50 protein-coding genes (1 of these 50 only partly in view) are annotated in these 56,874 nt (G+C 70.3%); 25 read left to right on the forward strand and 25 right to left on the reverse strand.

Annotated features, from left to right (window positions below):
• On the forward strand, nt 1-210 hold a 210-nt coding region (locus EV292_RS20060; RefSeq protein WP_132911048.1), incomplete at its 5' end, for an FCD domain-containing protein.
• Between the two features lie 115 nt (nt 211-325).
• Here EV292_RS20060 and EV292_RS20065 read toward each other — a convergent pair.
• Nucleotides 326-715, reverse strand: a complete 390-nt coding sequence (locus EV292_RS20065; protein ID WP_132911049.1) for a hypothetical protein — start codon at nt 713-715, stop codon at nt 326-328.
• A 79-nt stretch (nt 716-794) separates the two neighbouring features.
• Nucleotides 795-1,796: an Ada metal-binding domain-containing protein gene (locus EV292_RS23465; RefSeq protein WP_132911050.1), complete on the reverse strand. Its 1,002-nt coding sequence runs from the start codon at nt 1,794-1,796 to the stop codon at nt 795-797.
• Nucleotides 1,797-2,082: 286 nt separating this feature from the next.
• Between EV292_RS23465 and EV292_RS20075 the strand changes: the two genes are divergently transcribed.
• The 7 genes from EV292_RS20075 to EV292_RS20105 all read left to right on the forward strand — a co-directional run bounded on the left by EV292_RS20075 (nt 2,083) and on the right by EV292_RS20105 (nt 8,125).
• On the forward strand, nt 2,083-2,652 hold the full coding sequence (locus EV292_RS20075) for a F0F1 ATP synthase subunit delta (RefSeq protein WP_132911051.1): 570 nt from the start codon (nt 2,083-2,085) through the stop codon (nt 2,650-2,652).
• Between the two features lie 4 nt (nt 2,653-2,656).
• Nucleotides 2,657-4,186, forward strand: a complete 1,530-nt coding sequence (gene atpA / locus EV292_RS20080; RefSeq protein WP_132911052.1) for a F0F1 ATP synthase subunit alpha — start codon at nt 2,657-2,659, stop codon at nt 4,184-4,186.
• A gap of 96 nt (nt 4,187-4,282) precedes the next feature.
• The gene (locus tag EV292_RS20085; RefSeq protein ID WP_132911053.1) at nt 4,283-5,161 is read left to right on the forward strand and encodes a F0F1 ATP synthase subunit gamma; all 879 of its coding nucleotides are present in this window, start codon (nt 4,283-4,285) and stop codon (nt 5,159-5,161) included.
• Nucleotides 5,158-5,766: a hypothetical protein gene (locus tag EV292_RS20090; RefSeq protein ID WP_132911054.1), complete on the forward strand. Its 609-nt coding sequence runs from the start codon at nt 5,158-5,160 to the stop codon at nt 5,764-5,766. Before EV292_RS20085 ends, EV292_RS20090 begins: the two co-directional genes overlap by 4 nt.
• The gene (atpD, locus tag EV292_RS20095; protein ID WP_132911055.1) at nt 5,766-7,253 is read left to right on the forward strand and encodes a F0F1 ATP synthase subunit beta; all 1,488 of its coding nucleotides are present in this window, start codon (nt 5,766-5,768) and stop codon (nt 7,251-7,253) included. The genes EV292_RS20090 and atpD overlap by 1 nt, the downstream gene beginning before the upstream one ends.
• Before the next feature lie 37 nt (nt 7,254-7,290).
• A complete protein-coding gene (locus tag EV292_RS20100) occupies nt 7,291-7,788 on the forward strand; it encodes a hypothetical protein (protein ID WP_132911056.1) in 498 nt (165 codons plus the stop codon).
• An 85-nt stretch (nt 7,789-7,873) separates the two neighbouring features.
• Entirely contained in the window at nt 7,874-8,125 is a 252-nt protein-coding gene (locus EV292_RS20105; RefSeq protein WP_132911057.1) for an ATP synthase F1 subunit epsilon, read from the forward strand.
• Between the two features lie 24 nt (nt 8,126-8,149).
• Here the strand turns inward: EV292_RS20105 and EV292_RS20110 are convergent, their stop codons facing one another.
• From EV292_RS20110 to EV292_RS20120, 3 genes are all read right to left on the reverse strand, one after another.
• Nucleotides 8,150-9,718 carry a hypothetical protein gene (locus tag EV292_RS20110; protein ID WP_132911058.1) on the reverse strand — a complete coding sequence of 523 codons (1,569 nt, stop codon included), beginning with the start codon at nt 9,716-9,718 and terminating at the stop codon, nt 8,150-8,152.
• Between the two features lie 84 nt (nt 9,719-9,802).
• On the reverse strand, nt 9,803-11,974 hold the full coding sequence (locus EV292_RS20115; protein ID WP_132911059.1) for a primosomal protein N': 2,172 nt from the start codon (nt 11,972-11,974) through the stop codon (nt 9,803-9,805).
• A 76-nt stretch (nt 11,975-12,050) separates the two neighbouring features.
• On the reverse strand, nt 12,051-13,505 hold the full coding sequence (locus EV292_RS20120; protein WP_132911060.1) for a diguanylate cyclase: 1,455 nt from the start codon (nt 13,503-13,505) through the stop codon (nt 12,051-12,053).
• Nucleotides 13,506-13,594: 89 nt separating this feature from the next.
• Here EV292_RS20120 and EV292_RS20125 point away from each other — a divergent pair, with 89 nt between their 5' ends.
• Nucleotides 13,595-14,515 carry a tyrosine recombinase XerC gene (locus tag EV292_RS20125; RefSeq protein WP_132911061.1) on the forward strand — a complete coding sequence of 307 codons (921 nt, stop codon included), beginning with the start codon at nt 13,595-13,597 and terminating at the stop codon, nt 14,513-14,515.
• 14 nt (nt 14,516-14,529) lie between these two features.
• Here the strand turns inward: EV292_RS20125 and uvsE are convergent, their stop codons facing one another.
• Nucleotides 14,530-15,675, reverse strand: a complete 1,146-nt coding sequence (gene uvsE / locus EV292_RS20130) for a UV DNA damage repair endonuclease UvsE (protein WP_132911062.1) — start codon at nt 15,673-15,675, stop codon at nt 14,530-14,532.
• A gap of 67 nt (nt 15,676-15,742) precedes the next feature.
• The gene (locus EV292_RS20135; RefSeq protein ID WP_243693887.1) at nt 15,743-17,923 is read right to left on the reverse strand and encodes a PQQ-binding-like beta-propeller repeat protein; all 2,181 of its coding nucleotides are present in this window, start codon (nt 17,921-17,923) and stop codon (nt 15,743-15,745) included.
• A gap of 136 nt (nt 17,924-18,059) precedes the next feature.
• Between EV292_RS20135 and EV292_RS20140 the strand changes: the two genes are divergently transcribed.
• Together EV292_RS20140 and EV292_RS20145 are read left to right on the forward strand one after the other, a co-directional pair.
• Nucleotides 18,060-19,400 (forward strand): amidohydrolase family protein, encoded by a 1,341-nt coding sequence (locus EV292_RS20140; protein WP_132911063.1) that lies wholly within the window; start codon nt 18,060-18,062, stop codon nt 19,398-19,400.
• Nucleotides 19,397-20,719 carry an MFS transporter gene (locus tag EV292_RS20145; RefSeq protein ID WP_132911064.1) on the forward strand — a complete coding sequence of 441 codons (1,323 nt, stop codon included), beginning with the start codon at nt 19,397-19,399 and terminating at the stop codon, nt 20,717-20,719. Before EV292_RS20140 ends, EV292_RS20145 begins: the two co-directional genes overlap by 4 nt.
• 16 nt (nt 20,720-20,735) lie before the next feature.
• Here EV292_RS20145 and EV292_RS20150 read toward each other — a convergent pair whose 3' ends face one another.
• Together EV292_RS20150 and EV292_RS20155 are read right to left on the reverse strand one after the other, a co-directional pair.
• Nucleotides 20,736-21,470: a GntR family transcriptional regulator gene (locus tag EV292_RS20150; RefSeq protein ID WP_132911065.1), complete on the reverse strand. Its 735-nt coding sequence runs from the start codon at nt 21,468-21,470 to the stop codon at nt 20,736-20,738.
• Nucleotides 21,471-21,562: 92 nt separating this feature from the next.
• Nucleotides 21,563-23,728 carry a PQQ-binding-like beta-propeller repeat protein gene (locus tag EV292_RS20155; protein ID WP_132911066.1) on the reverse strand — a complete coding sequence of 722 codons (2,166 nt, stop codon included), beginning with the start codon at nt 23,726-23,728 and terminating at the stop codon, nt 21,563-21,565.
• 273 nt (nt 23,729-24,001) lie between these two features.
• Here EV292_RS20155 and EV292_RS20160 point away from each other — a divergent pair, with 273 nt between their 5' ends.
• The 6 genes from EV292_RS20160 (at nt 24,002) to EV292_RS20185 (ending at nt 30,016) form a co-directional block, all read left to right on the forward strand.
• A complete protein-coding gene (locus EV292_RS20160; protein WP_132911067.1) occupies nt 24,002-24,877 on the forward strand; it encodes a TorF family putative porin in 876 nt (291 codons plus the stop codon).
• Between the two features lie 110 nt (nt 24,878-24,987).
• Nucleotides 24,988-25,077 carry a K(+)-transporting ATPase subunit F gene (gene kdpF / locus EV292_RS20165; protein WP_132911068.1) on the forward strand — a complete coding sequence of 30 codons (90 nt, stop codon included), beginning with the start codon at nt 24,988-24,990 and terminating at the stop codon, nt 25,075-25,077.
• Nucleotides 25,078-25,090: 13 nt separating this feature from the next.
• Entirely contained in the window at nt 25,091-26,794 is a 1,704-nt protein-coding gene (kdpA, locus tag EV292_RS20170) for a potassium-transporting ATPase subunit KdpA (RefSeq protein ID WP_132911069.1), read from the forward strand.
• Nucleotides 26,795-26,807: 13 nt separating this feature from the next.
• Nucleotides 26,808-28,841, forward strand: a complete 2,034-nt coding sequence (kdpB, locus tag EV292_RS20175) for a potassium-transporting ATPase subunit KdpB (protein ID WP_132911070.1) — start codon at nt 26,808-26,810, stop codon at nt 28,839-28,841.
• A 206-nt stretch (nt 28,842-29,047) separates the two neighbouring features.
• Nucleotides 29,048-29,635, forward strand: coding sequence for a potassium-transporting ATPase subunit KdpC (kdpC, locus tag EV292_RS20180; RefSeq protein WP_132911071.1), 588 nt, complete (start codon nt 29,048-29,050; stop codon nt 29,633-29,635).
• A gap of 132 nt (nt 29,636-29,767) precedes the next feature.
• On the forward strand, nt 29,768-30,016 hold the full coding sequence (locus EV292_RS20185) for a glutaredoxin domain-containing protein (RefSeq protein WP_132911072.1): 249 nt from the start codon (nt 29,768-29,770) through the stop codon (nt 30,014-30,016).
• A gap of 20 nt (nt 30,017-30,036) precedes the next feature.
• Here EV292_RS20185 and EV292_RS20190 read toward each other — a convergent pair whose 3' ends face one another.
• Complete coding sequence (locus EV292_RS20190) at nt 30,037-31,161, reverse strand: metallophosphoesterase (RefSeq protein WP_132911073.1); 1,125 nt, start codon at nt 31,159-31,161, stop codon at nt 30,037-30,039.
• A gap of 312 nt (nt 31,162-31,473) precedes the next feature.
• Between EV292_RS20190 and EV292_RS20195 the strand changes: the two genes are divergently transcribed.
• Both EV292_RS20195 and EV292_RS20200 read left to right on the forward strand, forming a co-directional pair.
• Nucleotides 31,474-34,488 carry a TonB-dependent receptor gene (locus EV292_RS20195; protein WP_132911074.1) on the forward strand — a complete coding sequence of 1,005 codons (3,015 nt, stop codon included), beginning with the start codon at nt 31,474-31,476 and terminating at the stop codon, nt 34,486-34,488.
• A 160-nt stretch (nt 34,489-34,648) separates the two neighbouring features.
• Nucleotides 34,649-36,145, forward strand: a complete 1,497-nt coding sequence (locus EV292_RS20200; protein WP_132911075.1) for a tryptophan halogenase family protein — start codon at nt 34,649-34,651, stop codon at nt 36,143-36,145.
• A 323-nt stretch (nt 36,146-36,468) separates the two neighbouring features.
• Here the strand turns inward: EV292_RS20200 and EV292_RS20205 are convergent, their stop codons facing one another.
• Nucleotides 36,469-38,535 carry a beta-galactosidase gene (locus EV292_RS20205; RefSeq protein ID WP_132911076.1) on the reverse strand — a complete coding sequence of 689 codons (2,067 nt, stop codon included), beginning with the start codon at nt 38,533-38,535 and terminating at the stop codon, nt 36,469-36,471.
• Between the two features lie 862 nt (nt 38,536-39,397).
• Here EV292_RS20205 and EV292_RS20210 point away from each other — a divergent pair.
• Both EV292_RS20210 and EV292_RS20215 read left to right on the forward strand, forming a co-directional pair.
• On the forward strand, nt 39,398-40,159 hold the full coding sequence (locus EV292_RS20210; protein WP_132911077.1) for a hypothetical protein: 762 nt from the start codon (nt 39,398-39,400) through the stop codon (nt 40,157-40,159).
• Nucleotides 40,160-40,321: 162 nt separating this feature from the next.
• Nucleotides 40,322-41,071 (forward strand): hypothetical protein, encoded by a 750-nt coding sequence (locus tag EV292_RS20215; RefSeq protein WP_132911078.1) that lies wholly within the window; start codon nt 40,322-40,324, stop codon nt 41,069-41,071.
• Here the strand turns inward: EV292_RS20215 and EV292_RS20220 are convergent.
• A complete protein-coding gene (locus EV292_RS20220; RefSeq protein WP_132911079.1) occupies nt 41,060-42,304 on the reverse strand; it encodes an integrase arm-type DNA-binding domain-containing protein in 1,245 nt (414 codons plus the stop codon). The two genes, EV292_RS20215 and EV292_RS20220, sit on opposite strands and share 12 nt — an antisense overlap.
• Nucleotides 42,305-42,386: 82 nt before the next feature.
• Between EV292_RS20220 and EV292_RS20225 the strand changes: the two genes are divergently transcribed.
• The 3 genes from EV292_RS20225 (at nt 42,387) to EV292_RS20235 (ending at nt 43,477) form a co-directional block, all read left to right on the forward strand.
• Nucleotides 42,387-42,749, forward strand: a complete 363-nt coding sequence (locus EV292_RS20225) for a hypothetical protein (protein WP_132911080.1) — start codon at nt 42,387-42,389, stop codon at nt 42,747-42,749.
• Between the two features lie 99 nt (nt 42,750-42,848).
• The gene (locus EV292_RS20230) at nt 42,849-43,040 is read left to right on the forward strand and encodes a hypothetical protein (protein ID WP_132911081.1); all 192 of its coding nucleotides are present in this window, start codon (nt 42,849-42,851) and stop codon (nt 43,038-43,040) included.
• A gap of 131 nt (nt 43,041-43,171) precedes the next feature.
• Nucleotides 43,172-43,477, forward strand: a complete 306-nt coding sequence (locus tag EV292_RS20235; protein WP_165927208.1) for a hypothetical protein — start codon at nt 43,172-43,174, stop codon at nt 43,475-43,477.
• A gap of 469 nt (nt 43,478-43,946) precedes the next feature.
• Here EV292_RS20235 and EV292_RS20240 read toward each other — a convergent pair whose 3' ends face one another.
• Nucleotides 43,947-44,747, reverse strand: a complete 801-nt coding sequence (locus EV292_RS20240) for a DNA adenine methylase (RefSeq protein ID WP_132911083.1) — start codon at nt 44,745-44,747, stop codon at nt 43,947-43,949.
• Between the two features lie 424 nt (nt 44,748-45,171).
• Here EV292_RS20240 and EV292_RS20245 point away from each other — a divergent pair, with 424 nt between their 5' ends.
• Nucleotides 45,172-45,447, forward strand: coding sequence for a hypothetical protein (locus EV292_RS20245; RefSeq protein WP_132911084.1), 276 nt, complete (start codon nt 45,172-45,174; stop codon nt 45,445-45,447).
• A gap of 75 nt (nt 45,448-45,522) precedes the next feature.
• Here the strand turns inward: EV292_RS20245 and EV292_RS20250 are convergent, their stop codons facing one another.
• The 12 genes from EV292_RS20250 to EV292_RS20310 all read right to left on the reverse strand — a co-directional run.
• Complete coding sequence (locus EV292_RS20250; RefSeq protein WP_132911085.1) at nt 45,523-46,740, reverse strand: hypothetical protein; 1,218 nt, start codon at nt 46,738-46,740, stop codon at nt 45,523-45,525.
• Between the two features lie 175 nt (nt 46,741-46,915).
• On the reverse strand, nt 46,916-47,365 hold the full coding sequence (locus tag EV292_RS20260; protein ID WP_132911087.1) for a hypothetical protein: 450 nt from the start codon (nt 47,363-47,365) through the stop codon (nt 46,916-46,918).
• Nucleotides 47,362-48,135: a lysozyme gene (locus EV292_RS20265; protein WP_132911088.1), complete on the reverse strand. Its 774-nt coding sequence runs from the start codon at nt 48,133-48,135 to the stop codon at nt 47,362-47,364. The genes EV292_RS20260 and EV292_RS20265 overlap by 4 nt, the downstream gene beginning before the upstream one ends.
• Nucleotides 48,136-48,159: 24 nt before the next feature.
• Nucleotides 48,160-48,441, reverse strand: a complete 282-nt coding sequence (locus EV292_RS20270; protein WP_132911089.1) for a hypothetical protein — start codon at nt 48,439-48,441, stop codon at nt 48,160-48,162.
• A gap of 23 nt (nt 48,442-48,464) precedes the next feature.
• Nucleotides 48,465-48,761 (reverse strand): hypothetical protein, encoded by a 297-nt coding sequence (locus EV292_RS20275; RefSeq protein ID WP_243693888.1) that lies wholly within the window; start codon nt 48,759-48,761, stop codon nt 48,465-48,467.
• Nucleotides 48,749-49,255, reverse strand: a complete 507-nt coding sequence (locus tag EV292_RS20280; RefSeq protein WP_132911090.1) for a hypothetical protein — start codon at nt 49,253-49,255, stop codon at nt 48,749-48,751. The genes EV292_RS20275 and EV292_RS20280 overlap by 13 nt, the downstream gene beginning before the upstream one ends.
• A 12-nt stretch (nt 49,256-49,267) precedes the next feature.
• Nucleotides 49,268-49,561, reverse strand: coding sequence for a hypothetical protein (locus EV292_RS20285; RefSeq protein ID WP_132911091.1), 294 nt, complete (start codon nt 49,559-49,561; stop codon nt 49,268-49,270).
• A 47-nt stretch (nt 49,562-49,608) separates the two neighbouring features.
• Nucleotides 49,609-53,430 (reverse strand): hypothetical protein, encoded by a 3,822-nt coding sequence (locus EV292_RS20290; protein ID WP_132911092.1) that lies wholly within the window; start codon nt 53,428-53,430, stop codon nt 49,609-49,611.
• A 10-nt stretch (nt 53,431-53,440) separates the two neighbouring features.
• On the reverse strand, nt 53,441-53,869 hold the full coding sequence (locus EV292_RS20295) for a hypothetical protein (protein WP_132911093.1): 429 nt from the start codon (nt 53,867-53,869) through the stop codon (nt 53,441-53,443).
• Nucleotides 53,870-53,871: 2 nt separating this feature from the next.
• Entirely contained in the window at nt 53,872-54,513 is a 642-nt protein-coding gene (locus EV292_RS20300; RefSeq protein ID WP_165927209.1) for a hypothetical protein, read from the reverse strand.
• Nucleotides 54,510-55,103 (reverse strand): hypothetical protein, encoded by a 594-nt coding sequence (locus EV292_RS20305; protein WP_132911095.1) that lies wholly within the window; start codon nt 55,101-55,103, stop codon nt 54,510-54,512. Before EV292_RS20305 ends, EV292_RS20300 begins: the two co-directional genes overlap by 4 nt.
• A protein-coding gene (locus EV292_RS20310; protein WP_132911096.1) for a hypothetical protein crosses the window boundary here: on the reverse strand, nt 55,100-56,874 show its 3' portion. Its footprint extends 697 nt past the window's final position; 1,775 of the gene's 2,472 nt are visible here — the last part of the coding sequence; its start codon lies off the right edge, out of view — the gene reads right to left on this strand; it ends in the stop codon at nt 55,100-55,102. Before EV292_RS20310 ends, EV292_RS20305 begins: the two co-directional genes overlap by 4 nt.

Consider the following 56,874-nt stretch of genomic DNA (forward strand, 5'->3'; position numbering starts at 1 on the left):
CTGTCGGCCGGGATCACCGCGGCGGTGGCCTGGACCACCCAGCTCAAACAGCGCGAGCGCGCGCTGCCGCGCGACCCCATCCCCGAACATGCCGCAGTGTATGAGGCGATCGCCGAGGCCGATCCCGCCGCGGCGGCGCAGGCGATGCGCCGGCTGGTCGACCTCGCGCTGGCGGACACGCGCGAGGCGCTCAACGGGCCGGTGGGATAGGGCGGACCACCGACGGCGGCAGCGTGCCGGCCGGCCGCGGCGCGCGAGACGGTCGTGCGCGCGCCCGCCGCGCGCGGGGGCGGCGGAGACGTACCCGCGCCGGGGAGCGCGGCGGTCAGTCGGTGCCGTCGAGCACGCGGCGGATCTCCTCCTCGGCGCGGCCGAACACCGCGGCGAGCCCGGCCACGCTCGCGCCGCGCTCCGCCAGCGCGCGGATCCGCGCGGCATCGACCACCATCGCATAGCCGCTGGTGTCGCGCTGCTCGCGCACCACGTCGCGGCGGCCCGAACCGCGGTGGCGCTGCGCCGCGGCGCGGGCGCGTTCGCGCTCCTCGGCCTCGCGCGCCCGCGCCGCGGCGCGCGCCGCGAGCCGCTCGCCCGTCGCCGTCGCGCGCGCCGCGATCCGCTCGGCCGCGGTGCGCGCGCGCTCGGCGGCGCGCTCGCCGCGCGGCGCGCCGATCTCGCCGCGCGGCGCCGGCGGTTGACCCCAACTGCTATCGACCATTGCCCCTCGCCTTCGATCCCGCGGCGCGCTGTAGAGCGCGTCGCCGCGCCCTCGCAAGCGCGGGCGCCGCGGGAGGCGGTCAGCGCGCCGCGAGGCGGACCGCGGCGAGCAACAGCGCGCACCGCTGCGCCGCGGGCAGCGCCGGGTCGAGCGGCACCGCCGCCGCGGTCGCGACCCAGCGCGCCGCCCGCGCGGTCGCCTGCGCGTCGGCGCGCACCAGCGTCGCCGCGGGGAGGAGGGTCGCCAGCGCCGCCGGCGATTCGTCCAGCGCGACGTGGCACAGCCCGCGCGCGGTCTGCGCGACCAGCAGCGTGCCCGCTGGGGCGGGCAGCACGCACCAGGCGATCGTCTCGCCCGCGCCGCCGCGCGCCCAGGCCGCGGGCGCCATGCCGAGCGCCGCGGCGTCGGCGTAGAAGCGGCTCGGCGCGGCATAGCCGGCGGCGTAGATCGCGTCGGTGACGCTGCCCTCGGCGCGCAGCGTGGCGGCGGCGCGAACGGCGCGGTGATCGCGCGCATAGGCCGCTGGCGACAGGCCGGTGGCGCGCGTGAACAGGCGCTGGAAGTGGGAGGGCGCGTAGCCGACTGCCGCGGCGAGGTCGGCGAGCGACGGCGGCCGTTCGGCGCCGTCGAGCAGTGTCAGCGCGCGCGTCACCGCCGCGGCATCGCGCGCGACGTCGTCGGGCAGGCAGCGGCGGCAGGCGCGATACCCTGCGGCGCGCGCGGCGGCGCCGTCGGCCAGGAAGCCGACATGCTCGCGCCGCGGCCGCCGCGCCGCGCAGCTCGGCCGGCAATAGATGCGGGTCGAACTGACGGTGACGACGAAGCGCCCGTCACAGCCGCGGTCGCGGCGGACGAAGGCGGCCCAGGCGGCGTCGGGGTCGATGGGGTCGACGTCGAGGGGGGCGGGGACGGTGGATGAGGGGGCGTGGAGACGATCGCCAACATCCCTTCCGTCATCCCGGACCTGGTCCGGGATCCACCGTGCCGCACGCTCTTCGGCCGCGGGTTGCGCGGACGGGTGGATCCCGGACCAGGTCCGGGATGACGGAAGGGCGTGGGGGAGGGGCGCCGTGTCTGTCATCGGCCATCTCGCTTGCCTCGGCGTCGCGGCGGCCCTTGCACGTACCGGATCGCGACCATCACCCCGACCTATACGCTACCCCACCCGCCACCGCATCCCGCGGCTTGCGCCCGAACCTTCCCGCCACCGCGCATGCCGTTGATCATGTTCAACACGCCCGCCCGCTCCGGTTGCATCCCCGGCAACCCTTTGCTACGCGCGCCGCTACCCAAGCGAAGGCGCCGCCGCGCGCCACCCGGTCGCATGGGTTCGACACCCTTGGGTTTATGCGAGGAAAGTGGATCGCGTGGAGAGTTCCAGCGGTAATCAGGGCAGCAGCATCCAGGCCAGCCTCGGCGGGCGCTACGCGAGCGCGCTGTTCGATCTGGCGGTGGAGGCCAAGGCGGTCGACCAGGTCGAGCGCAGCCTCGCCGCGGTGCGCGACGCGCTGGCCGAATCGGCCGACTTCCGCGCGCTGATCGCCTCGCCCGTGGTGGCGCGGCGCGATGCGGTAAGCGCGGTGGTCGCCGCGGCCGACGCGATCGGCGTCGACGCCACCACGCGCAGCTTCCTCGGCGTGCTCGCGGAGAATCGCCGGCTGTCGCAGCTGCCGCAGATCATCCGCGCCTTCCGCACCTTCGCGGCGCGCCACCGCGGCGAGACCACCGCCGAGGTGACCAGCGCGCACCCGCTCACGCCCGAGCAGGTCGACGAGCTCAAGCAGCAGCTGCGCCGCCGCGTCGGCCGCGAGGTGTCGGTCGACCTCGAGGTCGATCCGGCGATCCTCGGCGGGCTCGTCGTCCGCATCGGCTCCCAGATGATCGATTCTTCGATCCGTACCCGTTTGAATGCGCTCGCCAGCGCGATGAAGGGCTAACCACATGGATATCCGCGCCGCAGAAATCTCGAAGGTCATCAAGGACCAGATCGCCAATTTCGGCACCGAGGCCCAGGTGTCCGAGACCGGCCAGGTGCTCAGCGTCGGTGACGGCATCGCGCGCATCTACGGGCTCGACAACGTCCAGGCCGGCGAGATGGTCGAATTCTCGAACGGCGTGCAGGGCATGGCGCTCAACCTCGAGGCCGACAATGTCGGCGTCGTGATCTTCGGCTCGGACTCGGAGATCAAGGAGGGCGACGTCGTCCGCCGCACCGGCACCATCGTCGACGTGCCGGTGGGCAAGGGCCTGCTCGGCCGCGTGGTCGACGGCCTCGGCAACCCGATCGACGGCAAGGGCCCGATCGTCGCCGAGCAGCGCAGCCGCGTCGAGGTCAAGGCGCCCGGCATCATCCCGCGCAAGTCGGTGCACGAGCCGGTGCAGACCGGGCTCAAGGCGATTGACGCGCTGGTGCCGGTCGGCCGCGGCCAGCGCGAGCTGATCATCGGCGATCGCCAGACCGGCAAGTCGGCGATCGCGATCGACACGTTCATCAACCAGAAGACCGCCAACGCGGGCACCGACGAGTCGAAGAAGCTGTACTGCGTCTATGTCGCGGTCGGCCAGAAGCGCTCGACCGTGGCGCAGCTCGTCCGCACGCTGGAGGAGAATGGCGCGATGGATTATTCCATCGTCGTCGCCGCGACCGCGTCGGACCCCGCGCCGCTGCAGTTCCTCGCGCCCTACACCGGCACCGCGATGGGCGAGTATTTCCGTGACAACGGGATGCACGCGGTGATCGTGTTCGACGATCTGTCGAAGCAGGCGGTGGCCTATCGCCAGATGTCGCTGCTGCTGCGCCGTCCGCCGGGCCGCGAGGCCTATCCGGGCGACGTCTTCTATCTCCACTCGCGCCTGCTGGAGCGCGCGGCGAAGATGAACGACGCCAACGGCAACGGCTCGCTCACCGCGCTGCCGATCATCGAGACCCAGGCGGGCGACGTGTCTGCGTACATCCCGACCAACGTGATCTCGATCACCGACGGCCAGATCTTCCTCGAGACCGACCTGTTCTTCGCGGGCATCCGCCCCGCGATCAACGTCGGCCTGTCGGTCAGCCGCGTCGGCGGCGCCGCGCAGACCAAGGCGATGAAGAAGGTGTCGGGCTCGATCAAGCTGGAGCTGGCGCAGTATCGCGAGATGGCGGCGTTCGCGCAGTTCGGCTCGGACCTCGACGCCTCGACGCAGAAGCTGCTCAACCGCGGCGCGCGGCTGACCGAGCTGCTCAAGCAGCCGCAATTCTCGCCGATGCCGTTCGAGGAGCAGACCGCGTCGATCTACGCCGGCACCAACGGCTATCTCGACCAGGTGCCGGTCGCCGACGTGACCCGCTACGAGGCGGCGATGCTGGCGTTCCTGCGCAACGACCATGCCGACGTGCTGAGCGCGATCCGCGACTCGCGCGAGCTGGGCAAGGACACCGAGGGCAAGCTCAAGGGCGCGCTCGACCAGTTCGCGAAGACTTTCGCCTGAGGCGCGTGCTCCTGCGGACGCAGGAGCCCAGTGCCACAGACGATCCGCTGAATAACCCTGGGCTCCTGCCTACGCAGGAGCACGAGAAGGCAGGACATGGCGTCACTCAAGGCCCTCAAGATCCGCATCGGCTCGGTCAAGTCGACGCAGAAGATCACCAAGGCGATGAAGATGGTTGCCGCCGCCAAGCTGCGCCGCGCGCAGGAGGCGGCGATCGCCGGCCGCCCCTATGCCGAGCGGCTCGAGGGCGTCGTCGCCAGCCTGGCGCGCAACGTCGGTGTCGGCGCCTCGCCGCTGCTGGCGGGGACGGGCAAGGACCAGGTGCACCTGCTGGTGGTCGCCACCTCGGAGCGCGGCCTGGCGGGCGCGTTCAACACCAACATCGTCCGCGCCGCACGCCGCAAGGCCGAGGAGCTGGAGGCCGCGGGCAAGACCGTGATCTTCTATCTCGCCGGCAAGAAGGGGCGCGTGCTGCGCCGCTTCTACCCGCAGGCGATCAAGGTCGACCATGATCTCTCGACGGTGAAGACCGTGGCGTTCGACGACGCCAAGGCGATCGCGGACGACCTGATCGCGCGCTACGCCGCGGGCGAGTTCGACGTCGCGCATCTGTTCTACGCCAAGTTTCAGTCGGCGCTGGTGCAGCTGCCGGTCGGCCAGCAGATCATCCCGGTCGCGATCCCCGACCGCGGCGAGCCGAAGCTGGCCAATGCCGGCGACGCGACGGTGGAATATGAGCCGAGCGAGGAAGCGATCCTCGCCGACCTGCTGCCGCGCAACGTCGCGATCCAGATCTTCCGCGCCATGCTGGAGAATGCCGCCTCCGAGCAGGGCAGCCGCATGACCGCGATGGACAATGCCACGCGTAACGCGGGCGATATGATCAAGCGGCTGAGCATCCAGTACAACCGCGCACGCCAGGCGGCGATCACCACCGAGCTGGTGGAGATCATCTCGGGCGCAGAGGCACTGTGATCCGGGCGGGCATCCTGCTGCTGGCGGCGACGCTGGCGGTGGCAGGCTGCTCCAAGCCCGCCGCCGACCAGGCGCCGGCCAACGACACCGCCGCGGTGGCCGAGCCGAGCGGGCCCAATCTCGCGGGCGGCAGCTGGGACGGCGTGTTCACCGATCCCGGCGTCGCGCTCGACCGCTTCGGGCGGATCGGGCTGCGGCCGGGCGCCTATGAGAAGCGCGGCGGCGTCTGGCGCTCCGAGGCGGCGCCGACGCCGATGTCGGACCCGCAGGGCAAGCACCCGGTGATGGCGCATTTCACCGCCAGCGGCGCGGCCGACCGGCTCGAGGCGATCGAGTATCGCTTGGTCGAGCCGACCTCGGCGAACGACCAGCTCGCGCGCGACTCGTTCGACAAATGGCTCGCCCAGTCGCTCCAGCAGCTCGGCGTCAGCGGCGGCGACAGCGCGCTCGCCGCGATCCACGGCACGAAGCGCGCCACCGGACAACTCAAGGGCGGCGCCGATTATGCGGTGACGCGCACCACCACCCCCAAGGAGCGGCTGTTGGCCGTGACCTTCACCCGCTCCGCGCCTACATCGGGGCAGACGAACCAAGGAAAGATGTGATGGCAACCCTCGCCGAAGACATTCGCCCGACCAGCGGGAGCACCGGATCGGGCAGCAACAACGTCGGCCGCGTCAGCCAGGTGATCGGCGCGGTGGTCGACGTCCATTTCGACAACAACCTGCCCGCGATCCTGTCGGCGCTGGAGACGAGCAACAACGGCCAGCGGCTGGTGCTCGAGGTGGCGCAGCATCTCGGCGAGAACACGGTCCGCACGATCGCGATGGACTCGACCGAGGGGCTCACCCGCGGCCAGACCGTGACCGACACCGGCAGCCAGATCCAGGTGCCGGTCGGCCCGGCGACGCTCGGCCGCATCATGAACGTGGTCGGCGAGCCGATCGACGAGCGCGGGCCGGTGCAGACCGAGCTGCGCGCGCCGATTCACGCCAAGGCCCCCGAGTTCGTCGACCAGTCGACCGAGAGCGCGATCCTCGTCACCGGCATCAAGGTGATCGACCTGCTCGCGCCCTACGCCAAGGGCGGCAAGATCGGCCTGTTCGGCGGCGCCGGCGTCGGCAAGACCGTGCTGATCCAGGAGCTGATCAACAACATCGCCAAGGGGCATGGCGGCACCTCGGTGTTCGCCGGCGTCGGCGAGCGCACCCGTGAGGGCAACGACCTGTACCACGAGTTCCTCGACGCGGGCGTGATCGCCAAGGACGCCGAGGGCAATGCGATCAGCGAGGGCTCGAAGGTCGCCTTGGTCTATGGCCAGATGAACGAGCCGCCTGGCGCGCGCGCGCGCGTGGCGCTGTCGGGCCTCGCCATCGCGGAATATTTCCGCGATCAGGAAGGGCAGGACGTGCTGTTCTTCGTCGACAACATCTTCCGCTTCACCCAGGCGGGTGCGGAAGTGTCGGCGCTGCTCGGCCGTATCCCCTCGGCGGTGGGCTATCAGCCGACGCTGTCGACCGACATGGGCGCGTTGCAGGAGCGCATCACCTCGACCAACAAGGGCTCGATCACCTCGGTGCAGGCGGTGTACGTCCCCGCGGACGACCTCACCGACCCGGCGCCGGCGACCTCGTTCGCGCACCTCGACGCCACCACCGTGCTGAGCCGCGCGATCTCCGAGCTGGGCATCTACCCGGCGGTGGACCCGCTCGACTCGACCAGCCGCGTGCTGGAGCCGCGCACCGTCGGCCAGGATCACTATGAGACCGCGCGCGCGGTCCAGTCGATCCTGCAGAAGTACAAGTCGTTGCAGGACATCATCGCCATCCTCGGCATGGACGAGCTGTCCGAGGAGGACAAGCTGACGGTCAGCCGCGCGCGCAAGATCCAGCGCTTCCTGTCGCAGCCGTTCCACGTCGCCGAGGTGTTTACCAACATCCCGGGCAAGTTCGTCCAGCTCGACGACACGATCCGCTCGTTCAAGGCGGTGGTGAACGGCGAGTATGATCATCTGCCCGAGGCCGCCTTCTACATGGTCGGCGGCATCGACGAGGCGGTTGCCAAAGCGGAGAAGCTGGCGCAGGACGCCTGATCGACTCGGGGTCGGTGCCCGGCTACCTTAGGGTGGTATGGGCATCGACACGCTCTCGATCGCGAAGGACCTGCGCGCGGCGGCGCTGCCGCAGGACCAGGCCGAGGCCATCGCCGCGGCGATCGGCCGCGCGATGGGCGAGGGCGCGGCGACAAAGGCGGACCTGGATCGTCTGGGCGAGCGGATCGACGCGCGGTTCGAGCAAGAGGCTGTGCGGATCGAGGCCCGGTTCGAGCAGGAGGCCGCCCGGATCGAGGCCCGGTTCGATCGAGAGGCGGCCAGGGTCGACGCGCGGTTCGCTCAGGTTGACGCGCGCTTCGCCCAGGTCGATGCGCGCTTCGATCAGATCGAGGCGCGACTTGAAGAAGCCGACGTCAAGGTCGACGCCCGCTTCGCTCAGGTCGCCACCGATCTCCGCCTCGTCGAGGAGCGCATGACCGCGCGGATCGAGTCGGCCAAGACCCAGCTGCTGACCTGGCTCGTCGGCGCGATCTTCACCGCCACCGGCGTGCTGATCGCGGTATTGAAGCTGTGATCGACTAGCCCCGCGTCGGTGCCCGTGCGATGTCGCCCGCTCGCCTCGACCTCATCACGTCCACGCCGTTCAGGATATCAGACCCATGCTGCACTTCGAACTCGTCACCCCCGAACGCCTCGTCCGCTCCGACGAGGTGCATATGGTCACGGTGCCCGGCACCGACGGCGACTTCGCCGTGCTCGAGGGGCACGCGCCCTTCATGTCGACGATCCGCGACGGCGAGGTGCTGGTGCAGAAGACGCCGGGCGCCGCGCCCGAGACCATCGCGATCCGCGGTGGCTTCGCCGAGGTCAACGCCAAGGGGCTGACGGTCCTCGCCGAACACGCCGGCTGAGCGGTCGCCGCGCGCTCGCGCGGCTCACCGCTCCTCGGGCGGCGGCGCCGGGGGTGCGCCGGCCGCCTCCGCCATCGCCGCGATCGCCGCGGGATCGTTGCTCTGCAACGCGGTCAGCAGCGTCATCGCCCATTCCGCGGTCTGCCCGCCATGGGGATCGTAGGCGACGCGGCGCAGCGCCGCCGCGGCCTCGTCGCGGCGCTGGTGCTTGATGTGCATCATCGCCACCGAGATCGCCAGCCCGCGGTCGAACGGCGCGAGCTGATAGGCATAGGCCAGCCCCTTCTCGGCATTGGCCGACATCGGCTCGCCCGAGCGCGCATAGGCCTGATAGAAAGCCGCGAGCGGCCACGGATCCTCGGGATCGAGCCGGTTGGCGTCACGGAACCAGCCGCGCACCGTCTTCCAGCGCGCCGCGTCGGTGCTCTTGTCCGCCGCCGCGAGCGCTTCCTGCGCCATGCCCCGGTACATCATCGCGCGGCCGAGCTTGGGGCTGGCCGCCAGCGCGCGCGCTGCCGCCGCGTCCGCCGCGGCATAGTCGCCCGCGTCATATTCCGCCTCCGCCAGCGCGACCTGGACGGCCGGATCGCTCGGAAAGCGCGCCGCGACCAGCCGCGCCTCCTCGACCACCCCGCGCGCCGAGCGTGAATCGACGCCGCGCTGCGAGCGCTGGCGTACCGGCATGATCGCCGCCTCGGCCGCGCCGAGCGCGCGCACCGTCACCGCACCGATCGGCAGGTCCGCCAGCTTGATCCCGAACATCGGCAGCCGCTTGCTGCGCGCATAGGCGTTGAGCGCCTTGTCGAGCTGGCGCGGATCACCCAGCGTCGCGGCGGCCTCGGCCGCGGTCTTGTGATCGAGCGTGTCGAAATAGCCGCGCATCGTCTCGCGCTCGCCGCGCCCCAGCGTGAGATAATGCGTCAGCAGCCAGGCGCGGCCGTAGAAGGTCTGGCGCTGCTCCGGGGTCATCTTGCGCTCCGACGGCGAGCGGAGCAGCAGGTCGCGCGCGGGCACCTGATCGGTGTCGATCATCCCGACCGCGCGATACAGCGGGGGCGCCCCGAACAGGATGCGATCGGGCTGGACGATCGCGGTGGCGTTGAACTCGGCGAAGCCCTCGACGAACCAGGCGGGGAAGGGGCGCTCGCCCCAGGTCGCGAACATGAAATGGTGCGCATATTCGTGCAGCAGCACCGCCTGCGCCGACAGCGCGAGCTTGCCGCGATCGTGCGTCTCGCGCGGCACGAAGGCGATCGCGCCGCTGACGCGCGGCAGATAGACGCCCGCCACGCCGCTGGAACCGAGCAGCCGCTGCACCGCGCGCACGTCCTTGAGCACGTAGACGGTGACGCGCTGCGCCGCGCTCACCGGCGTATCGGGCAATCCGCGCATCACGCGCATCGCCTTGTCGAACCGCTCGAGCGTGGTGGCGAAGGCGGTCACCTCAGCGGGGTCGTCGTCCGAATAGACGAGGAAATGCGGCGAGCTCGCTTCCTGCCATGCCGCCGCGGCCGGCGCCGCGCCCGCGACCGCGATCCACCCTGCCAGTCCCGCCAGCCAGCCGCGCATCACCACCCACCCCACGCTTGTCACGCGCACGAGCGTAAGTGGCGGGCAGGGGTGGTCAAGCCGGGGTTTGCGCCGATCTCACCGCTATCGGTCAGTGCGGCGCGCGGCTCACAGGAAGCTGTACGGGTCGACGTCCACCGCGACGCGCACCTTGGCGGGCCAGTCGAGCGCGCCGAGCCAGTCGCGGATCACGTCCTGCACGTCGAGCGCGCGCCGCGCATGGACCAGCAGGCGGAAGCGGTGGCGTCCGCGCAGCATCGCCAGCGGCGCCGGGGCGGGACCGTACACCGCCATCCCCTCCACCTCGGGCGCGTGCCGCCCGATCAGCCGCGCCACCTCATGCGCGGCGGCCTGTTCCTCGCTCGACACGATGATCGCGGCATAGCGGCCGTACGGGGGTGCGCCCGCGTCCTGCCGCGCTTCGGTCTCGGCGGCGTAGAAGGCGTCGGCGTCGCCCGTCACCAGCGCCTGCATCACCTGCGCCTTGGGGCTGTGCGTCTGGATGAACACCTGCCCCTTCTTGGCACCGCGCCCCGCACGACCCGAAACCTGGCGGATCTGCTGGAAGGTACGCTCGGCCGCGCGCAGGTCGCCGCCGTCGAGCCCGAGGTCGGCGTCGACCACCCCGACCAACGTCAGGTTGGGGAAATGATAGCCCTTGGTCACCAGCTGCGTGCCGACGACGATGTCGATCGCGCCTTCCTCCATCCGCGCGACGAACTCGGCGGCCTTGGCGGGGGACCAGATCGTGTCCGACGTCACCACCGCGGCGCGTGCCTCGGGGAACAGCGCCGCGACCTCGTCCGCGATCCGCTCGACCCCGGGGCCGCAGGCGACCAACGTGTCCTCGTTGCTGCACTCGGGGCAGAGCCGCGGCACCGGCTCGACATGGCCGCAATGGTGGCAGGCGAGCCGGCGCGTCAGCCGGTGCTCGACCATCCAGGCGGTGCAGTTCGGGCATTGGAAGCGGTGCCCGCAGGTGCGGCACAAGGTCAGCGGCGCATAGCCGCGCCGATTGAGGAACAGCAGCGACTGTTCGCCGCGCGCGAGCGTGTCGCGCAGCGCCTCGACCAGCCGCGGGCTGAGCCAGCGGCCGCGCTCGGGCGGCTCCTCGATCAGGTCGATCGCGGCGATCGTCGGCATCTCGGCGACGCCGTAGCGGCCCGGCAGCTTGACCTCGGCATAGGTGCCGAGCGCGACCTGATGGCGCGTCTCGATCGCGGGCGTGGCGGAGGCGAGGATCACCGGGCAGCGCTCGAACAACCCGCGCATCACCGCCACGTCGCGCGCGTGATAGTGAACGCCGTCTTCCTGCTTGAAGCTGGTCTCGTGCGCCTCGTCGACCACGATCAGCCCGAGCTCGGCATAGGGCAGGAACAGCGCCGAGCGCGCCCCCACCGTCACTTTGGCCTCGCCGCTCGCCACCGCGCGCCAGGCGCGGCGCCGCTGCGTCGCGCGCAGCCCCGAGTGCCACGCCACCGGCTCGCAGCCGAAACGATCGTGGAAGCGCTTGAGGAAGGGCTCGGTCAGCGCGATCTCGGGGAGCAGCACCAGCACTTGCCGGCCCGCGCGCAGCGCCGCCGCGACCGCCTCGAAATAGACCTCGGTCTTGCCCGACCCGGTGACGCCGTCGAGCAGGATCGGCTGGAACGCGGCGGCCTCGACCGCGCCGACCAGGGTCGCCGCCGCCTCGCTTTGTTCCGGCGACAACGCGGGGGGTGCGTGGTCGGGATCGGGGACAGGGTAGGGGCTGTCGATCCCGACCTCGATCGGCTCGATCGCGCCGCTCTTGACCAGCCCGCGGATCACCGCGTCGCTCACCTCGGCGATCGTCGCCAGTTCGCGGATCAATCCCTGGCGGTCGCCGATCCGCTCGAGCGCCTGCGCGCGCTGCGGGGTGAGCCGGTCGGGCACCGCGCCGGTGGCGCGATACTCGACCGCGCTGCGCGCGCCCTCCAGCGCCGCGCTCGACGACAGCGTCATCCGCGCCACCGCCGCCGGGGGCGCGAGATAATAGTCCGCGGTCCACTCGATCAGCCGGCGCAGCGGCGCGCGCAGCGGCGGCACGTCGGCGACCGCGAGCAGGTTGCGCAGGCGATTGTCGCCGACCTCGGCGTCGGACGGCATGCGCTCGGGCTCCCACACCACGCCGAGCAGCTGGCGCGGCCCGAGCGGGGCGACCACGATCGAGCCCGGCTCGACCGCCAGCTCGCGCGGTACGCGATAGTCGAGCGGGCCGAGCGCGGAGTTGAGGACGAGGACGCGCGCGCGGGAGGACATGCGCGCCATATGGGGCAGGGCGGAGTCGGCGGGAAGAGCGGCGGCGTGCGGCGCGGCCGACCGCCTCAGTCGCGCGTCATGCCACCCGGCGCGGCGGCGGGAAGCGGCGCTGGCCGACGCGCGCGCGTTTCGCCTGGTACAACAGCACGTCCGCGCGGCGCGCCAGGTCGCGGAGCGAGTGGCAGTCCTCGTCGAACGGCGCGATCCCGACCGATCCCGCGCTCGTCATCGTCACGCCATTGGCCTCCACCGCGACGCGCAGGCTCGCCTCGACATGCTCGCGCAGCGAATCCAGGTCCGCGATCAGCGAAGCGTCCTCGACGATCAGCGCGAACTCGTCGCCGCCGATCCGCGCCGCCAGCGAGCCGCGCAGCCACGGCTCCGACAGCGCCGCGCCGGTCAGCCGCAGCACGTCGTCGCCGGCGCCGTGCCCCAGGGTGTCGTTGATCGCCTTGAAGCCGTCGAGGTCGATCAGCACGAGGTGGAGCGGGGTATGATCGCGCCGCGCGCGGGTCATCGCGCGGTCGAGCGCGCGGTCGAAGGCGGCGCGGTTCGCCAGCCCGGTCAGCGCGTCGGTGTCGGCGGCGTGGCGCAGCTGCGTCTCCAGCGCGTGGCGGCCGGTGATGTCCTGGAACACCCCGATCATCGCGACCAGCTTGCCGTCGACCACCTCGGGCTCGCCGCTCGAGCGGACGCGCAGCGTGCGCCCGTCCGCGGTGATGAAGTCGCTCTCGAAATCGAAGCGCCGCCCCGCCGCGATCGCGCCAGCGATCGTCGCCGCGATCTCGTCGCGCACCGCCGCTGGGTAGAAAGCGAGCGCGCGCGCCAGATCGGGCTTCTCGCCGACCGGCAGACCGTGGATGCGGTACACATTGTCCGACCATTCGAGCGACTGACGCGCGACGTTGAGCCGCCACGAACCGATCATCGCGATCTGCTCGGCCTGGCGGAAGATCCGGTCCTGCCGCGCCAGCCGGGTGACGAGCTGCTCGCCCGTGGTGGCGATGTGGATCGCCTTCAGCGCGGTGCGGCGCGCCTCCAGCAGCGCCTCCGCCAGCGCGGCGAGGTGGCGCAGCGCGGCACGCTCGCGCTCGTCGAGCGTGCGCGGCGCGGTGTCGATCGCGCACAGGGTGCCCACCGCGTGACGCTCGCCGTCCGATCCCAACACGTTGACCGGCGCGCCCGCGTAGAAGCGCAGCCCGGCCTCGACCACCAGCGGGCTGGTGCCGAAGCGCGGGTCGGCGGTGAGATCGTCGATCACCACCAGCTCGCGCTCGGTGACCACGCGATCGCAGAAGGTGATGTCGCGCGCGATCTGGCGGGTGCCGTTGGGCGCGGTGCTGGCCTTGATCCACAGCCGGTCGCGGTCCACCAGGTTGAGCAGCGCGGTCGGGCAGCCGAGCAGCTGCGCCGCGAGCGCGACCAGCGCGTCGAACTCCTTCTCCGGCTCGCTGTCGAGCAGCGCCAGCGCGTTCAGCGCGGCGACTCGGGCCGTCTCGTCGGCACCAGCGGAAGGGGAGGGAGGGGCCATCGCTCGCCTTATGGTTGCGGTGTGTTAATTTACCTTTTCCAGCCCGTATTAAGCACGTGAAATGCGACGAAAGGATGAGGAATCGGTCGATGACCGCGCCCCCGCTGACCCTGGCCGAACGCTATGCGATCCACCTCGCGCGCGACCGTCGCCGCTCCGAGCATACGGTGCGCGCATATCGCGCCACCGCGGCGCGGCTGTGCGCGTTCCTGGGTGAACATTGGGGCGAGCCCGCCGACCCCGCGCGGCTGGCGCGGGTGAGCGCGGCGGACCTGCGCGCCTATCTGGCGCATCGCCGCACCGCGACCGCGGCGGCGGGCACGGCGGCCGGGCTGAGCAACGCCTCGGCGGCGCGCGAACTGTCGGCGGTGCGCGGCTTCCTCGACTGGGTCGGGGGCACCGGCAGCGCGCCGCGGCTGCGCGGGCCGCGCGTGCGCAAGGGCGTGCCGCGCCCGATCGCGCCCGACGAGGCGGTCGCGCTCGCCACCGAGGTGGCGGAGGAGAGCGACGAGCCCTGGGTCGCGGCGCGCGACTGGGCGGTGCTGCTGCTGCTCTACGGCGCGGGGCTGCGGATCGGGGAGGCGGTGGCGCTGCGCGGCGCGGTGCTGCCGCTGGGCGAGACGCTGCGCGTCACGGGCAAGCGCGGCAAGACGCGGATCGTGCCGCTGCTGCCCGACGTGCGCGCCGCGGTGGAGGAATATGCGGCGCGGATGCCCTGGCCGGTCGAGCCCGAGGCGGCGCTGTTCCGCGGGGTGCGCGGGGGCGCGCTGTCGCCCGGGATCGTGCGGGTGAAGGTCCGCGCCGCGCGCGCTCGGCTGGGGCTGGGCGACCGCACCACCCCGCACGCGCTGCGCCACAGTTTCGCGACCCACCTGCTGGGCCGCGGCGCCGATCTGCGCGCGCTGCAGGAGCTGCTCGGCCATGCCAGCCTCAGCTCGACGCAGGTCTATACCGGCGTCGACGCGGCGCACCTGCTCGACGTCTATCGCGCGGCGCACCCGCGCGGCTGAGCCGCGGCGCGCGCTCACGTCGCGCCCTCGTCGACGTCGGGGGCATCGTCCGTCGCGGCACCGCCGTGGTCGAGCGCGGCCTCGTCCGCCGCGAGCGCATCGGCATCGGCGGCGGTGATGCCGAAGCGCGCGGCCACGTCGGGGGCGTAGCGCAGCAGGTCGGGACGCAGCTTGAGCAGGCTGACGTCCTTGGCCTTGCCCTCCATCATCACGTCGAACACCAGCCCCTCGGCGGTGCGCATGAAGGTGGCGAACTCGAACGGGTTGGTGAAGTCGGCGTGCCCGGTCCACACCGGCGGGCGCAGCACTGTCTTGACGCGCGCGGTCGCCTTCACCGGCGCCTTGACCAGCTCGCCCTTGCGCACCGTCCTGCCGCTGGCGCGCTGCTGCGCGGTGATCTTCTGCTTGATCTCGCGCATCTCGGTGCGCGGGCTGGAGAAATGGATCTTGGGGCGGACCCCGGCGGGCCAGCTCGCCAGGAAGCGCTCGAGCGTGTCGCGCAGGTCGAGCCGCTCGGGGTTGAGGCACCAGAAATGCTGATAGTCGAAGATCAGCCGCACCCCGGTGCGCTGGTGGATCCACAGCACGTCCGCGGCGGAGAAGCGCAGGTCGTCGTTCTCCAGCACCAGCCGCGCGCGGACATGATCGGGGCAGCGCTCCCAGCCGCGGATCCAGCGTTCGCGGCTGGCGGCATGATCGTCGTAGACACCGCCGACATGGGTGACCATCACCGCCTCCGCGTCCAGCCCCATGCGGTCGAGCATCTCGGCCTGCGACGACAGGTCCCAGATCGACTTGGCGGTGAGCGCGTCGTCGGGGCTGTTGAGCAGCACATATTGCGACGGGTGGAACGACAGGCGGATGCCGAGCGCGCGCGCCTTGGCGCCGAACGCGGCGAGCTCGGCGTCGCTCTCGCGCACCATGTCGTGGAACTGCGGCATGTCCGGATGCGTCGCATAGGGCGCGAGGTCGGACGACAGCCGGTACATGTCGAGCCGCTCGCTGGCGAGATAGTCGAGCACCTTGTCGACCTGCTCGAGCGAGCATCTCAGATGGGGATTGGCCTGCCAGCGGCGCGTGTCGCCGCTCTTGAGGCCGGGCTTGCCCATGACCTTGACGGGGAAGCCGAGGCGGAGCGGATGATCGGGCGCGGTGGGCATGGCGGGGGTAACGCCGCGCGGCGCCAGAGGGTGCCCGGTCGGCGCGCGCACCGCGATCGCGGCGCGGTCATCCCGCCGCGGGATAGTGGCGCGCGAGATAGTCGACCAGCGCGTCGAACTCGGCGTCGGGCACCTGCGCGCCATAGCCGACCATCTTCTCCACCGTCGCGGCCCAGTCGGCGCGCGAGCGGCGCTGCGCGGTCACCTGCGCCGCGACATGGCAGGCGGTGCAGGCGCGCTCGGCCAGCGCCTTCCCCGGCCCGGGGGCGAGATCGGGTGAGGCGGGGGCGGGCGCCGCGACCGGAGTCGTCGCTGCCGCGCGCGGCGCGCGGACCGGCGCCACCGCCTGCGCCGCGGCCGCGGCGACCCCGCGCTCGCCCGCACGGGGCAGGGCGAACACCACCAGCCGGCTCGCGCTGTTGGGGCTGCCGAGATACGACCCGCCCGCCGACACCAAGGCGACATATTGCCGCCCGTCGCCGCCCTGATAGCTCACCGGCTGCGCGTGCGCCGCGGCACCGAGCCGGAAGCGCCACAGCTCGCGCCCGGTCGCGGTGGCGAAGGCGCGGACATAGCGGTCGTCGGTCGCGCCGATGAAGGTCAGTCCGGTCGCGGTGACGAGCGGCCCGCCGACATTGGGGCGCCCGGTCGCGCGCCGGTCCACGGGCAGTTCGTCGGTGACGCCGAGCGGGACCTGCCACGCGATCCGCCCGCTCGCCACCTCGACCGCGGCGAGCTGGCCCCACGGCGGTCGCTGGCACGGCAGCCGCGTCCCGTCCTGGCCGAACCACGACGGGCCGGGCGCGACATTGTACCAATTCCCCTGCGCGTCCTGCCCGAGCTGCTCGATCGAGCCGAGCTCGCTGGTGTTGATGACGTACAGGCCGCGCCCCGCGTCATAGCCGCCGCCACCCCAGTTCGGCCCGCCGCCGCTGCCGGGGAAGCGCACCATCGGCCGGTCGGTGCGCAGCGGCTCGAACGGCGCGGCGAAGCCGGCGCGCTCGCGCGCCACGCGCGCGCGGCAGAAGGCGCTGTGCGCGGGGGTGAGCGCGGCGATGTCGTCCGCGGTCATCGCCTGGCGCGTCAGCGGCGCGGGCGCGGCGGGGATCGGCTGCGTCGGCCACGCCTGCTCGCCCGCCACGCTGCTGGCGGGCATGCGCCGCTCGCGCACCGGGAACAGCGGCTTGCCCGAGACGCGATCGAGCACGAAGAGATAGCCCGACTTGTTCATCGCCGCGACCGCGGGGATCACGCGCCCGCCGCGCCGCACGTCGAGCAGCGTCGGCTGGACCGGCAGGTCGAGATCCCAGATGTCGTGGTGGACGGTCTGGAAATGCCACAGGTAGCGCCCGCTGCGCGCGTCGAGCGCGACCAGCGCGTTGGCGAACAGATTGGCGCCGGGCCGGTCGACGCCGACCCGGTCATAGGCGGGGGTGCCGAACGGCACGTAGACGATGCCGCGCGCGACGTCCGCGGCCATGCTGCTCCACACGTTGACGCCCGAGCGGCGCGCGCCGTCGCCGGGGCGCCACGTCTCGGCGAAGCGCTCGCCCGCGCGCGGGATCGAGTGGAAGGTCCACAGCAACCGCCCGGTGCGCGCGTCCCAGCCGCGCACGTCGCCCGCGGGGCCGCGCGCGGGCGATTCCTGCAGCCGCGCGCCGGTGACGATCACGTCGCCGATCACCGCGGGCGCGCTGTTGATCTGATAGCTGTAGCCCGCGGGATAGCCGCCGCCGTCGGTCCCGTTCATGATCGCGGGGGTGCGCAGCGCGAGCGGCGCGAACCCCGCCGCGGCGCGCCCGGTCGCCGCGTCGAACGCCAGCAGCCGCCCCGAGCGCGTGCCGACGAACAGCCGCGCGGGGGTGCTCGCGTCGCCGCGCCAATAGGCCAGCGCGCGGCCCGCGACGCCGTCGTCCTCGGGGAGCGCGGCGCTCCAGCGCGTCGCCCCGGTCGCGCCGTCGAGCGCGACGACGCGGCCATAAGGCGTGGCGAGGTAGAGCGTGCCGCCGATCGCGAGCGGGGTTATGTTGCTCACCAGCAGCCGCGCCGCGGGGCGGTCGGCGGGGCGCAGCTCGAACGTCCATATCGGGGTGAGCCGCGCGACGTTGGCGGGGGTGATCTCGGCGAGCGGCGAGAAGCGCTGCCCGGCCTCGTCGCCGCCGAAGCTGGTCCAGTCCGCCGCCGGCGGCGCGGGGCGCGCGGCGCCGCCGATGCCGGTCGCCACCAGCAGCGCCGCCGCCGCCCTCATCGCGGCTTTCCTCATACACCCTCTCGTTTATGCTCGTACGGCAGTGACTTGCCACGTTGCATACATCGCGTAAACATTGCATGCATTGATCGACAGCGGGCGAACGACCCGCGCGACGGGCCGAGGAGAGCGGGTGATGGCGAGCGGCAGACAGGCCAGGGTCGGATGGGCGGCGGCGACGATCGCCGCGCTGCTGGTCGCGGGAGCGGCACGGGCCGAGCCGGTGCTCTATCGCGGCTTCACGCTGATCGACGGCACCGGCGCCGCGCCGCGCGCGGGGCAGGCGATGCTGGTCGACGGCGCGCGGATCCGCTGGGTCGGCGCGCAGGGCAAGGCGCCGACGCGGCGCGGCGTGCGCACCGTCGACCTCGGCGGCAAATATCTGATGCCGGGGATCATCGATCTCCACGTCCACATCGGCACGGTGCGCGACCTGGTCCAGAAGGCCGAGTATTTCACGCCCGAGTCGGTGCAGCGCGACCTGCGCACCTATGCCGCCTTCGGGGTGACCACCGTGCAGTCGATGGGCACCGACAAGGACAGCGTGCTCGCGATCCGCGACGCCGGCCGCGACGGTCCGCAGACGATGGCACGGTTGCTGACCGCGGGGCAGGGGCTGGTGTTCAAGGGCGGCTATGGCGGCGTGCCCGGGATCAACCATCCCGTCGCCACGCCCGAGGAGGCCGCCGCCGAGGTCGACGCGCAGGCGCGCAAGGGCGTCGACTATATCAAGCTGTGGATGGACGACGAACTCGGCGCGATGCCGAAGATGCCCTATGCGATCAGCAAGGCGATCATCGACGCCGGCCACCGCCGCGGCAAGCGCGTGCTCGCCCACGTCTTCTACCTCGCCGACGCCAAGATGCTGGTGGCGCAGGGGATCGACGGCTTCATGCACAGCGTGCGCGACAAGCCGGTCGATGCCGAGCTGATCGCGGCGATGAAGGCGCGCGGCGTGTGGCAGGGCGCCGGCACGCTCAGCCGCGAGGCCGCGGTCTATGCCTTCGCCGCGGACAATCCGCGCACGCGCGACCCGTTCTTCCGCCAGGCCGCCGATCCCGCCACGATCGCGGGGCTGGAGAGCCCCGAGCGCGAGAAGTCGATCGCGTCGAGCCGCATCTATCCCGCGCTGCCCCGGATCGACGAGCAGGCGCGCGACAATGAGATGGCGCTGGCGCGCGCGGGCGTGCGCTACGGCTTCGGCACCGACGCGGGGCCGCCGGGGCGGCTGCCGGGCTATTCCGAACATTGGGAGCTGGAGCAGCTGGTCAAGGCGGGCTTCACCCCGGCGCAGGCGATCCACGCCGCGACCGGCCGCTCGGCGCAGTGGCTCGGCACCGGCGACCGCGGCGTGATCGCGACCGGACGGCTCGCCGACTTCGTCGTGCTCGACGCCGACCCGACGCGCGACATCCTCAACAGCCGCCGCATCGCCGCGGTCTATGTCGGCGGCAACAAGGTGCCGTCGGTCCGATGAGCGGGGTGCCGCTCGCCGCGGCGCCCGCGCCCGAGGCGGCCGGTGCCACCGCGGCGATGCGCCCGACGCGGGTGCGCCACGTTGTGCTGTGGCTCACCGTGCTGGCCTATATGATCACCTATATGGACCGCGTCGTGATCTCGGTGACCGGTCCGATGATCCAGCAGGAATATGGTATCGGCGACCGCGCCTGGGGCTGGGTGCTGGGCGTGTTCCAGATCGGCTATGCCTTGTTCCAGATCCCGGGCGGCTGGCTCGGCGACCGCTTCGGCCCGCGCCGCGTGCTCACCGCGGTGGTGGTGTGGTGGTCGAGCTTCACCGCGCTGACCACCGCGACGTGGAGCACGGGCTCGCTGATCGCGTGCCGTTTCCTGTTCGGCTGCGGCGAGGCGGGCGCCTTCCCCAACGCGACGCGCTCGCTCAGCCGCTGGATGCTGCCCTCCGAGCGCGGCTTCGCGCAGGGGGTGACGCACGCGGGCGCGCGGCTCGGCGCGGCGCTGACGCCGCTGCTGGTGGTGTGGCTGATGATCCACTTCGGCTGGCGCGCGCCGTTCCTGATCTTCGCCGGGCTGGGGCTGCTGTGGGCGGCGGTGTGGTATCGCTACTATCGCGACCGGCCGCAGGACCATGCCGGCACCAACGCGGCCGAGCGCGAGATGATCGCCGCGGCGCTGGCCGCCCAGACCAGCGGCGCGACCGCGCGCGTGCCGTGGCGCCACCTGCTCGCGCAGCCGCAGCTCTGGCTGATCTCGGCGATGTATTTCTGCTACGCCTATTCGATCAACATCTTCCTGACGTGGTTCCCGAAGTATCTCGGCGAGGTGCGCGATTTCGAGCTGGCGCGGATGGGGCTGTTCGCCAGCCTGCCGCTGATGGCGGGCGTGATCGGCGACGTGGCGGGGGGCTGGGTGTCCGACCATCTGCTGCGCCGCACCGGCCGAGTCACCTGGGCGCGGCGCGCGGTGGCGGTGGCGGGCTTCGCGCTCGCCGCGGTGGCGATCCCCGCGGGCGTGCTGAGCGACTCGCCGCTGGTGAGCGTCGCCTGGTTCGCGCTCGCGGTGTTCGGGCTGGAGCTGACGGTGGGGGTCTCCTGGGCGCTGACGCTCGACGTCGGCGGGGTCTATGCCGGTTCGGTGTCGGCGGTGATGAACACGTTCGGCAATATCGGCGGCGCGCTGGCCGCGGTGATCACCGGCTATATCCTGCACTGGAGCGGGTGGAACGCCGCGATGTACGTGCTCGCCGCGCTGTCGGCGCTGGGCGGGCTGCTGTACCTGCGGATCGACGCGGCGCGGCTGCTCTACCGCGCCGCCGATTGAGCCGCGCCGCGCGGGCTCAGTCGGCGCCGGGGGCGCTCTTGTAGGCGCGCGAGCGTTGCTCGCGCCGCGCGCGCCGCCGCGCTTCCTGGATGCTCGAGGCGCCATTGTCGAAATGCGCCTCCATCAGCCGCGCGATCGCGGCGACGTCGCGCGCGCGGAAGGCACGCTCGATCTCGACATGCTCCTCGAACGCCTCGGCCCAGCGCGCGTGGTCGAGCGTGCTGACGTGGCGCGCGCGCTCGGCGCGCGGCAGCAGCAGCCGCCACGCCAGGATCAGCGAGGCATTGCCGGAGGATTCGACGATATGCTCGTGGATCAGCCGGTTGGCCTCGAGATAGCGCGGACGGTCGCGCACCGCGAAATAATGCGCGAGATCGTCCTGCAGCTCGGACAGGACCTCGACGTCCTCGGGCTTCATCCGCTCGCACGCCAGCCGCGCCGCGAGCGACTCGAGCGCGCCGAGCACGCTGAACACGTCGGACGCGGCCTGTTCGTCGAGCTGACTGACCTGCACCGTGCGGTTGGGCAGCAGCGTCACCAGACCCTCGGCCGCGAGCGTCCGCAGCGCCTCGCGCACGGGGGTGCGCGACGTGCCGAACTGCTCGCTGAGCGCGACCTCGCGCAGCGGCTCGCCGGGCGCGAGCTCGCCCGACAGGATCATCCGCCGCAGCAACGTCACCGCCTCCTGGTGGCGGTCCCCCTTGCGGGCGGGCGCGCGGGTGTCGGGGGCGACAGAGGAAGCGTCGGACATTGCATGCTCATACCCGAGCGTGTCGACAACGGCAAACGCGTGTACGCCAGCGATGCCTTGATCTCGCTCTATCGGCGGCGGGCGACGGGCGCTCAGCGCGGCAGCGCATAGGCGACCACCGACCCGCCCGGCCGGCGCTTGCGGTCCTTGCCGCCGCCCGCGGCGATCGCGACGAACTGGCGCCCGTTCACCGCATAGGTGGCGGGCGTCGCCAGCCCGGCGGCGGGCAGCTCGGTCGACCAGAGCAGCCGGCCGTCGCGCTTGTCGAAGGCGCGGAAGCGGCGGTCGTAGACGGTCGCCGCGATGAACAGCAGCCCGCCTTTGGTCACCACCGCGCCGCCGTAATTCTCGCTGCCGGTCTCCTCCGGCCCGAGCTCGGGATAGCGGCCGAGCGGGCGGCGCCATACCCAGCGTCCGGTGTTGACGTCGAGCGCGGACAGCGTCCCCCAGGGCGGGGTCAGCGCGGGATAACCGTCCGGGTCGAGCAGGCGGTGATAGCCGTCGAACACGTACGGCTCGTCGAAGGTCGCGAGCGCGGCCGCGGCGGCGGGCGCCGCCTCGTTGCCGCGCGGGGCGGGCGGGGGAGCGTCGCCGCGCAGATAGCCGACCAGCTCGGCCACCTGCGCGCGCGACAGCGTGCCGCCGAAGCCGGGCATCCGCCCGCCGCCGCGGGTGATCTGGCGATCGAGCTGGTCCGCGCTGAGCCGCGCCGCGACGTCGCGCAGCCCGGGCACCTGCGGCGGGTCGCCGGCGCGGTCGACGCCGTGGCACGCGGCGCAGTGGTTGGCGTAGAGCGCGGCGCCCCCGCCGCCCGCGACGCGCGCGGGGCGCGGCTTGAGCCGCAGCGTCCAGGCCATCTCGTTGGCGTTGACGTAGAGCAGCCCGGTCTCGGGATCATAGGCCGCGCCGCCCCATTCGGCGCCGCCGTCCATGCCGGGCAGCAACACCGTGCCCTGCAGGCTGGGCGGATCGAACGGGCCGCGGTTGCGCAGCGTGGCCAGCGTCGCGGTGACCGCGCGATGCGCCGCCGGGGTGCGCCGCGTCACGTCCGCCGGGGTGAGCCGCTGGCGCGCGAAGGGGGCGATACCGGTCGGCATCGGCTGGGTCGGCCAGGCGTGCTCGCCGGGCATGTCGCTGGGCGGCACGGGCCGCTCCTCGATCGGGAAGAGCGGGCGTCCGTCGCGCCGGTCGAACACATAGACCAGCCCCGATTTGGTCGTCTGCGCGATCGCGGGCACGCCGCGCACCGTGACCAGCGTGGGCTGCGCGGGAAAGTCGCGGTCCCACAGATCGTGGTGGACGCTCTGGAAGTGCCAGCGCCGTCGTCCGGTGCGCGCGTCGAGCGCGACCAGGCTGTTGGCGAAGAGATTGGCCCCCGTGCGGGTCGGCCCGTAGAAATCGCGGTCGCCCATCCCGCTCGACGCCACCGGCAGGAAGACCAGCCCGCGCGCGACGTCGACGGTCAGCCCGGCCCAGACATTGGCGCCGATCTCGGTCTTCCAGGCGTCGCGCGGCCAGGTCTCCGCACCGGCTTCGCCCGGGTGCGGGATGGTGTGGAAGGTCCAGCGGATCGCGCCGGTGCGCACGTCGAAGGCGCGGACGTCACCCGGCGTGTGGCCGGTCGATCCCATGATGATGAGATCCTCGAACACCGCGCCGGGGGTGACATTGTTGACGGTCAGCCGCTCGAGCGGTCGACCGAAGCCCTCGCGCAGGTCGACGCGCCCGGCGCGTCCGAAGCGCGGGTCGGGGCGGCCGGTGTCGGCGTCGACCGAGATCAGCTCCTGGCCGAACGTGAACAGGATGCGCCGCGCGCCCGCGCCGCTCCAATAAGAGACGCCGCGCAGCCGCTGGCGCGTCGCGACCGGGGTCACGGCGGGATCATAGCTCCAGCGCTCGCGCCCGGTGGCGGCGTCGAGCGCGACCAGCCGCCCCTTGGGGGTGACGAGATACATCCACCCCGCGATCACCAGCGGGTTGCTCTGCATGTCCGACTGCGAGGCGCCCTCGCCGAAGGCGTCGCCGCTGTCATATTCCCAGACCTTGACCAGCCGCGCGACGTTGCGCGTGTCGATCTGGTCGAGCGTGGAGAAGTGCGTCGCGCCGGGGTTGCCGTGATAATAAGGCCAATCGTCGCCCGAATATGTCGCATCCGCGCCGTCGCGCTCTGCTTGGCGGGGGGCGGCGCCGGTGCCGAGCAGCAGCGCACCCGCGAGCGCGACCGACGCGGCGATGCGCCGAGACCTTGCCGATGCCATATGTCCTCCCCTCCGGCGCCGCGTCGCGCTCCGCCGGTGAGCCTATCGTCTGATTCACGTCGGTTGAACCGTGCTCCCGCGTCCGCACGAGCACGCGCTGGTGCGAACCGGGTGGAGCACACCCTAGCGGCGTCGCGCGACGAAAAGCGACCGCTATATGCCAGCTATACGAGGTTTCGCGGAATCGATCTCGTATTGCTACGATCCGTGCGCCTAATCGGCCGCCCTTGAAGGCATCCTCGCGGGAGGGTGCCCCTTCGAGGGGTGACAAGAATGACGTTCGTCCTCGCGCTCGCGCTCGGCGCCGCGCTCTGTCTGCCGATCGCCGCGCACGCGCAGGCGTTGGCCGAGGATCAGGCTGGGTCGCACGAGGCCGCCGCGCCCGCGCCGATCACGGTCAGCGGCGCCGCCACGATCGCGTCCGACTATCGCTTCCGCGGCGTGTCGCAGAGCGACCGGCAGATGGCGGTGCAGGGCGGGATCACCGTCGCGCACGGGAGCGGCCTCTACGTCGGCGCCTGGGCGTCGAACCTGGCGGGCTGGGGCACGTTCGGCGGCGCCAACATGGAGCTCGACCTGATCGGCGGCTACAAGGCCAAGCTCGCCGACAACGCCACGCTCGACATCGGGCTGACCTGGTACATGTACCCCGGCGGCGCCGACAAGACCGACTTCGCCGAGCCCTATGTCAAGCTGAGCGGCACCGCCGGCGCGGCGATGCTGACCGCCGGCGCGGCCTATGCGTCGAAGCAGCAGGCGATCGGGCGCTGGTACCGCACCGGCGCCGACGCCGCGGCGGGCGTCTACACCGACGCCGGCGCCAAGGACGACAACCTCTATCTGTGGGGCGACGGCGCGCTGGCGCTCGCCGGCACGCCGCTCACCGCCAAGGCGCATATCGGCCATAGCTGGGGGCAGGACGGGCTCGGCCCCAACGCCACCGCGGTGGCGCCGACCGGTTCCTACTGGGACTGGTCGCTCGGCGCCGACGCGACCTGGCGCAACCTGACCCTCGGCCTGAGCTACGTCGACACTGACCTGTCGGATCGGTCGTCGGCCTATCTGCGGCCGAGCTTCAGCAAGGGGCAGGACGGCACCGGCAGCATCGCCGGCGGCACCGTGCTGGCCTCGCTGACCGCCGCCTTCTGACACGGGAGAGATGGGATGCAGGACCTGCTCTGGGTCGCGATCATGGTCGGGCTGGTGGCGCTGACGCTCGCCTATGTCCGCCTGTGCGACAATAGCTGAGGAGACGCGACATGACGCTCGACCTCTGGCTGGCGGCGCTCACCGCGCTCGGCCTCCTCGTCTATCTGGTGGCGGTGCTGCTCCGCCCCGAACGCTTCTGAAGGAGGCGGTGCCATGACATTTCAGGGCTGGTTCCTGATCCTCGCCTTCACCGGCGTGCTGCTCGCGCTGACCAAGCCGGTCGGCCTGTGGCTGTTCGCGCTGTACGAGGGGCGGCGCACGCCGCTCCACCGCGTGCTCGGCCCGATCGAGCGCGGCTTCTACGCGCTCGCCGGGGTCGACCCGGACGAGGAGCAGGGGTGGCGCCGCTACGCGCTCCACATGCTGCTGTTCAACGTCGCGCTGATGCTGTTCACCTATGCCGTGCTGCGGCTCCAGGCGGTGCTGCCGCTCAACCCGCAAGGGCTGGGCGCGGTGAGCGAGCATCTCGCGTTCAACACCGCGATCAGCTTCACCAGCAACACCAACTGGCAGAGCTACGGCGGCGAGAGCACCATGTCGAACCTCAGCCAGATGCTGGGGCTGACGATCCACAACTTCCTGTCGGCGGCGACCGGCATCGCGCTCGCCTTCGCGCTGTTCCGCGGCTTCGCGCGGCGTGAGACGAGAACGATCGGCAACTTCTGGGCCGACGTCACCCGCATCACGCTCTACCTGCTGCTGCCGCTCTGCGTCGCGCTCGCGCTCTTCTACATCGTCAGCGGCGTGCCGCAGACGCTCGCGGGCGTCGTCGACGTGCAGACGCTGGAGGGCGCGCGCCAGTCGATCCTGCTCGGGCCGGTGGCCAGCCAGGAAGCGATCAAGATGCTCGGCACCAACGGCGGCGGCTTCTTCAACGCCAATTCGGCGCACCCGTTCGAGAACCCGACCGCGCTGACCAACTTCGTGCAGATGCTGTCGATCTTCCTGCTCGGCGCCGGGCTGACCTGGACCTTCGGCAGAGCGGTGGGCAACACGCGCCAGGGCTGGGCGATCCTGGCGGCGATGCTGATCCTGTTCCTCGCCGGCGTGAGCGTGACCTATGCCGCCGAGGCGGCGGGCAACCCAATGCTCCACCAGCTCGGCGTCGCGGGCGGCAACATGGAGGGCAAGGAGGTGCGCTTCGGCATCGCCGCCTCCGCGCTGTTCTCGGTGATCACCACCGCGGCCTCGTGCGGCGCGGTCAACGCCATGCACGACAGCTTCACCGCGCTGGGCGGGATGATCCCACTGTTCAACATGCAGCTCGGCGAGGTCGTCGTCGGCGGCGTCGGCGCGGGGATCTACGGCTTCCTGCTGTTCGCGATCCTCGCGGTGTTCGTCGCCGGGCTGATGGTCGGGCGCACGCCCGAATATGTCGGCAAGAAGATCGAGAGCCGCGAGGTGAAGCTCGCGGTGCTGGCGATCGCGGTGCTGCCGCTCGTCATCCTCGGCCTCACCGCTCTGTCGTCGGTGCTGCAACAGGGCTTGGCGGGGCCGCTCAACAAGGGGCCGCACGGCTTCTCGGAGATCCTCTACGCCTTCACCAGCGCGGTGGCGAACAACGGCTCCGCCTTCGCCGGGCTGACCGCGAACACGCCCTATTATAACGGGCTGCTCGGTGTCGCGATGTGGATCGGGCGGTTCTTCATCATCGTGCCGATGCTCGCGGTCGCGGGCAGCCTCGCCGCCAAGAAATACACGCCGGAGAGCGCGGGCTCGTTCCCGACCACCGGCGGCCTGTGGGTCGGGCTGCTCGTCGGCATCATCCTGATCCTGGGCGGCCTCACCTTCCTGCCGAGCCTCGCGCTCGGTCCGATCGCCGATCATCTCGCGATGATCCGCGGCCAGCTGTTCTGAACCGGGGGCCAATATGGCGAAGACCCAGACCAAGAGCCTGTTCACGGCCGACCTCGTCGTGCCCGCGATCACGGCAAGCTTCCTCAAGCTCAACCCGAAAGAGCTGATCCGCAACCCGGTGATGTTCGTGACCGCCTGCGTGGCGACGCTGCTGACGGTGACGATCGGCATCGGCGGCGACGGGCTGACGCTCGCGTTCAAGGCGCAGCTCGTCGTGTGGCTGTGGCTGACGGTGCTGTTCGGCACCTTCGCCGAGGCGCTGGCGGAGGGGCGCGGCAAGGCGCAGGCGGCGAGCCTGCGCGCGACCAAGGCCGAGCTCACCGCCAAGCGGCTGAAGGGCGACGGGCGCCAGTATGACAATGTCGCCGCCAGCCAGCTCAAGGTCGGCGACATGGTGCTGGTCGAGACGAACGACCTGATACCCTCGGACGGCGAGGTCGTGTCCGGCGTCGCCTCGGTCAACGAGGCCGCGATCACGGGCGAGAGCGCGCCGGTGATCCGCGAGGCGGGCGGCGACCGCTCGGCGGTGACCGCGGGCACGCGCGTCATCTCGGACGAGATCCGCGTGAAGGTGACGGTGGAGCCGGGCAAGGGCTTCCTCGACCGCATGATCGCGCTGGTCGAGGGTGCCGAGCGGCAGAAGACGCCGAACGAGGTGGCGCTGACCGTGCTGCTGGTCGGGTTGACGATCATCTTCCTGATCGCGGTGGCGACGATCCCGGGCTTCGCCGCTTACACCGGCGGCCGCATCCCGGTGGCGATCCTCGCCGCGCTGCTGATCACGCTGATCCCGACGACGATCGCGGCGCTGCTCTCCGCGATCGGCATCGCGGGGATGGACCGGCTGGTGCGGTTCAACGTGCTCGCCAAGTCGGGCCGCGCGGTCGAGGCGGCGGGGGACGTGGACGTGCTGCTGCTCGACAAGACCGGCACGATCACGATCGGCGACCGCCAGGCGAGCGAGTTCCGCAGCGTCGGCGGGGCCAGCGACGTCGAGCTGGCCGAGGCGGCGCTGCTCGCCAGCCTCGCCGACGAGACCCCGGAAGGCCGCTCGATCGTCGTGCTGGCGCGCGACACGTTCGGGCTGCGGCGGCCGATGCCCGCGGGCGCCGAGGTCATCCCCTTCACAGCGCAGACCCGCGTCTCGGGCGTGCGCATCGGCGACACGCTGATCCAGAAGGGCGCGGTCGACTCGATCCTGCGCGCCAACGCGGGCGCGGGCGAGACCGCCGCGGCGACCGAGTTGCGCCGCCTCACCGACGAGATCGCGCGCGCCGGCGGCACGCCGCTGGCGGTGGCGCGCGACGGCCGCCTGCTCGGCGCGATCTTCCTCAAGGACGTGGTCAAGGCCGGGATCCGCGAGCGCTTCGGCGAGCTGCGCACCATGGGCATCCGCACCGTGATGATCACCGGCGACAACCCGCTGACCGCCGCGGCGATCGCGGCCGAGGCGGGGGTGGACGACTTCCTCGCCCAGGCGACGCCCGAGGACAAATTGGCGCTGATCCGCCAGGAGCAGACCGGCGGCAAGCTCGTGGCGATGTGCGGCGACGGCACCAACGACGCGCCCGCGCTGGCGCAGGCCGATGTCGGGGTGGCGATGAACACCGGCACGCAGGCGGCGCGCGAGGCGGGCAACATGGTCGACCTCGACAGCGATCCGACCAAGCTGATCGAGGTGGTCGGGCTCGGCAAGCAATTGCTGATGACGCGCGGCGCGCTCACCACCTTCTCGGTGGCGAACGACGTGGCGAAATATTTCGCGATCATCCCGGCGATGTTCGTCGCGCTCTATCCGGGGCTCGGCGTGCTCAACGTGATGGGGCTGGCGACGCCGCAGTCGGCGATCCTCAGCGCGATCATCTTCAACGCGCTGATCATCCCGCTGCTGGTGCCGCTCGCGCTCAGGGGCGTGGCGTACAAGCCGATGGCGGCCGGGCCGCTGCTGGCGCGCAACCTCGCGGTCTACGGCCTCGGCGGCCTGCTCGCGCCGTTCGTCGGCATCAAGCTGATCGACGTGGTGGTCGGCGGTCTGGGGCTGGCGTGACCTCGGCCGCTCGCTCTCAGGATCGCTCCGCAGGCCGTCGAAAGGCTCATCCTGCTCCGTCATCCCGGACTTGTTCCGGGATCCACGTCTCCGCGAGAGCAACGCTCGAGGAGTGCGCGGCACAATGGATCCCGGAACACGTCCGGGATGACGGGCGAGGGTCCTCGGGCAACTCTCCCCCAGGACAATCTCGAAGGAGAAATGACATGACCAAGGATCTCTCGTCCGCGCTGCGCCCCGCGATCGTGCTGACGTTGCTGTTCGCCGCGCTGCTCGGCCTGCTCTACCCGCTGGCGATGACGGCGCTGGGCCAGGCGCTCTTCCCGCGCCAGGCGAACGGCAGCCTGGTGCGCGACGCGGGGGGCACGGTGATCGGCTCGACCGTCGTGGGCCAGGCGTTCGCGACCGACCGCTACTTCCAGTCACGCCCCTCGGCCGCCGGCAAGGGCTATGACGGCCTGTCCTCCTCGGGCTCCAACCTCGGACCCGCGAGTCGGGCGCTCGCCGACCGCGTCGAGGCTGACGTCGCGAAGCGGCGGGCCGAGGGTGTCGCCGGCCCGCTCCCGGCCGATCTGGTCACCGCGAGCGGCTCGGGGCTCGACCCCGATCTGTCGCCGGCGAGCGCGCTGGCACAGGCGCCGCGGATCGCGCGCGTGCGCGGCCTCGCGGTGGAGCGCGTGCGCGCGCTCGTCGCGGCGCAGGTGGAGGACCCGATCCTCGGTGCCGCGCACGTCAACCTGCTCGCGCTCAACCGCGCGCTGGACGCGCTGCCCCGCGCCGCGGCGCCGCGCTGAGCGACGCCGGATCGAGCGCCGCGCTCCCGCGCCAGTGCCGCAGGGGCGGGGCGAACGGCGACCGTGATCCGGAACGTCGCGGCGCGCGGCTCGTCCTGTTGCCACGGGCGCGTCCGCCCGCGGAGACCTTCGATGGCAGAGAACCGGACCGCGACGATCTACCGCATGGTGCTGCCCGACCACATCTGTCCGTTCGGCGTCCGTGCCAAGCAGATGCTCGAGCGGGCGGGGTTCGAGGTCGACGATCGCCTGCTCCAGTCGCGCGACGCGGTCGACGCGTTCAAGGCCGAGCAGAACGTCGCCACCACCCCGCAGATCGTCATCGACGGCGAGCGGATCGGCGGCAGCGACGATCTCGAACGCTATCTCGAACGGGTCTGACGGGCACAGCGCCCGCGCGGCTAGGGTTTCGCGCGCAGGGTGAAGCGGGTCATCTCCGACGGCACGCCCAGCCGCAGCGCGAACCCCGGCCACAATCCGGTGCCGTTGCTGACGTACAAGGTCATGCCCCCGACCGCATAGCGGCCCGCGACGAAGCCGGCGTTGGCGCGCGCGACCAGCCGGTCGAGGCCGATCACCATGCCGCCATGGGTGTGGCCGGACAGTTGCAGCGCCACGCCGCGCGCGGCGGCGTGACGCGCCTGTCGCGGTTGATGATCGAGCAAGATGATCGGCACCCCCGCCGGTGCGCCGCGCAGCGCCACGCCCAGATCCGGGGGCGCCTCGCCGACGCTGGGCGCCGACAGATCGGTGACGCCGGCGACGACCAGCGCCGCGCCGTCGCGCCGGATCACGATATGCGCATTGGGCAGCATGCGGAAGCCGAGCGCGGTCAGGTGGCGCATCCAGGCACCGTAATCGAAGAAATATTCGTGATTGCCCGGTATCGCCCACACGCCGTCGGCGGCGCGCAATGCCCGCAACGGCGCCACGTCGTCGCGGCGCATGTCGACCGAGCCATCGATGACATCGCCCGTGACGACGATCGTGTCGGCGCCCGCGGCATTGGCGCGCGTCACCACGGCACGCGCCCAGCGATCCGGGAACAGCCGGCTGACGTGAAGATCGGTGAGCTGGAGGATGCGATATCCCTCGAACGGTGGCGCCAGCCCAGCGATCTCCACCTCCACGTCCTTGATCGGCGGGACGCGGATCGCCTGCGCGACCGCGAGCGCGCTGACCAGCAGCGCCAGCGCGATCGCGCCGTACCGCGCGGTGTCGGGCAGTCCGACCCGCCGCCACTGGACGACCGCCGCGGTGACCAGCCCGAGGTCGAGCACGATCTGGACGAACCACAGCAGCAGCAGCGCGCCCAACGCCCAGTTGAACAGGACCACCGCCGCGCGCGGAAACTCGGGCGCGAACACGGAGCCCGACGAGAGCCGGCTCCACAGATGATATTGCGAGGCGGCGAGCAGGAGCAAGGCGACGAGGACCCTGCTCCACAGCGGCAGGGACAGCGGCCAGAACGTGCGACAGGCGACGTAGATCGCCGGGATCAGGAAGATGAGGGAGATGATCGGCATCCTTCCAGGGGCATCGACGGGCCGGGTCGGGTGATCGCCCCTTAGCGCGACTCGCTGCCGGAGGCGACCGACGGTCGCGCGTGCGCTGGCCGCCACCATCAAGAACGTCTCGGCGCGGCGCTGCCGGACGACCTCTGTCGTCGATCGCGGGTCGTTCGGCGGGATCGTATTCAGACCACCGCCCACCACTAACCCATGCCTTATGCGAAAATTGGATCGCACCTATAAAATACTATCTATCCGGCCCGGAAGTTCGATGGTAGCGTTCCCGTCAATGGTTGACTCAGAGCAACCTGCTGTGGGGAGAGGGGAATGTCGAAGGGGGCTTTCACGCATGCCAGTGCGTCGTCGCTGGTGATCGCGATGATGTTGGGTGCGGTACCAGCCGCCGCGCAGGGGGGCGGCACCGGCGGCGCGAGCGCGACCGACGCGCCGGCGCAGACGGGCGTCCCGGCGGGTACGCCCGCCACCGCCTCGGGTCAGCCCGCCACCGCGGGCGCGCTGTCCGGGACGAGCGAGGGCGGCGACGTCAGCACCAGCGCGGACGGGACCGACATCGTCGTCACCGGGCTGCGCCAGTCGCTCGCCTCGGCGCAGGCCATCAAGCGGAATTCCGAGCAGATCGTCGACTCGATCACCGCCACCGACATCGGCCGCCTGCCCGACACCACCGTCGCCGAGGCGTTGCAGCGCATCTCGGGCATCCAGATCACGCGCAACCGCGGCGAGGGCAGCGCGATCGCGATCCGCGGCCTCACCCAGGTGCGCACCGAGCTCAACGGGCGCGACATCTTCTCGGCCAACGGCGGGCGCGGCCTGTCGTTCGAGGAGATCGGCCCCGATCTGCTCGCCGGCGTCGACGTCTACAAGAACCCCTCGGCCGAGCTGATCGAGGGCTCGCTCGGCGGCACCGTCAACCTGCGCACGCGCATGCCCTTCGACGCGCCGGGGCGGGTGGTGTCGCTGACCGGTTCGGCGACGCGCTACGACTTCGCCGACAGCAACAAGTTCGGCGCCTCGGGCCTCTACAGCGATCGCTGGAGCACGGGGATCGGCGAGATCGGCATCCTCGCCAACGCGTCATGGCAGCAGACCGCCTTCCGCGAGGACAAGGTCCAGATCGAGCCCTACCATTATCACGGCCCCGATCCGATCGAGGGCGCGACGGTCGAGAACACCTTGGTGCCGGGCTTCGAGACGCAGAATGTCCTGGTCCCGCACGGCGGCGGCTTCAACAATGCGGTAGGCGACCGCAAGCGCTTCAGCGCCGCCGCGGCGCTGCAGTGGAAGCCCACGTCCAACCTCGAATTCTACGCGCAATATCTGACCGCGCGCTATCGCTACCACGATTACGGCCTGTCGTTCTTCGCCGCCGGCACGCCGATGACGCCGACGCCGGGCGCGACCTTCACCGTCGAGGACGGCGTCGCCACCTCGGGGTCGCTCAGCAACCCCTCGAGCAGCAACGTCGTCTATCAGAACAACCGCAACACCGCGACGAGCGACTATGCGGCGGGCCTGAAATGGTCGGTGACCGATCGGCTCCACGCCTCGTTCGACTATCAGCATATCCACTCGACCGCGGACAATCGCAGCGTCAACCTGACGATGAACGTGGTCAATCCCTCGACCTCGCTGCCGGGGCTGGGCTCCAACTTCAACGTGCTGTTCGACACGCGCGGTGACGTGCCCTCGATGCTGATCGATCAGCCGGGCTATCTGACGAACCCGGCCAATTTCGAGTTCACCGCGATCCAGCCGTTCCAGGAGAAGAACCGCGCCGACGCCGACGCGGTGCGCGCCGACCTCGACTGGGACTTCGACGAGACCGGCTTCCTGCGCAAGCTGAGCGTCGGCGGGCGCTATTCGGTCAAGGAAGCGGTGAACCGCAATTCGAGCACCTGGTCGACGATCGGCTCCACCTGCGCCAATTGGTCCTCGCCGGCGGGCTGCTATCAGCCGAGCGCGTTCCCGCAGTTCACCGAGCTCAACCCGTTGCAGGGCTCGCTGCTGCGCGGGCGCGCGGCCGACCTGTATTTCGGGCCGGTGCTCCAGTGGCGGCTGAGCTCCGCCGCCAACCCCGAGCAGGGCTTCGCCGACGTCAAGGCGATCTCGGGCCAGACCATCGGCTTCACCTCCTTCGACGACGCGAGCGCCTTCAACGGCACCGTCAACGAGAAGGACATCTCGGCCTATTTCCGCGCCGCCTTCGGCACGCGCCTGCTGGGCATGGACCTCGATGGCAATGCCGGCCTGCGCTACGTCCGCACCGAGCAGACCGGCATCGGCTCGCGCGGGCTGACCTACCGCGACCCCAACACCGGGCCGGTGACCAATCCCGACGGCAGCGTCACCGCACCCCCCAGCGTGGTCGAGCGCGAGCCGTTCACCGGCGGGCGCAACTATACGAAATGGCTGCCCAGCGTGAACCTGCGGCTGCACATCAGCGAGAAGCTGCAGGCGCGCTTCGCTTTTTCCAAGAACCTGTACCGGCCGAACTTCAGCCAGCTGAACCCCAGCTTCAACCTGAGCCCGATCTACAACGGATCGGCCAACACGCCGCAGACGGTCGATCCGAACCTGCCCTACGACCCGCAGACCAACCCTTATGCGGGCACGGGCAATGTCTCGGGCAATCCCGATCTGCGCCCGCAGCAGGTCACCTCGTTCGACGGCGCGCTCGAATGGTATTTCGCGCCGACCGGCTATGTCTTCGCCACCGTGTTCAAGAAGAACCTGGTCGACCTGCTCGACAACCGCACCTTCCCCGTCAACCAGACCATTCCCGGCGTCGGCGTGGTGCAATTCAACGTCACCTCGGTGGTCAACGTGTCCAAGGGCGGGGTGAAGGGCTTCGAGGTCGGCGGCCAGCGCTTCTTCGATTTCCTGCCCGGCGCGCTCGCGGGGCTGGGCGTGCAGGCCAATTACACTCTGTCCGACAGTGATGCCGGCGTGGTGGCGCAGGGCAATGCCGGCAGTACCAACCTCGTCTCGGTGCCGCTGATCGGCCTGTCCAAGCACAGCTTCAACCTGATCGGCCTCTACGACAAATACGGCTTCAACGTCCGCCTCGCCTATAATTGGCGGAGCCGCTACCTGCTGACCACCACCGGGGTCGGCACGCAGACGTTGCCCGAGTTCGTCAAACCCTATGGCGTGCTCGACGCCTCGATCAGCTACGATTTCTCGCCCAACCTGTCGCTGACGCTCGACGCGGCCAATCTCAACAACGCCGCCTATCGCAGCTATCTGGCGACGCCGGCGACGCCGCGCGACTTCCAGTACAACGACCGCCGCCTCTCGGCGCGACTGCGCGTGCGGTTCTGACGAGATGGGCTCGCGTGTGTCTCTCCCGGCCGTCCTCCCGGACCCGGATTGATCGCCGGGGATCGCGCGCGATCCCGCGGCAGCGACGAGCCTCACCTGTGGCCGCCTTCCGCGAGGGCGGCCACCTTTTTTTGAAAGACGGGCGAGGAGAGGCGGCGAGGTGAGCGACGGGGCGATCCGGCACGTGGTCGTGGTAGGCGGGGGGACCGCCGGCTGGATGGCGGCGGCGATGCTGTCGAGCCGGCTGCCGCGCGAGCGCACGCGCGTCACTCTGGTGGAATCGGCCGAGATCGGCACGGTGGGGGTCGGCGAGGCGACGATCCCGCCGATCCTCGACCTCAACCGGCTGCTCGGCATCGACGAGGACGAGCTGATCCGCCGCACCCACGGCACCTACAAGCTGGGCATCGAGTTCCGCGACTGGGGCGCGATCGGCCAGCGCTATTTCCACCCGTTCGGCAGCTACGGCGCCGATATCGGCGGGGTGGCCTTCCACCACCACTGGCTGCGGCTGCGCGAGGGGGAGCTGGCCGATTATTCGCTGCCCACCGTCGCCGCGGAGGCCGGCCGCTTCGCGCATCCCGCGCAGGATCCGCGCGATGTGCGGTCGAAGCTGGCCTATGCGCTCCACTTCGACGCCAGCCTGTACGCCGCTTTCCTGGGCGAGCGCGCGATCGCCGACGGCACCGAACGGGTCGAGGGGCGGATCGTCGCGGTCGAGCGCGACGGGGCGAGCGGCGACGTCACCCGGCTGCGGCTGGCGGACGGGCGCGCGATCGACGGCGACCTCTTCCTCGACTGTTCGGGCTTCCGCGGCCTGCTGATCGAGGAGGCGCTCGGCACCGGCTATGAGGATTGGTCGCGCTGGCTGCCGATGGATCGGGCGATCGCGGTGCCGACCGAGCGGATCGCGCCGCCGGTGCCGTTCACGCGCTCGACCGCGGGGGCGGCGGGGTGGCGCTGGCGCATCCCGCTCCAGCACCGCACCGGCAACGGCCACGTCTATTGCAGCCGCTTCCTCGACGATGACACGGCCGAGCGGCAGCTGCTGGACGCGCTCGACGCGCCCGCGCTGGCCGCGCCGCGGCGGCTGCGCTTCACCACGGGGCGGCGGCGACGGGCGTGGAACCACAATGTCGTGGCGCTCGGCCTCGCCTCGGGCTTCATCGAGCCGCTCGAGTCCACCTCGATCCATCTCGTGCAGCAGGGGGTGCAGACGCTGATGTCGCTGTTCCCGCGCGGCGCGATCGAGCCGGCCGAGGTGGCGCAGTACAACCGGCTGATGCAGCGCGACTATGAGCAGGTCCGCGATTTCGTGATCCTGCATTACAAGCAGACCGCACGCGACGACACGCCCTTCTGGCGCATGGCCGCGGCGATGGCGGTGCCCGACACGCTGGCGGAGCGGATGGCGCTGTTCGCCGCCAACGGCCGTATCGTGCCCGAGCCGGGCGAGCTGTTCACCCCGACGAGCTGGGCCGCGGTGATGCTGGGCCAGGGCCTGTCGCCGCGCGGCTATGACGGACAGGCCGACCTCTACCCGGAGGAGACGATGGGCGCGCAGCTGCGCCGGATGGCGGACCTGGTGCGCCGCGGCGCCGCGGCGCTGCCGACCCACGCCGATTATCTCGCGCAGCCGCAGCGGGCGAGCGGGTGATCGCGCGCGCCGCCTCTTCCCGCACCGTCATCCCGGCCGCGCGCCGGGATCCATCCCTCTGTGAGCGCAACGCTCGCCGCACCGTTGGTCCGGACCCAAGAGGTTCATTGTCGCGGGAGCGACTTACCCCCGTCATCCCGGGCTCGACCCGGGATCCATCGTGCCGCGAGAACCGCCGGCGTCGCTCGCGCGGAAGGATGGATCCCGGCGCGAGGCCGGGATGACGGTGAGGGGCGAGCCGCTTCCGTTACGGCGGCGAGCGCCGTGCTAGCCGCCGCTCGCCCTCAGCGCCGCACCGGCGATACGGCTCAGCTAAGCCACACTCACTCGACGATCGCCGCGGCGTAGCCGTCGAGCGCGAGCGTGCCGCTCACCGCGCTTCCCGTCAGCAGATCGCGTCCCGCGCGCGGCAGCGTCACCGTCGCGGCGTCGCGGCTCGTGTTGACGTAGAGCGTGCGGCCGTCGACGCGCCGCGCCACCACGCCCGGCGGCGTGACCGGCCCGCGCGCGATGCCGAGCTCGTCGTAGAGCGAGCGCAGCAGCGGCCGCAGCAGCGCCGCCTGCGGTGCCGCCGCCACATAGATCGCGCGCCCCTTGCCGAAGCGGTTGGACGTGATTGCGGGCGGGTCGCCGGGCAGCCCCTCGAACCGCGCCAGCACGGTCGCGCGCGCGGGCTCGAGCACCTCGTAATAAGGATCGGTGCCGGTCAGCGTCTCACCCTTGTAGCGGACCTTCAGCGGCGTCGCGGCGCGGTAGAAGGCGCTGGTGCGCAGGCCGAAGACGTCGCTCAGCCGGCCGGGCAGCGGCGTGTCGAACCACTGGCCGGTCACGTCCGCCTTGGCCGAATAGCCCGTCATCACCACGGTGCCGCCGCGCTCGACATAGCGGCGCACCGCGGCGGCGAGCGGCGCGTCCATCACATAGGCGCTCGGCAGCACCAGGAGCTTGTAGCCGTCGATCGGATCGTGCGCGGGGTCGAGCACCGCGGCGTCGACATTGTCCTCGAACAGGGGTTGGAACGCCGCTTTGGCCTGGTCCTGGTAATTGCCGACGAAATACTGCTTCATCGTGTTCGGCCCCGGCGGCGGGGTGAGCAGCCAGTTGGTCTGGAACGAATAGCCGATCGCCACCGGCGGCGTGCCGCGGCGCGGGAAGCCGAGCCCCTGCACCTTGCGGAACTCGGCCGCGATGCGCTGGAACTCGTCGACCTTCCACGACGGGCGATCGTCATGGTCGATCAACCCGAACAGCGACTGTTCCTCGCCGCCGAGATGCGAGTTGAAGGTCCAGGCGAGGAAGGTCTGCGCGTAGGTCAGCAGCCCGAAATAGGCCCACATGCGCGAGCGGTCCGGCGTGCCATAGTCGCCGCCGCCGCCCGCGGTGAACTCGTTGAACCACACCGGCCGCGGGCTGCCCGCGCGCATCATCATCACCTGGAAGGCGGCCCCCATCGCGTCGCCCGGATAGAAGCCGAGCGCGCCGAACGTGGCGTAGCGGTCCCAGCTGCGCAGGAAGTCGAAGCCCTTGTTGCCCGCCTCGGGCCAGAGATTGGAGATGGCCGGCAGTTGCGGCGCGACGCGCGCGCGCACCGCGTCGATCTCGCCCAGCGCGGCGATGGTCTGCTCGGACCAGAAGCGGTGCAGGTCGAGGTTGCGCTCGTTCGGCCCCGGGCCGTCGCCGTAGGGGACGTCGACCGAATCCCAGTCGGCGATGCGGCGCGACCAGCGCTGCGTCGCCCAGGCCGCGTTGAGCGCCTCGATCGTGCCGTAGCGCTGGCGCAGCCAGTCGGTGAAGCGCTGCTTGACGCCGGGCGAGTAGGACATCGGCGAGCTGCCGACCTCATTGTCATAGCCGACCGCGATCACCGCCGGGTGCTTGCCCCAGCGCGTCAGCATCGCCTCCGCCAGCGCGGTGACGCGGCGGCGGTAATCGGGGTCGCTGATGTCGTCCCAGTAGCGCGAGGCGGCGTGGCGGCGCGCGCCGTCCTGCGAGACGATGTCGACACCGGGATAATGCTTGTGCAGCCAGCCGGGCGCGGGCAGGCCGGGCACGTCGAGGATCACCTTGATCCCGGCGGCGTGCATCTGGTCGAGCACGCGGTCGAACCACTCGAAGCGATATTGCCCCTCGGCCGGCTCGAACGAGTCCCAGGAGAGGTCGCCCATCCGCACCATGGTGAAGCCGGCGCGCTTCATCACCGCGATATCGGCGGCGATCTGCGCCGGCGAGCGATCGACCGGCTGATAGCAGGCGCCGACGAAGAGCCGCCCGTCGAGCGCGGGGGTGCGGACCAGCGCGGGTGACGCGGTGCCGGGTGCGGCGGTGGCGGGCGCGAGCGGAGTCACGAGGCTCGTCAGCAGGACAAGGGCGGCGAGGGGCGTGCGCGGCATAAGCGGGAAGGGTCCGTCGAAGAGGGGAGGCATGATCAGGCGAGATCGGCGCGGGAGCCGCCGGAGCGCGGCGCCGCGGCCGTGCCGGATCGGCGATGGTGGTGCGCGGCTCATCTCATGCGGAGGTGCGGCCGTGCAGCGGAGGGCCAGCCGCCCGGCTCGTGGCTCGCACCGGTGCCTCCACAGGGGCGCCGCATGGCGAGGCCGCAGCGGCGGCGCGGCTGTCCTGATCGTCCATGTCCCGCTCCCCCTCGTCGTTATCATACTTGCAAGTATATTTTCACTTGGCAAGCCGGACGTGACGTTGCCGTTATCCGTGGTCGGCACGGCGTTTGCGGCTGCACCGCGAGGGCGTGCTTCGTGTGGCCGACGACCGCCCGGACGCGCGCCGGCGCGACGCGTCAGGCTCGCTCCCGGCGCTCTTCGCACGCCGCATCAGCGCGTCGCTGCGGCAGGGGTGTCGAGGCGGTGGCCGTGCGGTGTGCTTCGCGCGTGACGGGCGCGGCCCGAGTGCGGGCGATCGTCGCACCGGGCGGTGAGACAAAAAATGCCAGCATCCGCGGGGATGCTGGCATTTTTTATGGTGGGCGTGGCAAGGATTGAACTTGCGACCCCTGCGATGTCAACGAAGCGGTCAGCCCGGTTTTCAGCCAAATTCCGGCTCTAGCACGCTCCTGTTGCAGCCTCGCTAACCCGCAGTTTTCCGTTGTCGTGAGCGGCTGACGCCGAACTCGCGCCGAAGCTGCCCCCCACGTTTCAAGCGCCTTCCAGCGCTCCACCGCACGCATGCGCACGGCGATCAAACCCGATTCTGCCGGCGCTTTCGTGCGCCCATCGAACTTCCGTCTCGGGTGCCGGAACGATGTCCTTCGCGGATCGCCTTAAGGCCGCCAACGCAGCGCGCCTCTCTCGCTACTTCAACAAGACCGCGAGCTTCAGCAGCTCGACCCAGCGCCGGGGCCACAGCCCCGTCCGACGCCACAGCCAATATCCGGGGGAGCGGGAGGCACGCGCCTGGCGGCAGAACAACGTCTTCACAGCGGCCGAGCGACGAGCCCGAATGACGGCAGTGCGAGAGTGGAACTACCGCGAAAAGAAGAAGGGGGCCGCATGGGGCCCGCTAGGGCCAAGCGGTGAGCGATTTCTCGACTTCCTCATGGGCATGCGGTGCTTCACGACCGGCCGCCTCGACATGGCCATCAAGACGATGGCCGAGAAGCTCGTGATGTCGGTGCAGACGGTGTGCAACTACGTAGAGCGGCTGGTCTCGCTCGGCCTGCTCACGAAGATACGACGCATGGAGCCGGTCGAGGAGCCAGAGCCAGGCGGCCCACAGGTCAAACAGATCACCAACGCTTACTGGTTCGAGCTTCCGGCGGAGATCACCGAGCGCGTGCGACAGATCATGTCGGGTGGCGGCAAGCCCGTCGACCAGGAAGAGCACGAGCGCGCCCAGGCTGAGCTGGTGCGAGAGATGGTCAAGACGCTCTCGGCCGAGGAGATGGCACGCTTCTACGCCGGCGACGGCACGGTCCTCGCGGAAGCTCTGGCGCGCCTCGGCTCGGCAGTCGATCGGAAGAAGGGCGATTCTAGTCCTTCGACAGTAACCCGGTCGACAAGGTAAGATAATGAGGAATGAGAGCGCTTTAGGCGCTCTCATGCGCAGATTTGATCATCCCCCCACGCCGCAACGGCACGACATACCCCCTCGACCGCCAAGACCCGGCCGTCGAGCGTGGCGGCTTGCGCCGCCCCGATGCTGCCTAGGGGGGATGGAGCACGAACGGTGCCAACTCTCGCCTATGACGAGTATGCGGACCCGTCAGGAGGTAAGATAATGTCAGTCGAGTCGTTCGAAGCCGATCTCGCGACCATCAAGGCGCACGTCGCCGAGCTGCGTCTGTGCGCGACCGACCAAACTTGGCCTGAGATCGACGAGGTCACGTCGCCCGCACTTGATGAGCGCGCTCGCGAGCGTCTCGCCTCTTACGAGACGTACCGAAACGATGCGCTTCGCTCGCTCCCTGGGGGCGCGTGGAAATCGCTTGAGGAAGCGGCCTCCTGGTTCCGCGGCGAGCGCGAAAAGCGGGGGTGGTCTCGTGAGGACGTATCCGGCCGTTGGGCTGAGGTAGTCTGGAAGAGCAAGCACCCGGACAGCAGCAGCGTCAGGCCTACCGTAAAGCGAGTGGCCAGCTTCGAAGAAGGCGGATGCACGATAGAGCCGCACTGGCTGCGCTGGATGCCGCTGGTCTTCATGTACCATGACCACCGGGGCGAGGACCGCCACCTCTGGGAGCTCGAGAACATCCCGCTTCATCGCGAGTGGGACGAAATACTAGCGGCCGCGGAAGAGGCTCGTCGTCGGCCGTGGCTCGCAGATCACGAAGTAGGCTTGATCAGCCAAATACGAGGCATGACTGACAACCAGCTCATCATACTGCTTGAGCTGGCGAGAGCGCCTCACGTCCTGCAGCCCATCGCAGACATGCTACAGGAGCGGTTCGGCGATGCGTCTGATAGCCGGTCAGCCGATTAGGATCTCGGCCCAGGCCTCGAGCACGCGGCGACGACCGTCGAGCTGATCGTCTCGGTTGTAGGCGCGCTCGACCTTCGCCGTCGTACCGTCCTCCCGTTTGAGGACGTGGCCGAGGGCGCTGTCGATCACGAAGCGGTCGCCCGGCTGGCGCTTGTTCATGATCGTCGAGAAGGTCGCGCGCCAGCCGTGCGGGACATGACGCCGCGCAAAGCCGGCGCGATCATAGAGCGCGCCGATCGCGCCCTCGCCGATCGGTGCCGCGCCGCCTCGGCCGGGGAAGATCAGCTCGCCGGCGTCGCGATCCGCATCGGCACAATGCATATCTGCATCGCCAAAATGCATATTCGCAACGTGCAGCGCGCGCGCTGCGCGCAGGACCTCCACCGCGGCCGGCGCCAGCGGCACCAGGTGATCGTTGGCCGCGTCAAGCTTCTTCGCCGCTGCCAGCTTCATCCGCGCTGCCGGCACGCGCCACAATGGCTCGGCACCGTCCAGGTCCTCGATCTCCGACCAGCGCGCGCCCCGCACCACCGCCAGGCGCACCGCGGTGAGCGCAAGGAAGCGCGAGGCGAGTTTCACCGCGGCGCCGGCGTCGACCAGCTCGGCCGCGGCGAGCAGCTCACGCGCGTCGGCGATCGTCGTCAGCGCCGGCTGGCGCCGCGGCGACGGCGCCGGCGCGAGTGCGCGGCCGACGACGGCCGCCGGGTCGGTCGAGCACCAGCCCTCGCTGATCGCAAGCGCGAACACGTCGGAGATCCGCTGACGCACGCGCTGCGCGGTGACGATCGCTCCGCGGCGCTCGATCGAGCGTACGATCCGCAGCACCGCGGGGGAGTCAATCGCGTCCAGCTCGATCGGGCCGAGCTGGGGGAACACGTCGGCCTCAAGGCTGGCGAGCACGTCGCCGGCGTGGACCGGCGTCCAGCCGGCGAGCTGCTGCGCGTGCCATGCGCGGGCCGCGCGCTCGAAGGTCATCGCCGCCGCAATCGTGCGCGGATCCACGCCGCGGCCGAGCTGCTCGCGCGCGGCCTCGGCGCGCGCTCGAGCGGCGTCGAGCGAGACCTCGGGCCACTGGCCGATCGTCAGAAGCTGCTCGTGGCCGGCGAAGGGGAAGCGCCAGCGAAATGACTTGCGGCCGGTCGGCGCCACGAACAGGTGCAGGCCGCGCTCGTCGGCAATCTTATAGGCAGACGCGCGAGCGCGCGCAGCCTTCACGGCAGCGTTGCTGAGCATAATAGACCTCGATTTGGATCAAATTTCGATTGCTCGGCCGCCAGCAGCGGCCACACCCGCGCGAGCGAGTAAGGGGATAAAGATGAGCACGTTCGTCGCGGGAGTGCAGTACGACGACTTCAAGGGGAGCGTTGCTGCCGACGAAGCGGACAACAACGACCTCTTGGACTATCTCAGGCAGTTGGGGCTTGCTCGCGAAGGAGAGCGGCTCGCAGGCATCCGCATCTCCTCAAGCTCGATCTGGCCTGAAGACGTAGAGGACGTCGCTATGGTCGGGTACTTCTACGAGGCGTCGCGCTTCGAAGAGCGACCGCTTCAGGTTAGAGCAGCCGAATGCAGGATTTCGCCGTCAAAGTTGCTTTCGTTCTACAAGCGCTTTGACTTGGTAATGGTGCGCCGCGACATGGATCTCGCAGGCACAAAGGTGCTCGGACCCGCTTATTGACGGCGACCTAGCCGGCTTATTGGGTCGACCGCGCGGAGAAGCCTCCGCCGCGACGCGGCCGGCTGAGGAACTCAGCGGGAGCGCGAGCGCTCTCGGTAGATGCACGCTGATTCCGACTATCTTCGCAAGCAAGCAATCCGTTGCCGGCGGTTGGCCGGCGAGATCGGCGCTGCCGACGTCCAGAAGACGCTGGAGGCTATGGCGACGGAATATGAGGCTCGAGCAGCTTTCCTTGAGGCCGCTCAGCTAACCGCCGAGCGATTTGAGGACGACGATCCGGCATCCGCTTGATTGATAGCGGCGGAGGAAGCCTCCGCCGCGGTCAGTCTCATGGGCGTCGAAAGTCGCCCACTTGCAGACATCTGCTGGTCGCGCCAAACCAACCTATGACTCTGAACCGGCGATTGATCCCGACGCTTCTCGTGCTGACGCTGCTTCCATCTTGTGGGAAAGTTCCGCCCGTCCTGCCCTTCATAGCTGTGGGGATGTATAACGGAGAATGTGGCTATGACTGGAATGACGTTGCGTTTTCAATTAAAGAACCGGAGCGCCGCGAGCCCTGGAAAGGCTCAAAGGATGTGGCAGTGCTGATCCAATTTCCACCAGTCGACAGAGACTGCGTATTAAGAGCCTACAAGATTCTTGTTCATGACGGCTTTCGGCGCATTTACGTGACATCAACGAAGCGGCTTAATGCTGGTGCTTACTCAACGCCGCTGATGCCTTGAGGAGCTGACTGCCTGTTCCTGCCACAATCGGATTCGCGGCCGAGGAACCCTCCGCCGCAATCGCCATAGCAGCAGCGATCTAGGGCGAAGACAACCGCTCGTTGTAGCAGGCATCGCAGATGCCATCTTCGCCAGGCGGCTTTTCGGCGCACACGGCGCAAAGCCCCTCAGCGTTACGAAAGGCCGCGACAGCGCGATCCTGACGGCTCGTCGTCGTCAACGCTGACCAGATCCGGCGTAGCCAACTGGCGTCTCTGCCTGGGACAGCATCGATAATCTTGGAACGTCTCACGCAAACGCCTTCGTTATTCGCACCTCTGAACCGGTGGGAGCACGCTGGGTGTCCGTGACATTTTGTAAAAACGCGGCGGAGGACACCTCCGCCGCGGTGCGCGCGGGGATGGCGGTTTTCTGCGGGTGAGCGGGGTATTTGCCGGGGCTCGATACCCCGCCCGATACCCCGCGCTGATCAGCCGATGTTGCTGACGACCAGCTCTGTGACGCGCTTCGCCGTGCCCATCGCCTTGGTCGCGATCGACCAGGCAACATCGACGTCCACGGTGCGGAAGCGGCTGAATACCGCGCGCGAGCCTTCCGTCGCGTTAATCGACAGCACGAACTTGCCTCGGATCCCGGCGAGCTGATCGGCGAGCTGCTCGAAGTCGCCGCGCGCGAACACGTCGGCGCCGTAATCGTCCTCGCAGCCCCAGTAGGGTGGGTCGAGGTAGAAGAGCGTCTCGCCCGAGTCGTATCGCCGGATCAGGTCGGCATAGGGCAGCCGCTCGATCGTGACCGGCGCCAGGCGGGCGCCGAGCGCGCGGATCTCCGCGCGGAGCTTCCCATAGTTGAAGCGCGACGGCGTGTTCCGGTCGACGCCGAAGGTCCGGCCGGTGACCTTCCCGCCGAATGAGATGCGTTGGAGGTAGAGGAAACGCGCAGCGCGCTCGATGTCCGTCAGCGTGTCCGGGTCGACCAGGCGCTGCCGCTCGAACTCGTCGCGGCTGGTGAGCAGCAGCTCCAGCTCGTCGACCAGTGGCTCGAAGTGGCGGCGCACGACGCGGAAGAGGTTGGAGACGTCGCGCGAGATGTCGTTGATCACCTCGGCAGGGGCGGCGCGGCCGCGGCGCAGGAAGATCCCGCCCATGCCCACGAAGGGCTCGACATAGGTGCGATGCGGCGTGGCATCGATGATGGCGCACAGGCGCTTGGCCAGGTTGCGCTTGCCGCCCAGGTACGGCGCGATCGGCCGAACGGCGGTGGAGTTAGGCATAGGGGGCTTTCTCTACGGGAGGAAGCGCTCGGCTACGCGCGCGGGATCGCGCCGATCGGCGACGATCGACGGGCCTGCGCCAGGTCAGCGCAGGATCTCGGCAGCGGCCCTCGGCCGCGAATGTCTGGTGATGGTGCTGCGCGGCCAGCCGCCCGAACCGGGTGGTTAGCCGCGCAGCACTAGGGAACTACGCCCCGCGTATTTCCCCGAAGGGTCTTGTATTGGCGGGCCACCCGGCGAACCGGCGAAGCCCTAGTGACCGCGCGCGCGGGCCGATCCTCGCGGCTAAGCTCCGACCGGCGGAGCGACTATGGCAGCGCGACGATCAGCGAGGAAGCCCGATCGACGCCGGCTTGCGGCCAGCTGCTCTACGGCTTCTTGGATTCGGGGAGGTGGTGAGCGACATTGGGCGAAGGAGAAGCCGATGGCGCCAGTCGAGCCGACACGTGGCGCCGCGATGAGCAGAGAAGCGCAGATGACCCAGGCAGCAGCCAACGACGTGTACATGCCCTGCGTTGATGGCCCGCTTCGCGGCAACCTCGTTCTGGTGAGATCGAACGCCGTGGTCGTTGACCTCCATGTCGTTGACGACCAGGGCTGGTCGATCGGCAGGGCAGCGACCTCAGCGGCTGGCTTAAAAGCCGTTCGCTACTTCGTGTCACGGCGCGATGTGGGGAGACCGGTCCTCAAGACGGGTTGACCCTCTATCCGCGGAGCAGGTCGCCCACCATCATCGCGGCCAAGCCGCCCTGACGATCGCGGGCGACCTCGCTGATCAGAAGAAGCGAGCGCCGGTGACGCGGCCGAAGGGCGCGTAGCTCAGCTCGTTCCCATGCACGCCGTCGGTCGTGCCGTTGGCCGGCCAGACGATGGCGCTGGTATTGCCGTTGAAGACGCCGACGATGCGCTCGAAGTCGTGATAATAGTCGAAGAGCGCCGGCTGCGTTGCGGTCGCGCCCAGGGTGCGCTTGAACAGGTTCAGCTCGAGCCGCGTCGCCTCGTTCGCAGTCACCGCCTGGTTGGCCACCGTGGCGAAGCTGTCGGTGCTCGACGTCTTCGGGAACTCGGTGGTGGTGAAGCGCTTCTTGCCGGCCGGCACCATCGCGCACACGGCGCGCAAGTTGGCGATGATGGTTGCCGCGGTGTCCCCGTTCGAGATGTCACCGCCGCCGGCACCAATGTTGATATCGCTGAAATACTGCATCACGCGCTGGCGTCGCACGAAATTACCAGCTCGCAGCTGGGCGGAAAGGGTGTCGCCCTGAACCGAGAGCTGCATCATCGGCACGAGGTCGCCGTAGAAGCGCTCGAACGGGCCAAAGGCATTGCCGATCGTCAGCGTGTCGCCGAGGCCGCTCTCGTGGCTGTCACCGACCAGGAGCACGCTGCGATAGGTGGTGTCGTCGAGTACGGCCGGGAAGTAGCCGAGGCCGTTGAACGGCGTCGGCAGCGACTGACCCGGGGCGGTCGGGTTGGGCGGCGGCGCGCCGAACTGCATCGCGCAGCCGATCGACGGGCTCGGGTTGGGATGGCGCATCTGCGTCGACAGCGCGAGCGGGCCGTTGATCTCGGTCCACACGCGGAACGATGCGCCGCGCGGGATCTCGACCGGACCACAGTCGATCACGACGTCAGCGCCGGGCTCCGCGGCGCCGGCGAAGGGACCGTAGAGCGCGCCCGCGGCGCCGATCGGATATTCGATCCAGTTGTTGTAGCTCGCCGCCGCAGAAGCGTTGATCTCGTTGAAGTTGGTCGGGCTTAGGTACCAGTTGCTGTGCAGCACGCGCGGGCGCGAGATCGGCGCCGCCGCGCGATACGTCACATACGACAGCGCACGCGTGTTGCTGGCGCCCTGCCCGGTGCTGATGCGCGGCCCCAGGCCGACGACGGCACCGAGGCTGTTGGAAGGCTTCTGCGTCGTGGAACCCCCCAGCGACGCCGCGGGGATGAGCTTCGTGACGCCGTCGCGGATGATGCGGATGAGGTCGGCCATTGGTGTTTCCTTCTCGTGAGGAGGGCGGTGTCAGCGAGCTTGCGACAGCTCGGAGGCGGTGAGCGGCACGATGCCGGTCGGCCATGCGTCGATCAGGAGCCGGCGCTTCGCCTCGCAGCTCGAGACGTCGAGGCCGCGATCGCGGATCGCGCTCTCGGCGTCGGCCGAGCTGGCGCTACCGTCCGATTGGCGGGGGACCGGCGACAGGCTGCACGGCTGGAGCGCCTGCGCCGGCGGTCCCTTCACCCGCACCGGCAAGGGCGGCATCGAGCGCATCGATGGCGCGCACGCGGTCAGCGCCGAGGCACTGAGCCCGGCCAGCATCAGTCTGAGCATATTCCCTCACGGTGTCTTTCGAGTGGATGATCAGCGGCGCGCGCGCGGCGAGCCTGTCGGCGAAGGTCGACGTCGCGGCCGCCTCGCGCTGCGCGTTCGCCGCAACGAGCTCCGCGCGCTCGCGGCGCGCGCGCTCGGCCGCGGCGGTCGCCTGGCTACGCTCGAGCGCCAGGTCGTGGCGCGCGTCGGCGAGCTGAGCGCGAAGGATGACGGCGGCGATCGCCAGGCCTGCGATCGGCAGCAGCGGCCAGAAGCGGCGCAGCAGCGCCAGCACGGCGGTCGGGCTCACGCCTTCACCTCGCCGAAGGTGAGCTGCGTCAGCTCGGCGAAGTTGCTCACGTAGAGCGCCGCCTCGGCGGCGCGCCGGCGCACCAGGCCGCGGTTCTTCTTGCCCTTGACCAGGACGAAGAGCCCGAAGGCGCGCGCGGCCGCGTCGATCTCGCCGGCGCGATGGTAGCGCAGCACGCTCGAGCCGCGGAACGCCTTGATCCCGATGTTGTAGGCGAGCGCCACCATGGCGCCGAACTGCGCCGCGGTGACCGGCGCGCGGCCGATCGCCGCCATCACCGGCGCGGCGAAGTCGCGCGCGAGCAGCTGCTCGAACATCGCGTCGGCCTGCTCCCGGGTGATGCGGTCGCCCGACCTCACCTTCCGGCCGTCGGGATAGTAGGTCATCCCCCAGCCGATCGTCCATTTGCCGGCCGGGCAGAGGTAGGCGGTGAGCACGCAGCGCTCGAAGTGGTGGAGGAGAGCGGTCGCGACCGGGCCGACCTTCATCGCCGGCGCCGGCGCGCTGAGCAGGCCAAGCCGGTGCGCGGCCGCCGGCTGCGGCACGACGCGCGCGATCGCGACGGCGACGAACAGCGCCAGGCCGATCCACGCCTGCAGGTGCTCGGGAAAGAGCGCGCGGACCTCGGCCGGCATGCTGAGCCAGCCGGCCTGCAGCGTGGCGGGATCAATCGCGACCAGCGCGGCGGAGATCGCGGCGCCGATCGCGGCGATACGGACGGACCAGGCGTGCGCGGCGGCGCGCGCGCGCTCGAGGATGAGCGGCGACATGGGTGTTTCCCTTCGGTGGTGAGGTCAGGGCCGCTCGGAGGTCCGGCGGATGAGCAGGTCGAGCTTGGCGTTGATCGCCGCGAGGTCGGCTTTCATGTCGCTCTGCTCGACATCCCGCGTGTCGGCGCGCTGCTCGAGCTTCTCGATGCGCTGGCTGTTGCTCTCGACCCGGCCGAGGATCTTGCCTCCGCCGAGCAGGAGCCCGACGACCGTGATGATCAGGGCGATCGCGGGTACGAGATCCTTCCAGGAGGCGCGCGCGGGCGGCGCCACGACGACGGCCGTGGCGGAGGGGGTGTCGGTCATGAGGATCTCCGCGCGCGGTGGCGCTAGGGGGTTGGTGCGTCGCCCAGGAAGGCGGTCTCGACGTTGCGCCGGCAGTGACCGGGCTCCTCGCCGAGCAGGAGGAACAGGGTGTCGATCGCGGGCGCGAGGATCCGCGCCCACCAGACGCCGCGCAGCTCGCCGCGGCCGACGTAGCTGCTGATCGTCTCGTCGGCCGACGGGCAGGTACTGGTCAGGCCGAGGATGAAGACCGCGCCGACGATGAGGACCTGCGCGAGTTGGTCGATCGAGACGAGGACCTGGCGCGCTACCGCCGCGACGCGCGCGATCAGGCGGGCCACTGCAGCTCGGCCGCGGCGACGATCGCGCCGAAGGTTTCCGCCGCGGCGACCGAGGTCTTCGCGCCCATGCGCATCCCTTCGATCTCGGCACCGACCATCACCCAGGCGTCGGCCTGGCTGATCACCTCGGCGGCGAGATCCGCCAGCGTCATCGATCGTGCCGCGGCCTCGCGGGTGAGAAACGGAACCGCCACGCTGTTGTCGATCGACCAGGCGCGCGCCTCCGCCTCCTTGCGGGTGTAGGTGATCGCTTGGCCGGCGCCGGGCGTCAGGAAGCGCATGCGCAGCGCCTCGGCCGATTGGTCGACCTTCCGGCAGGCGAACGTGCGCAGCACCTCGAGGTCGAGCTGAGCGGTGCGAACCACCTCCATCGGCACGACCGCGAGCGACAGACCCTCCGGAATCTCTTGCAGCGCAGACGCGCCGGCCGGCCCAGAGCCACGCCACCGCTCGTTGCCATCGATTGGATCGTAGATCACCCAGAATTCAGCCATGATCCGCGCTCCTCAGCAAACGGCCCGAGTCACGACGACGTCGGTCTGCGGGAATTGGTACCGGCCGAGATCCGCACCATCGAAGACCTCGACGACGCGGACCTCGCGCCCGTGACGGCGCAGGCGCCGGGCTTCGTTGTGCGCGTCGATCTCGGCGATGCGCATGCGGCCGCGATCGACGCGCGAGCTGCTGCATAGGCCGCGGTGATCGATCACCACGGTGACGGGACGCTGGTCGGCCTGCGCATGCGCGGCAGACGCAAGAACGGGCGCGGCGAGCGCCGCGGCAAGCAGGATCAGCTTCATGGGGAACTCCGAGGGGCAGGATCGCCCAGCGTCGGCGCGGCGCGCCGCTACTTCTTGAACTCCTCGACCACCATCACAAGGGCGATCTCGGGATTGTCATAGTCGTTGTTCGGCTTTGGCGACTTCGCGCGAGCCTGGATGGTGTAGGTCGGCGTGCCGGAGACGCCGTCGAGCAGCTGGAAGAAGCTAAACGACTGGTTGTTGCCCAGCACGTTCGAGACCTTGGTCCAGTCGAGCACGATCCCCGTGTTGTCGAGGATCCGCACCTCCATGTAGTTGCCCGCCGGTAGACCGGGCAAACGGGCGACGCCTGCGATGCTGAGGCGAACCGTGCTGCTGCTGCTCGAGATCGGCACCGTCAGCGCGGCGAGGTTCACCGACCCGCCGCTCGTCGGCACGTTGCCCGATGAGCCGGCCACCTTGAAGAAGGCCGACACAGCGTTGTTGGCGATCTTGCGGGTGAAGATGGTGCCGTCGACGACCAGGTCGCCGCTGATGGACACGTCGCCGATGATGTCGACGCCGGCGCCGGCGTTTGAATCCGCGTAGAGGGTCAGCTGCGCGCGATTGTTGCCGGCGACCGCCTTCTGCTGGAGAAAGGCGCGACTGCGACCGTAGGCGTCGCTCGCCACCGAGGTGGTGACGGTCAGCTCACCCCGCGCCTGGTCGTATTCGGTGCGGAGCTGGCTGACCGTTTGCGCGACCGCACCGGCCTTCGCGTCGGCGATCGCCGCCGAGCGGTCCTCAATTCGGGCGTTGATCGTGCGTTGCAGGCCACTGTCGGCGGCGAAGTTGACTTGCGCCTCAAGCGTGTCGACCCGCTGAGCCGCCGCAAAGCGGTTCGGGAGATCGGAGAGCGTGTCCTCGGTCGTCTTGATCCGCGCGACTGCGGCCGGGAGATCGGTGAGCCGCGCCTTGCGGTTCGCGATCTCCTCCGCCGAGGCGCGGCGCACGCCGGCCATGTGCCAGCGCAGCGTCTTCGGCTGCGGCTCCGGCCTGAACCCTGACCAAGCCGTCATGGGATGAAAGCGGAGCGCCGAGATCTGCTGCTCGATCTGCATCATGACCGAGAAGCGATATCGGCGGCCGGGCACGCCAAGCTCCGGGATCGCACCGGTGCTGTCGGGCATCGAGAAGAACTCGACGCCGTTCGAGTAACGAATGCTCCCGTTGCTGTCGTACCCGGCGAGGTAGACGCCGGCGCCGAGGAAGGTGCCGTCGACCAGGGTCACGTCGATCTCGATGACGAACCAGCCCGGCCCGGTGAACATGCCGGGATCGACCCCGTACCCCTCATCGCCGTGATAGAAGCCGCTCACCGCGTGGAAGAGGTTGCCGGCGCCGCCGGGCCATGCGGCCTCCATGGCGTAGCGGCCGACGATCCCGTCCCGCCGCACCACGGTGCCTGCGGTCTGCGCAGCGAGCCCCCACCCGTTCGGGATCAAGCCCCGGTTAGCGGGCCAGTCGGAGAAGGTGGCCTGCTGGTTGAGGAATTGCGGCGCGGCGCGCATGTTCGCCTCGACCACCGCCGTGCGGCTGGCGAGCGCCACGTCCGCGGCCGTGAAGGCGGTGGTGACCTCCTGCGCCTTCGCGTCGATTGCGGTGCCGAAGCTGGCTTGCACCGTGTCGATCCGCTGCCCGATCGCGTCATCTCGCGAGATGGCCGCCTGCTCGACGCGCGAGACCTCGGCACGCGCCACCGTGTCGACACCCTCGCTGCCCCCGCCGCCCTCGGCGATGAGCTGGTCGACCCGGCTGTTGACCGTGTCCGCGTTCGTGAAGGCCGCATCTGCGCGATCCTTCGCCGCCTGAATGCGGGTGCTGGCGTCGGCAACAGCGCCGTCGATCTTGATCAGCTCTGCGTCGATCTCCTCACGACGTTTCTTGGCCGCGTCGATCTCTGCGATCACCTCCTCAACCGGCCGATCGCCGATGTTGGTTCCCGGCGGGGCGCCGACAGTCGCGTTGTCCTGCGGCTTCGTACCTCCCGAAACATTATCCCAGGGCAAGGTGACGGTACCCACCACGACATTCGGGATGATCAGCCGGTCCGACACCGCGCCGCGGATGCGATAACGAATGCCCACGTCGTAGGCAGTGTCGGTGGTGACGCTGGTGATCTCCTTGCGAAGCACAGAGGAAGGCTCGATGCTCGCACCGGTCCAACCAACGTCGGGAGCCGCGCCAGTGATGTAGGGCCGATAGTCGAAGACGACCTCGTCGGCCGCCAGCTTATCGACGTTGCTGGTGACGATGATCGCCGGCGTGGCGACGCCATTGGCTTGCAGCGTACCGCCGACGGCCGACCAGTCGCCAGCATCCGGCGCGGAGCGATCGATGCCCGGCGACGAGAGATCGGGCGTGGGAGGCGGCGTCGTCGTCTTGCCCAGCGCGAAGTCGTGCTTGGCCTTCGTCTCGGTGCGGCAGGTGAGCGTGGCCCCCATCGCACCGCCGTCGATCTCGCGCTGGCGCACCACGACCTCGCGCCCGATCATGTTCGCCTCGGGCACCTGGAGCGTGATGCAGTCGCCGGGGCGATAGCCGAGCGCATAGACCTTGGCCGGCACGACGATCCCGTCGAGCTCGCGCGCGTTGAGCATCTCGTAGAGGGCGATCTGCGCGCCCTGCTTGGCGTTCTGGATGAGCGGGTAGACGACCTCCTTGGGCCGGCTGCCGCCGTCGATCGCGACGTAATCAGGCACGACGACAGGATCGAGCGGCACCATCTCCCAGCCGTGGCTTTCGAGACGCACGCTCGGGATGATGGTGTTACGCCGCAACCGCCGCGACACCGTTGCCGGCACGTCCAGGTCGCCCGTGACGTCGTTGGAGCGGATCGTGCCGATCGACACACGCGGCGCCGAGAAGGCGACGGAGAGCTGAGCACCGATGGGCAGCGGCTCGGCCGAGCCCGCCTGGCAGATCATCTTAAGCACGTCCCAGGCGTTGTCGGTGGTCGAATAGACCACGCCGCCGACGGTCCAGCCGTTGGCGTCGCAGACGTTCGACCACTCGACAAATGGCGCGAGATCCAGCCCGCTGGCCGGCAGCCCGCCGCCGGCCATCAGCACGCCGTTCTGATAGTGACCGTAGGCCCAGGTGATCGCGTGCGGTCCCGGGTTGGTCGAATAGACGTAGGTGTCGGGCTGACCGAGCCGGCACGTACCCATGCCGCCGGGATAGGTGCTGTCCTTGCGGGGATCGTAGACGAGCACGCCCTCCACCACGCGCCCGCGATCGGGCACGCCGTTGGGGAACTTCTCGCCCTTGGTGTCGAAGTCGAGCGTCCAGATGTCCGCGGCGAGGCCCGACAGCTTGGAGGCGCCGTTCCAGCCCGGGAAGGCACCGAACGGCCCGGCAAGTGCAGTCGGCTCCGGGCACGCCCCCTTTTGAGTGGCAAGCCACATATTGCCCGCGAACGTACCCACCGCGGCACCGCTCGAGTTGAAGGTGACCGGCGCCTTGTCGATGAGCAGTGGACCGATGGAATGGACTAAGCCGAGCGACAGGATGGTGACCCAGCTCTCCGCCTGGTTCTTCGCCTTGCTGCCTGGGCGATTGTAATACTGGCGATGCACGACGTTGCCGCCGGTGTAGCTTCGCCCGATCACGACCGGTATGCCGGCCTCCTTGTCGATCTTGAACTTCGTCGCATTGCCGCCGAGCGTACCCTTCGGTGCCGCCGCCATCGCGGCGATCGAAAGGACGCCGGCGGCCGCCGACAAGCCGGCGCCGATCGCGGTGAGCGTCGCCGCGGACGCGCCGATCGTGCCGGCCGCGAGCAGACCGGCGCCGACGGCCGCGCCGACGCCGGTCGCGATGAGAGCGGCGGCCCCCACCACGAAGGCCGCGGTGCGCAGTGCTTTCATGTGCCGTTCCTCAGGCTTTGATCGGGATCCGCCAGGCGGCGACATATTCGACCGGCTGGATGACGGCGGCGCCGACGGCGTCCTCGACGAAGCCGCAGGCGCGGCCATTGTTGAGCACCACCGCGAGGCAGCCGATCGGCGACTCCGCCGGCAGCGCGAGCACGTCGCCGGGCAGCGCGGCCGCGGGCGCGATGCGCTCGAAGCCCATGCCGTCCATTGCGGCAGGCAGGTCGGCGTAGCCGCGCGCGGCGAGCGCCTTCACCGCGCCCTTCAGCGAGGCGTAGCTCCCTGACGTCGGCAGCCTCACCTGGTGCCCCATGCGGCGCAGGTGCCCCGCAACCATGCGAGCGCAGTCGTTGCGGCCCAGGCGAAAGGGCTTGTCCCGGGCGCCGTTGAGCGTCGCCTGGGCTGCGGCCACACGCCGCACCAGCTCGGTCATCGCTAATACCTCGAGTAGGCGGGCGAGCCACCGCCACCGCCGGTGCCGTAGGTGATCCCGGAGGGGATCTTCTCCACGCCCCAGTAGGAGGTCTTCTCGATCCCGGTCATGTTGGCGAGCCCGGTCTCGCCCGGCCACACCAGCTTGTGGAAGGCGTCGGACAGGCGGGCACCTGTCTCGGTGTCGTGGAAGCGCTCGAGCGCGGAAACGCACCGCCACTCGACCGTGCGGGTGCTCTTGCCGACGCGGAGACGCGCGACGTCCAGCTCGCCGGCGAACACCTGCAGCGGATCCGGGATCAGCTGCCCGGTCGCGCGGTCGACCAAGCCAAGGTAGCCGTTGACCCGACTGCCCTGGACGTTGGCCTCGGTGAGGTCCTCCACCGCGCTCTCGCCCGGCGGAGCGAAGGTCAACGACCAGTCGGGTGCCTCGTCAGCGACGCCGTCGCGGATGTTGCTTGCCGAGACGAGCACGCCGAAGCGCGGATCCTTGCCGACGAACTTTCGGTTGCCCCACAGCAGCTCGCCAGCGCCGACCAGGTGGAACAGCGAATAGCCGGGGAGGAACACCTCCACCATCGGGGCGATAGGATCGCGGCCGGCGCGCAGGCGCGCTGCAACTTCAGCTGTCAGCCGGAAACTCATGCGCGCTCCGCGATGATGAAGGAGAGCGGATCGACCCGGCTCGAGACCCACTGCGCGCCAGCGAAGCCGCTCAGCTTGCCCTCGATCTTGGGATCCGCGATCTCGACGGCGTCGCCATCGACAGTCAGGAAGCGCAGCATCGGCCAGATCGGCAGGGCCGCGGTGCCTGAGCTGCTGACGTTCGCCGGGCCGGCGGTCATGTGGATGTAGCGCCGGCCGCCGCGGATGATCGAGAGATAGATCCCGCGCGGGAACACCCCGGGCATTGCCATGCCGCGCAGGAAAAGCGTGGTACCGCCCCGATTGGAACCGTCGACTACGGCGTTGCCGGCGAGCGCGATCGCCGGACGGTTCGGCTGGTCGATGCTGATCAGGCCGTCGTCGGTCAGGCCCTGCGTCAACGCGGCGACCAGGTCGCGCCCAGCCTGGTCCTGCCGCAAGAGCGCGGTGCGAACGTCGGCTGCCCAGCGATCGCCCATGCGCGGGATTGGCAGGCTCTCGCCGCCGAAGGCGCCTTCCTGCTCACCGCTGAACAGCACCGGGCGTAGGGTCAGGCCGGCGATGCGCTGGCGCGGAATGACGACGCTCACCAGCGGCGGCCCAGGCTGCGCGACGACGTAGCAATGTTACTCGCCTCCGCCATCGCCGATCCCGCGACCGCGCCGCGTACCGCGCTCGCGTCGCCGATCGCGTTCATCTCGGCGAGCAGCTGCTCGGTCACGACGGCGCCGCGCAGGTCGAAGTGGAAGGATGCGCCGCCGCGGCGATCGTCGTTTGCAGCGCGCCGCGTCTCGCCGGCCGGCGACACGCGCGTGCCGCGCGGCAGCCAGGCGCGCTCGGGACCATGCTCGCCGAGCAGCGCCGCGCCGCCTTGCCAATATTCGGTGCCCGACGCGAGCTTCGGGATGCTGGCGAAGACCGGTCCCAGGCTCGACTGGGTGCTCGCCGCGGTGATGCCAGGCGTGATCGAGGCCGCGCCGCCGCCCCTGCCACCGATCAGGCCAAGGATCCCGCCGAGGATCCCGCCGGCGCCACTGCCGTCCTTGCCCGCAGTCCACTTCGCGAGCAGCTCGGCGAGCGTGCGCATGCCCATGTCGCGGAACAGGTCCCAGATAGTGCCGGTGCCGTTGGTGAAGACGGACTGGTAGAAGCTGGCGAGCGACTGGATCCGCTGCTTGCCCAGCTCGAGCCGGCGCTGCTCGATCTCGCGCTCGGCATTGTCGTTGGCTGCGATCTCCTGGCCGGTGGCGATGCGCGGGCTCAGCGGCTCGCGATCGAAGCCGAGGATCTGCGCGGCCTTGTTGTTGAAGTCGTCGGAGCGCGCCTTCATGACGCCGAGCACGTCGACGTCGCGGGCGCCGGCCGAGATCTTCGTCAGCAGCTCCAGCTCCTCGCGGGTGCGCTTGGCCGCATCGTTGAACTCGTCGAGCGACAGCTTTCCCTTGGTCCAGGCGACGTGGAAGTGATCGCTGTGTCCGCGATCGCCCGGCCCGAGCAGCTCGACGATATCGATCCCGCGGCTCTCGAAGATCTGCCGCACGTCCGCCTTGGTCATCGACGCCATGCCGCCGGCGGGCACGAAGTCGACCGCCTGGTTCTTGTAGTGGTAGCTGTTCTTGACGTGCTTGCCGCCGGTCGTGCTGGTGACGTGGACGCCCGGCAGCGCCTCGCGCAGCATCTTCGCGACCGTGTTGCTGGTGACCGTCTCGGTGTCCGCGCGCGCGCGACCGAGCGCACGCTCCGCGGCCTCCGCCTTCTTGATTCGCTCCAGCTCCTCGTCGCGGGTGGCCAGGAGCTGCCGCTGCCGGGCGACCAGGCGCCCGCCGGTAAGCGTCTCCATCGCTTTCTCGAGATCCCGCTGATAGGCCGCCTCGGCGCGCCCCTGCGGCGTGGCGCTCGCGTCGACCTTCATGCCGACCAGGCGGTTGAAGCCGAGCTGAAAGCCTTTCTCGAGGCGCTCGATCTCGGAGGCGTTCGTCTTGAGCGCGGCGGTCAGCTCGTCGATCTTGCCCTGCTGCATCTGCGCGGTCACGCCGGCGACGCCGCTCATCAGCCCGGGCGCGGTACCGCCGGCGTTGGCCTGCGTGGTTTGCGCGGCGGCCAGGCGCGCGCGCGCCGCGGTCAGCTCGGCCTCGGTGCGCTTGCGCGTCGCCATGGTGGCGTCCAGCTCGAGCTTGATGCTGGCGACGTCGATCGCCTGCTTGCGCTCGGCAGTCTGCAGCGCCTTGCCCTGCGCGTCGGCGAGGTCGAGGATGGCCTTGCGGTGCTCCTGCGCCGCCTCCTTCGCCTTCTTCGACGCCTCACTCTCCTCCCACAGCTTGGAGACGAATGGACCGAGCACTATGGCGGCGACCTGGATGG

Origin of the sequence: Sphingomonas sp. BK235, assembly GCF_004345855.1 — a bacterium.
Classification (GTDB): domain Bacteria; phylum Pseudomonadota; class Alphaproteobacteria; order Sphingomonadales; family Sphingomonadaceae; genus Sphingomonas.

What these genes read in the sequence shown, in the direction of transcription:
- EV292_RS20280 (WP_132911090.1), bottom strand. Translation starts at nt 49,255, where the DNA reads ATGGCTGAATTCTGGGTGATCTACGATCCAATCGATGGCAACGAGCGG.
- EV292_RS20155 (WP_132911066.1), bottom strand. Translation starts at nt 23,728, where the DNA reads ATGGCATCGGCAAGGTCTCGGCGCATCGCCGCGTCGGTCGCGCTCGCG.
- EV292_RS20150 (WP_132911065.1), bottom strand. Translation starts at nt 21,470, where the DNA reads ATGTCCGACGCTTCCTCTGTCGCCCCCGACACCCGCGCGCCCGCCCGC.
- EV292_RS23465 (WP_132911050.1), bottom strand. Translation starts at nt 1,796, where the DNA reads ATGACAGACACGGCGCCCCTCCCCCACGCCCTTCCGTCATCCCGGACC.
- EV292_RS20195 (WP_132911074.1), top strand. Translation starts at nt 31,474, where the DNA reads ATGTCGAAGGGGGCTTTCACGCATGCCAGTGCGTCGTCGCTGGTGATC.
- EV292_RS20135 (WP_243693887.1), bottom strand. Translation starts at nt 17,923, where the DNA reads ATGAGGGCGGCGGCGGCGCTGCTGGTGGCGACCGGCATCGGCGGCGCC.
- EV292_RS20290 (WP_132911092.1), bottom strand. Translation starts at nt 53,430, where the DNA reads ATGAAAGCACTGCGCACCGCGGCCTTCGTGGTGGGGGCCGCCGCTCTC.
- EV292_RS20120 (WP_132911060.1), bottom strand. Translation starts at nt 13,505, where the DNA reads ATGGCCCCTCCCTCCCCTTCCGCTGGTGCCGACGAGACGGCCCGAGTC.
- EV292_RS20185 (WP_132911072.1), top strand. Translation starts at nt 29,768, where the DNA reads ATGGCAGAGAACCGGACCGCGACGATCTACCGCATGGTGCTGCCCGAC.
- EV292_RS20220 (WP_132911079.1), bottom strand. Translation starts at nt 42,304, where the DNA reads ATGCTCAGCAACGCTGCCGTGAAGGCTGCGCGCGCTCGCGCGTCTGCC.
- uvsE (WP_132911062.1), bottom strand. Translation starts at nt 15,675, where the DNA reads ATGCCCACCGCGCCCGATCATCCGCTCCGCCTCGGCTTCCCCGTCAAG.
- EV292_RS20160 (WP_132911067.1), top strand. Translation starts at nt 24,002, where the DNA reads ATGACGTTCGTCCTCGCGCTCGCGCTCGGCGCCGCGCTCTGTCTGCCG.
- EV292_RS20285 (WP_132911091.1), bottom strand. Translation starts at nt 49,561, where the DNA reads ATGAAGCTGATCCTGCTTGCCGCGGCGCTCGCCGCGCCCGTTCTTGCG.
- EV292_RS20100 (WP_132911056.1), top strand. Translation starts at nt 7,291, where the DNA reads ATGGGCATCGACACGCTCTCGATCGCGAAGGACCTGCGCGCGGCGGCG.
- EV292_RS20105 (WP_132911057.1), top strand. Translation starts at nt 7,874, where the DNA reads ATGCTGCACTTCGAACTCGTCACCCCCGAACGCCTCGTCCGCTCCGAC.
- EV292_RS20190 (WP_132911073.1), bottom strand. Translation starts at nt 31,161, where the DNA reads ATGCCGATCATCTCCCTCATCTTCCTGATCCCGGCGATCTACGTCGCC.
- atpD (WP_132911055.1), top strand. Translation starts at nt 5,766, where the DNA reads ATGGCAACCCTCGCCGAAGACATTCGCCCGACCAGCGGGAGCACCGGA.
- atpA (WP_132911052.1), top strand. Translation starts at nt 2,657, where the DNA reads ATGGATATCCGCGCCGCAGAAATCTCGAAGGTCATCAAGGACCAGATC.
- EV292_RS20125 (WP_132911061.1), top strand. Translation starts at nt 13,595, where the DNA reads ATGACCGCGCCCCCGCTGACCCTGGCCGAACGCTATGCGATCCACCTC.
- EV292_RS20205 (WP_132911076.1), bottom strand. Translation starts at nt 38,535, where the DNA reads ATGCCGCGCACGCCCCTCGCCGCCCTTGTCCTGCTGACGAGCCTCGTG.
- EV292_RS20295 (WP_132911093.1), bottom strand. Translation starts at nt 53,869, where the DNA reads ATGACCGAGCTGGTGCGGCGTGTGGCCGCAGCCCAGGCGACGCTCAAC.
- kdpF (WP_132911068.1), top strand. Translation starts at nt 24,988, where the DNA reads ATGACGCTCGACCTCTGGCTGGCGGCGCTCACCGCGCTCGGCCTCCTC.
- EV292_RS20145 (WP_132911064.1), top strand. Translation starts at nt 19,397, where the DNA reads ATGAGCGGGGTGCCGCTCGCCGCGGCGCCCGCGCCCGAGGCGGCCGGT.
- EV292_RS20230 (WP_132911081.1), top strand. Translation starts at nt 42,849, where the DNA reads ATGCACGCTGATTCCGACTATCTTCGCAAGCAAGCAATCCGTTGCCGG.
- EV292_RS20210 (WP_132911077.1), top strand. Translation starts at nt 39,398, where the DNA reads ATGTCCTTCGCGGATCGCCTTAAGGCCGCCAACGCAGCGCGCCTCTCT.
- EV292_RS20065 (WP_132911049.1), bottom strand. Translation starts at nt 715, where the DNA reads ATGGTCGATAGCAGTTGGGGTCAACCGCCGGCGCCGCGCGGCGAGATC.
- kdpA (WP_132911069.1), top strand. Translation starts at nt 25,091, where the DNA reads ATGACATTTCAGGGCTGGTTCCTGATCCTCGCCTTCACCGGCGTGCTG.
- EV292_RS20140 (WP_132911063.1), top strand. Translation starts at nt 18,060, where the DNA reads ATGGCGAGCGGCAGACAGGCCAGGGTCGGATGGGCGGCGGCGACGATC.
- EV292_RS20085 (WP_132911053.1), top strand. Translation starts at nt 4,283, where the DNA reads ATGGCGTCACTCAAGGCCCTCAAGATCCGCATCGGCTCGGTCAAGTCG.
- EV292_RS20115 (WP_132911059.1), bottom strand. Translation starts at nt 11,974, where the DNA reads ATGTCCTCCCGCGCGCGCGTCCTCGTCCTCAACTCCGCGCTCGGCCCG.
- EV292_RS20225 (WP_132911080.1), top strand. Translation starts at nt 42,387, where the DNA reads ATGAGCACGTTCGTCGCGGGAGTGCAGTACGACGACTTCAAGGGGAGC.
- EV292_RS20270 (WP_132911089.1), bottom strand. Translation starts at nt 48,441, where the DNA reads ATGACCGACACCCCCTCCGCCACGGCCGTCGTCGTGGCGCCGCCCGCG.
- EV292_RS20265 (WP_132911088.1), bottom strand. Translation starts at nt 48,135, where the DNA reads ATGTCGCCGCTCATCCTCGAGCGCGCGCGCGCCGCCGCGCACGCCTGG.
- EV292_RS20240 (WP_132911083.1), bottom strand. Translation starts at nt 44,747, where the DNA reads ATGCCTAACTCCACCGCCGTTCGGCCGATCGCGCCGTACCTGGGCGGC.
- EV292_RS20250 (WP_132911085.1), bottom strand. Translation starts at nt 46,740, where the DNA reads ATGGCCGACCTCATCCGCATCATCCGCGACGGCGTCACGAAGCTCATC.
- kdpB (WP_132911070.1), top strand. Translation starts at nt 26,808, where the DNA reads ATGGCGAAGACCCAGACCAAGAGCCTGTTCACGGCCGACCTCGTCGTG.
- kdpC (WP_132911071.1), top strand. Translation starts at nt 29,048, where the DNA reads ATGACCAAGGATCTCTCGTCCGCGCTGCGCCCCGCGATCGTGCTGACG.
- EV292_RS20300 (WP_165927209.1), bottom strand. Translation starts at nt 54,513, where the DNA reads ATGAGTTTCCGGCTGACAGCTGAAGTTGCAGCGCGCCTGCGCGCCGGC.
- EV292_RS20245 (WP_132911084.1), top strand. Translation starts at nt 45,172, where the DNA reads ATGGCGCCAGTCGAGCCGACACGTGGCGCCGCGATGAGCAGAGAAGCG.